Raw genomic sequence first — 54,293 nt, 5'->3', positions numbered from 1 at the left:
TACCGCCGTACTTGTCAACATACTTGGTAAACTCTTTGTGATTGATCAAACTCATCAACTGCGCAAAGACATATTTACCTCGATTCATTAGCTTCCCTCTTTTGGGCGCTAATTTGGCCTTCTTCGCAGGCGATTCAAATCGTTTCCGAAGAAAACCGTTGTAACTCATTGATAAACAGAAACCTTATGAAGGTTCCTTGTTTTTTAACCGGACACTACTGGTTTTTCATAATTGTTGATTTTAAAATATTGATGATGAAATGGATTAAAGTGGGGTGCTAATAACGCCCGAAAGAAGGCTAAGCAGAAAGGCCAATACGGCAAATATTGTTCTGATGATATGCCAACGGTTCCATGCTGTTTCGTAGGAGTGCCTGATGTCTTCCATTGCGGTAATATCCAGAATGGAGATGCGGATAAGGTCTAGCTCTTCATTCAATGGGACGTTACCGAAGACCGTCACGCCAAAAGTTCCTGTCAGGTAAGTAAGCGCAGCAAATAGCATCAAATAGAAAGCCATAGTTGCCTCTGTTTTGTACAAGTAATAGCTACTGAGCAGTAGCAATACGAGGCTACCAAAAAATAGGGTAAAGAAGGCTGGGTTTAGGATGGCCCGATTGATAGCCTGCATTACTTCCAGGTAGCTTTTGGTAGAAACTTTTTCTGTCCCGGGTATAACAGATACCTGCCAGGCATAAAATAGGCCCGCTGATAAGCCAGTTAACAGGATGGTTATTAATAACAGCACCCCTTTATAGGATAACTCCATGATTAATTGTTTTTAGAGATTTGAGTGATCAGCCATGCTTCAAGGCTGTTGTATTCTTCGGCCGTTAACTTGGTTTTTCTACCCTTGGGCATCCGCTTTTTTACTACTACCTGTTGATAGATTTTGGATGCAAACGATTCCATGTTATATGGTGTGAAGACCCGGCGAGGGTTCTGTTTGAGATGACAATGGTTACATTTATTGTCGAGAATCTCAAATGCAACCTGTTTGAGGTCGCTTTGATCTGAGGAGGCTTTTTCCTGCAAGTCTAAAGAGGAGTCTTTAGGTAAACTGGAAGTAGGAAATGCCGTGCAAAAAGTAAAAACAGCTAATAATTTAAGGCCGTTGAGAAGGAGAGTTTTCATCGTGCTCTGTATTCGTAAATTGATACTACAAAGCTGCGGTTACTTGCCTCATTTGACTAGTTCGAAAAGGATAGTTATTTGTTCGAAAGGGATAAAATAGGAGAAGTAGCTATCGTTTTATCAAATACGCTATTTTCTTATTTCACTAGGTCGGTACCCAAATTTTTTAGCGAAAGCATTAGAGAAAGAGCTAAGACTATCATAGCCTACATCCCATGCAACTTCTTGAACACTCAAATCCTCGTTACTCAAAAGGTGATGAGCTTTTGTAAGACGTTCATTTTGCAGGTATTTGAAAACGGGTACTCCGAACAGGGCTTTGAAATTCTTTTTTAGCTTGAAACTATTGAGGCCAATTTGTTTGGATAACTCAGAAAGGGAAGGTGGAGTCTCTAGATTATTCGATAATATCTCTTTGGCTTCATAGAGTTTTTCTCGCTCCTGAATTTTAATGGTGCTTGTTTTTGTACTTGCTAAATGGCCAAAGAAATGAGCTAATAGGGCCGTCATTTGACTACGAAAGAACATCATCTTCGTTTTTCCTTCGTAGCTATTGTTGAAAACCTGATCAAGAATACCCAACATAGGAGGCGACATGAAAAAATTAGGTCCCTCAACAAAATGGTCACTGGGATGAACAAGTTCGTGAAGTAATTGAGTAAACAACTCTCCTTCATGATTTGGTAGGGCCTGCAAATTGCTAATAGAGGTCGCAACTACAATACACTGTAGCGACTTTAGGGCCGAAATAGTATGGATAAATTGAACATGATCATCAGCATAGAAGGAAAGCGCTAGTCCTTTGGTGTGTTGGTAATCTTTTTGAGTATCACCATACTTAACCGTTAAACCAACATCACCTTCTCCATAAAAAGCAACTGCGATTAAGGGTTCATCAAAAACGCAGGCATCAATGGTTGTTTGTTGAGCATGAGATTCTTCTACCAGAATTATGTAGTCATTGATATTGACGATGTCACGTGTCATATGGCACTGAGGGAAGGTGTTTAAATTGTTATAAAGGTAAGCAATAACAGTAATCTAATACGGTGAGCAGGTAGATAGTTCTAATACCGGTAAGTGTTTAAAAAAGACTTTTTTTGAAAAAAAAGGGGATTGCATTCAACCTTAATCAATGTAGATACATTTATTGTAAAGACATTTGAAATAAAATCACTTTAAAAACACAATTATGAAACAGTTTAGCATCCTTTTCCTGGCTTTTGCAGCAATGACTTTAGCATTTACTAGCCCCGTAGAATCTACAATTGTAGATACTAAAGCTTCTGTTATTACTTGGAAAGGATACAAGGTCTTGGGCTCCCACACAGGAACGATCAAAATTAACAGCGGCGATTTGCAAATGCAGGATGGCCAATTGGTAGGTGGTTCCTTTACCATTGACATGAAAACCATCACTTGTACAGATTTGGAAGGAGAGTACAAAGGTAAATTAGAAGGCCACCTGAAGTCAGCTGACTTCTTTGGTGTAGACAAATACCCAACGGCCAATTTCAATATTACCAGTGTAGTAAGCCGTGGTACGCCAGGTGCTTATAAGATTACAGGGGATTTGAAGATAAAGGAAACGACCAAGCCTGTTCGTTTCAACGTAAATATTGGAGAAGAAGGCGGGCAGCAAATTGCTACTGGCGAAGTACAGATCGACCGTTCTGATTTTGATATTCGCTACGGTTCTGGCAGCTTTTTCGATAACCTTGGCGACAATACCATTTACGACGAATTTGATTTGAGTATTCGTTTGGTGTTGAACTAGAAAGGTATTAAGTACTTTGTATTAAAAACATGAGTCATCCCGAATTTTGATTGTCATCAAAACCCGTGCTGATCAACTGCAAAACCTATCGTTAAAGACGAAACCCCATGATTTCTACTAGTGAAATCATGGGGTTTTCTACAAAAAGTCGGATAAATCACTCTTTTGAGTTATTTACGGACTCTTTTTAAGTTAAGTCAGGCTGGATTTTGGCTAAGGCCAAAATTCGGGATGACTCATGTTTTTGGAGTGGTACAGTACTCAAAGTTAGAAGTGGGAAATCGAACGCACAAAAGTCGTAAATCCCGCACTTCAAAGTCGGAAGTCGTAAATCTGAGTTCGGAAGTACCCATCGCACCCCGCACAAAGCACCTTGCACGAGTACAGCACCTCGCACGAGCACCGCACCTCGCACCGGAAGTTGAGACACTATCCTTTAACCTCATTCTTCCCAGCCAAATCGAGGAAGAAAGCATATTGCAGGGCTACTTCTTTAAGGCGAGCAAAACGTCCGGAAGCACCACCGTGGCCAGCATCCATATTGGTATGCAAGAGCAATGGATTTTTATCTGTTTTTAGCTCTCGTAGTTTGGCGACCCATTTGGCGGGTTCCCAATACTGTACTTGTGAATCATGCAGGCCAGTGGTCACCAGCGTAGCCGGATAATCCTTGGCTTCTACCTGATCGTAAGGAGAGTAGGAGAGGATATAATCGTAATATTCCTTTTCGTTGGGGTTGCCCCACTCGTCATATTCACCAGTTGTTAGCGGAATACTCTCATCCAGCATGGTGGTAATGACATCTACAAAAGGTACCGCAGCTACCACACCTTTCCATAGGTCAGGACGCATATTCATCACGGCACCCATCAACAAACCTCCGGCACTACCACCTTGGGCGTAGAGCTGATCTTTGGCAGCATACTTTTCGGCAACAAGAAATTCACCACAATCAATAAAGTCGTTGAAGGTATTTTTCTTGTTTAGCAATTTACCATCCTCATACCAGTGGCGGCCCATCTCTTCTCCGCCGCGAATGTGAGCAATCGCAAAGGCAAAGCCGCGATTGAGCAAACTCAGGCGAGCAGAACTAAAGTAGGGATCCATGCTGGCACCATAAGAACCATACGCATAGAGCAGTAGTGGTTGGCTACCATCTTTCTTGAAATCCTTATGATAAACAATGCTAATAGGAACCGTAACACCATCACGCGCTTTGGCATAAAGGCGTTCAGAAACGTAGTCCGCAGTATTAAAACCACCTAGCACTTCCTGCTGCTTGAGCAGTTCCATTCCTTTGCTCTTCATGTTGTAATCATAGGTAGTAGGCGGCGTAGTCATCGACTGGTAGCCAATCCGAAGTACCTCTGTGTCAAACTCAGGATTTGTGCTGGTATAAGCCATGTAAGCATCTTCTCCAAAGTCGATGTAATGCTCCTTGCCTTCCCAGGGGCGAATACGTAGCTGGGTGATGCCATTTTTACGCTCACTCAAAACGAGGTAATCCTGGAAGATATCCATTCCCTCTAGTAGCACATCTTTACGGTGAGGGATAACTTCTTCCCAATTGTCCTTTGTCGTCGCATTTTCAGGTGTAGACATCAGGCGGAAGTTCAGCGCATCCATGTTGGTACGAATGTAGAACTTGTCGCCAAAGTGAGCGATGCCATACTCCAAACCACGCTCACGAGGCTGAATCATACGGAACTCTCCCGTAGGATTGTCGGCGTCCAATACCTGGTATTCCTGGCTCAGCGTTTGGTAAGCACCAATAATGATGTATTTCTTGGATTTCGATTTGTACACAAAAGCCGAGAAAGTATCATCTTGCTCTTCATAAATCAATACATCATCTGTACTAGGAGTCCCCAGGCGGTGACGGAAAATTTTCACCGGACGAAGTGTCTCGTCCTTCACCGCATAAAAAACGTGCTGGTTGTCATTGGCCCAGATGGCGCCGCCAGTAGTGTTGGGAATCCGGTCCTCGATCATTTCACCCGTCTTGAGGTTCTTGAAGCGGATAGTGTAAATCCGGCGACTGAGGGTGTCCTCTCCGTAGGCGAGTAGCTCATTGTTAGGGCTTACCGAGCGGCTGCCTACATTGAAGTAGCTAAAGTCCTTGGCCAACTCATTGACATTGAGCATGACCTCTTCTTCGGCTTCCAGCGTACCTTTCTTGCGGGAATAGACAGGGTATTCCTGGCCTTCTTTGTAGCTGGTAAGGTAGAAGTAACCATTGTCTTTATAAGGCACTGACTGATCATCTTCCTTGATGCGGCCTTTCATTTCTTCGAAGAGCTTATCCTGAAAGTCCTTCGTATGAGACATCATCTCGTCCTTATAGGTATTCTCTGCATTCAAAAACGAGATCACCTCGGGGTTCTCTCGTTCATTTAGCCAGTAGTAATTATCGGTGCGCGTATCACCATGAATAGTCAGTTCTTTCGGGATTTTAGTAGCTACAGGAGCTACGATGTCCATCTTTTGATACATGACTGATTCTTTGTTGTCCGTCATTTCTGCTTCAGGTTGGCAAGCGGTTAATAATAGCATTAAGCCGCTAAATAGGAAAATCAATCTCATTAACATAGTTTTTTGATGGTAAGTTGAATAATGGGGACTTCTTTAGGTTTACTAAAGTTAATCTCTTAATGACTCAATTGACATAAGAAGAAGGGAAAAGCTGTCAAGATCTATCCTTTTGCAGTGCATTGCTCGGTTTTATTAGGCGACTTATCTAAAAAAGAATTTTTAAAGCCCTCACTATGAAATCCTAAAGTTACCTTTGCGCCGATGCGCCTCCGGACTACATATAAGCAAATACTAACCATCTCTGCTCCCATCATGATTGGGAGTGCTGCTCAGAATATAATAACCCTGACAGACAGGATTTTTTTGTTCTACCTAGGGGTAGACGATTTTGCCAGTATTGGCTTTGTGAGCGTCTTTTATCTTATTGTCGCTGCCATTGGTTTTGGCTTCAGTCGTGGGGGGCAAATCCTGATTGCCCGCAGTGCTGGCGCCCGTCAGGATGTAGAAGCAGGACGTACCTTTCACTCGGTCTTTATGTTCGAGTTGTTTCTATCCGTGTTTCTTTTTCTCTTCATGACTTACGGTTGTTATTACCTTTTTGAGCTATTGGTAGACTCTGAGGTGGTTTTTGCCAAGAGCCTCGAATATGTCCATACCCGCAAGTGGGGCGTTTTCTTTTCCTACACGGGCGTGGCGCTTATCTCGCTTTACACGGGTATTGCTCGGCCAAAATTCCTGATTTACGACACGATATTGTTGGCTGTCGTGAATATTGTCCTCGATTATGTATTGATTTTTGGATACTGGGGGTTCCCTGAAATGGGGATTGCCGGAGCAGGACTAGCCTCCACATTGGCGGAAGTTGCCGCTTTTGTGGCCTTTGTTTTGTATATGATTTACGACAAAGAAAACCGTAGATACCAAATTTTCCGCTGGCCACAGATTGATTGGGCGCTCATCAAAGAGCAATACAAAATATCCATTCCCCTCGTCGCTCAGCCACTTATTGGCTTGGGAAGCTGGTTTCTATTTATGGCCATCATCGAAAACTTGGGCGAAGAAGCCCTGGCGATAACAATTTTGGCCCAAATGGTTTACCTCGTACTCTCTATTCCTACCTGGGGATTTTCAGCAGGAGTGGGCACTTTGGTAGGTGGGTTTATCGGCCACAAAAAGCGCCAGGCAGTTATCCCTATTGTCTGGAAAACCGGCATTTTCTCGCTCTTGGTAACCATGGCCATAACCATCCCTTTTTTAATGTTTCCCTACTCCGTTCTGACACCATTTTTGGGTGAGGAAGGAATTCCACTTATTCAAAAAGCGATACCGGTCTTCTACGTTTTGGCCGGCACACTATTTGTGTTTTCCTTGGGCAGCGTCGTCTTTAGCGGTGTTTCAGGTGTAGGAGCTTCCGCTTATGCCCTCAAAATCCAAACTTACGGCATCGTTTTCTATCTCGCTTACATCTACATCCTCGTCGAGTATTTTCAAACCAGCTTAGCTTGGGCCTGGGCGGTAGAGATTTTCTACTGGCTCATTGTTGGCCTTTGGTCTTTGTGGTACTTGTATTCCCGGCGTTGGCACGGCAAGTTGTAAGTATAAGCTATTTCATTTTGGGCCATGCCGTCGTTCCTCGGCACCGGGCTATCCACTGCTCCTTCATGCAGGGTCTGGAACCCTGCCCTACGTAGCAGTTACTATCCCTTGTCCTGCTCCTCCGTCCGCCGAGCTTCAGGCCTCTGCCTTGCGCGCTATTACGGGCCACGGCCCGCCCATATACCCCGCTGGCGGGGTCGGCTCGCAGAGACGGAGGGGACCGCGGGCGGAGGTGGCCTGCAGGGCTGGAGGTGGAATATCCACTACCGTTTAGAGCTCGTCAGAGGAAGGAAAGGCAAAGAGAAACCCTCTTAGTTGAATTACCGTATTGCGCTTTTAGATTAATTCCAAGCATAAGTCTTAAACAGCATTCACCCTGCCTCACACATCAATCTCCTGCGTTGATCCATTCCTCAAAGAAAAGCAGGTCAATAATACTAGTTTTACCCGTCTGTCAGATAGACTTTTGTACTTACAATCACGATACACATGTTAAAAACATTTTCGACCTTCAAATCCTGCAAGACGGTCTCGTTTTATCTTGGGTTACTCCTTCTATTTCTCCTTTCTACGTGTCAAAGCTATCCCTTGATTGCGTGGAAAAAGCCCATAAGCACCTCTATCATTGAGGTGACAAACGTTGTTCCAATGATAGCGGATACGAATAAAGTGATTTTATCAGGCTTAGTGACAGATCTGGAAACCGATGATCCCGTTCTCTTCGGAACGATGGCTGTTTACCACAAGGATCGCCTGCTAGGTGGCACCGAAACTGATTTTGATGGTCGGTTTCATTATCAGTTCAAGCAAACGCAGGACAGCTTCACTTATACGCTAGAGTTCACTTACCTTGGCATGCATTCGATGAGAATAGAAGACTTTAAGCTAGTCCAAGGAGACAGTAGCTACCTCGCAGTCAAGCTTGGGCATGACGAAGATTTTGGAAAACATCTAGGCCCATTTTGCCCATCCTGGCGGTTTCCACTGATCGAACAAGACAATACTACTTCCGGTCAGACTTTCACTAGCGATCAAATTCGCCGTAGTCCTACGAGGGGCAGGTGAGATTGAGTCTTGTAAGGATTATTTTGAACCATGTAAGAGTGGGAAGTATTCAGCGCACTCCGCACCCAAAAGGTGTAAGCGTTGAAAAAGTGTAAGTGTGTAAACGTTGGTTGTTTTCCGCACCTAGCACTCCGCACCTAGCACTCCGCACTTCACACCCAAAAGGTGTAAACGTTGAAAAAGTGTAAGTGTGTAAACGTTGGTTGTTTTCCGCACCTAGCACTCCGCACCTAGCCTCCGCACCTAGCACTCCGCACTTCGCACCCAAAAGGTGTAAGCGTTGAAAAAGTGTAAGTGTGTAAACGTTGGTTGTTTTCCGCACCTAGCACTCCGCACCTAGCCTCCGCACCTAGCACCTAGCACTCCGCACCTTTTGATGTACGTGTACCCAAAAAACTCATTTCATCGTCACCACCAATCCTTCCATCTGGTGGTACTGGCGTAGTTCGGCGAGGTAGTTATGGGCGTCTGTGGCCGAGTTGAAAGGAGCGACGATCACTCGGTTGATGATGCCACCATCTGGGCGTTGCTGCTGCATCACGAAGATACTATTAAATCCTTTGGCTTGTAATGCCATGACATGGCGCTCCGCATTGGTAAATTCACCGTAAGAAGCAAGCTGTACCGCATAAGGGCTGATGGCTGTTGTAAGAACAGCTACCTGACTATTGCTTGCCACGGGGCTACTACCAGACTTAGTAACAGCAGCTGGACGGTGATCATTTTGGTTCGATGGGTTGATGGCATTGCCCATCGCGTCGTAACCAGCAGGAGTGTCCTGTACTTGGTAGGTACGAATGATCTGATCGTGGCCAAAAGTGTTTTCTGTACGATAGGTTCTTGTGTAGGTGCTTTCTACCCCCTTCGCTGTCTGAAAATCTTGAGGCTTTTCTATCGGCGGCATGTAGTTGTATTCACTTACCGGGGAGCGTGCAGCGAGTTGGTTGGCCGACGCAGGGGCTTGGTAATTAGCCGGCGTAGGAGGGTTGTTGTTGCTAAAACCCATCACCGTCAAGTTGACTTTGGAGCGGCCAACCCTTAGAAGGTCAATTTGCTGAGCTGCAGCTCGACTGAGGTCGATGATACATTCGTCACAATAGGCACCACGGTCATTAATACGTACCGTTGTCGATAAGCCATTATCGAGGCGGGTAACTTTAACGATAGTCCCCAAGGGTAATTTCGGATGAGCAGCAGTCATCAAGTCGTGGCGATAAATCTCGCCTAGCGCTGTTGGGTTACCTTCAAGATAATCTGCATAAAAAAGGGCATAACCTGTTTGATCAATCAATGGATCATTGCTGGCAGCAGCTTGCTGGTCTTGTGGTGTATTCCACCGGAATGTTTGTGCCGACGAAATAGAAATAGTCCCGACAAGAATTAGTGTAGTGAGGAGAATTGTGCGCATGGAATTAATAGTTTTTGGTACAGTATCCTATTCAAAATAAAGCTTTTCGTCGATCTGCAAACGACTACCTGGCCCAATTTGGTATAAGCGTGCTACGTTTTCAATTGTCAGTTGCTCCACAAGTAGATATGCAGGGCCAAATTCAGGTTTCTTCTGGAAAACAACCATTCCTTGCAAACAGTTTTGTAGTTGACCGCGGCGTACGTAAAGCGTAGACTGGTCTTTACTGGCTAAGCCAATATTGCAGTCCGAAATACTGGCATCAATGAGGGTAATGTCGCTGGCCTCACCGGCGCTGACCCCTTTATCACCACAACCCTGCATTTCGACCTTCTCTAAGGTAATGATACTTCCCGAGAAATCCACGCCGTCGTTTCCTGTTTTTCGGAACGCACTCTCCTGGATTATGCCTTTACAGAAGTCTGCATCGAGGCCATCGGAGCTTGTGTTTTGAATAAGGCTATGCGTCATTTCAAAGGTTGATCGTACAATGTTTAGAGCATCTTCACTCTGGTTGTCCAGAAAACGGCATCCTACTATTTGGACGGCCGACTCGTAGAAAGTAACGGCTCCGGTAAGTTGCCAGTTGCCTTTGCGCAGGTTGCGCAGGTTGCGAAACACCACACCACGCAAGATAGATCCTGTAGGAGATTGTATTACCTGAAGGCCCTGGCCTGTTCCATCTTCAGACTGAATATAGATAGGGGTTTCTTCTTCGCCCAGTGCACGTACAGGGCCGTAGCTGATAATTGCAGCGGTGTTTTCTAAAAAGATATTGGCCCCGGCAGTAATCCGGAGTCCATAGCCTTTGGGGATGATGAGGTCGCGGCTAAACCGGTGCTCACCTGCGGGAATGGTAACCATTTGCGCTTCGATGTCCCAATGAAGTTGCTCAAAGTCCTCGGGTTTACTCCCCGTTTGGTAGGCCTGCGCCGAAATTTGTGTCGTTTGTGGTGGTTCCAGGCGCCTGATGGGGGCTGAAATGAGCGTATCCCAGCCTGGTAGCTGAAGAAAGATAAAGTTAGCCTGCTCTGGTACTTTTACCGGCTTCATGGAAGGAATATCCTGAAAGGCCAGAGCTTGTCTGTCCCAAAAATCAAGGCTTCGAAATGGTAATACTTCCGAATTGGTTTGCAGCTTGCTAAACATACTACGCACTGCACCCGCTGGCAGCCAGATTGGGGCAGGAAAGGTTCCCGTTTGGTAATCAGCGCTAGTACCATACCCTTTAAGTACAATCGGGAGGGTATGTGTATTTTCAATAAGGACTTCTTCCGGCGAAGTTTGGTAGCTGCGCAGCACGTTTTCCCGAAAGGGAAGTAAATGAGAACGCACAAAGGCAACCTCTTCTGCAAAGGTGTTTTGCTCGGGTTGATAATTTGGAAACTCCAGCTGTAACCACTGTAGTCGGGCTGTCCAGGCGGCTTCGTGTTTTCTAAAGAATGTTTCCCAGTTTTGGGGAAGGGTGAGGTCTTTTAAAACCGAGATGTAAGTGGTCATAAAAGCAGAATCCTGCAACAGGAATGCGGGTAAACTAGTGCTTTCGGGAGCCTCTCGGTGTAGCGTACCTTCGGCGAGAAAGTGGTAGCGGCGAGAAGGGGCATCAGCAAAGCCATCGAAGCCAATAGGTTCGAGTTTTGCGGTGATGGGGTTGTAGTAAAACCGCTGATTGTGCCAGACGATGCCGTGGTAGGCATTGAAAAGATCACAGCCTGCGTAATAGCGTGCAAGTAGCGGAAGATCGAAGATGTCTCCGGCACTTTTGTCGCCTTGGCGGTATTGTTCCAGCAGTGATAATGCGTCTTGTAGAAGGCGTGCCTGTGTTGTATCAGCTAGTAGTTCTTCTTCATTAAAGGCAGTGATAGGCGCATTGGCGGGGTTGTCGGCGCTGTAGTTACTGCCAGGTCGTACAAAACCATGGTGTGCAAACTGACGAGAAATGCCTGCCCAAAAACCATCTTCCTGGAATTTTACGATAGGGCCTTCACGCCGTTGCTGAGCCTCAACGAGTTGCTTCTCAAAGTGTTCCTCATAGGCGTAAATGCCGCGTGATTCTCCATTGATGATGAGTTCAATAAGGTCATATCGGGGAGTAAGTACACCGAGGTCCTGCCAGTATTGGTGCAGCAGCCATTCGTGTAGGTAATAGCGGGCCGCAGGGGTGTGAAGGCTAAAAGTACGCAAGCCCCGCCAGGCTTGTTGGCCTTTGAGTTTTATGCGGAAAGACCATTTATCACCACGAAGATGGTCGAGCCAGTCGCCTTTAAGGCGTAGTTTGACTTCGCGGGTGGTGTCGTTTTCGGATAGGGTAGCATCGACCCAGTCTCCTTCTCCGGTTTGTAAGAGTCCCTTTCGGAGTGCTTCGTCTCGTTTTTCTTCTAGCTGGCCCAGTGCTTTGTCATCTAGTCGAAGTTGTATCTGTGTTGGTTGGAAGGCGCTGGCATCCCATTGGGTGACTTTTTCAATCCGCAGATCATCAAAAAAGACTTGCTGGCTGCCATTGGTATAAACGTAAATACTCAGTTCTTGAGGAGCATTCTGAAAAGGGATATTGAAACGGACAAGGTGTTGTTCCCAACCTTTTTGGTCTTGGGTCGTAGCCGCAGCGGTTTCTTCATAAAAACCTGCAGGTTCTCGTCCTTGGATGGCTAGTTTGCCGCTTTTTTGGCTGTTGCCAAAACTCCAAACACTTACCTCGTAGACTTCGCCGGGTTGCACGTCGCGCAAGTTGACGGTGAAGCCATAATGGTTTTGGCCATCTGCTGGTAAAGAAATAGAGTAGCGACCATTGCGGGCTCGTTCTCTGGTGCGGTAAGTGGCTCCTGAAAATTGATAATCGTTATGGACAAAGTATTCCCCTTGCTGTTGTTCGGCACCACAGCTTAGTAGCGTCGATTTGGAGGCTGAGGGACTTGAGGGGCGCCACAATAACGAAAAGAGTAGCGCACCGGATAGTAGTAATCCGGCAGCTAAGAGCAGACGTTCTCGCCGCAAAGGGGAAGGACCTTGTGCCGGAGTAAGCCGCATCAGACGATGAGTTCTGGTTGTTCAAGCAGGGAAAGACGAGTGCCCTCGGATAAATTGCGGATTTCCTTTTGCAGCTTGTTCAGTTGTTCTGGGCTATCTGCCCGAGCAACAAAAGACAGATCCAGGCCTTTTTCGAGGGTGTCTAACCGCTTAAGTTCTACATAAGGTAAGTGCGCAATGAGTACCGCAGAGACTTTTTCCAGGTCATCGAGGTCAGTACTGATATTTATGAACAGTCGACCAGCATTACCTTTTGTTTCTCCATTGATCAACTTGCTGATCCAGAGAACCGCCAGGATAACGACAATAGCAATACCTGCGAGGATAGGTTGGTTGGCACCGCAGGCAAGGCCCACGCCAATCGTCATAAAGAGATAGACAAGCTCTTCAGGGTCCTTGATGGCTGCCCGGAAGCGGACAATAGAAAGTGCTCCGACCAGCCCCAGTGAAAGCGCAATTGAGGATTTGACAATCATAATGATCAGCAAGGTGCCCAATGCCAAAGGCAGGAAGTTGTTGGCAAACCGCCGTCGGTTGGATATCGCATTGCCGAAATGGATATAGAATAGACGAAGTATCCCTGCCAGTATGCTGGCAATCAGGATATTGAGTAGAAATTCGCTGAGTGGAACATTGTTACTGAATTCCTGGATGTAACGTTCCTGAAGCTCTTGTAAAAATTGCATGCAGATTGCTTTGTCGCAAAAATACGAAAGCCATCCGGGGATTCCGAAAATGTTTCAAAACTATATAGGAACAAAAAACATTAACTTGATAGGTAAGGAAAATATTTAGGAGCTGCTGAAAAAATCTTAGCTTTGATTTATGCGTAGTATAGATGTTATTCGACTGGCTTTAATTGGAGGTGTGGTACTGCTATCCCTTCTTTTTTTGATCCGTGTATTACCGGTTGTCAGGTTTTTACTGATTATTATCTTGGTGGTCTTGCTGGCTATGGTGTTGGTGTATTTTTTTACGAATACCTTGAAGGAGAAAAAGGCCCAAAAAGCTTACGAAGGCACAACAGCAGGCCAAATTACGGGCAAAATTACGGATTGTGAAGGCCAATTGTCGCGATTGAAAGAAGAACGGGCCAATATAGAGAAAAGCCTCCGCGACTTAAAGCAAAAACTTAGAGGCGCTGCAAAACTAAATGCAGGAATAAAATCGCAAACGGAACATTTGGTTCAAGGTTTTGAACAAGAGTTGCAACTGCGTAATACCAAGATCGTTTTCTATGAGCAGTGCCTACAAAAGTTGAACACCTTATTAAAACAGCATGAACTGCTTACCGCTCTTGAAGAGAAAAAGGCGGAGCTGGACAAATACCGGGAAAAGCATTACGATGAGTTGGCAAAGATGGAAAACCTACGCTGGGAAGTAGAACGCGAAACCGTCTCGCTGGAAACTATCCAGGATCTATCGACCCGGATGCAGCGAAGTGAGCAGTTGGACGACGTCTTGCATTTGCAGAAAGAGTTGGAAAAAATGCTTGCGCCGTGAAGAGACCGAAAAGGCCAATAATTAAGCTCGGCGTTATTATTGCATTAGTGCTCCTTATCATTACAGCCTGCCAACCACCAGCTCCGGCGGTAGGAGATTCTTCTCAACAATTCATCTTTCTTGGACATCCCTACGATTGGCTGACAGAAAATCGGATTGATCCCCGGTTGGAGCTACTTGATTTTTCTCAATATCAGGGGGTGTGGTTAGGAGGTGATGTATGTGCGCGCACCAGCAAATCGCCAGCTACACTGGCTTATCTTGATAGCCTTTTTGACCTAAAGAGCCTCGAAACCCAGTGGGCCTGGGGAAATCATGATTTATTGGAAGGTGACACTGATTTACTCCTCCAAGCTACCGACCGCCCTGCTTATACGACCCATTGGCAGGATGGCTTGCAGCTTATTGTTTTAAATACCAATCTATTTTGGCATCACCCCTGGGGCCCTGCTCAGGAAGACTGTGAAGAGAAAGCGGCTCAGTTGCATTGGCTAAAGTCGGTTTTAGATACAGTACAGGCGGCATCTCACCTGGTACTACTGCATCACCACGGCCTTTTTAATGAGTTGAAAATCAACGAGAAAGGTGACACCCTTTTATTGGACAATGTTAGCGCTATGCCAGTTCGGCCAGATTGCCGGAAGGGAGGAGACTTTACGGCTGAAATCTACCCGCGTTTAAAAGCTATTCGACAACGAGGGATTCAGGTTGTTTCCATCAGCGGTGATGTTGGTATGGTTAGTAAAGGTTACTCGATCACAACACCTGATAGTATTCACCTGATAGGTTCGGGAATCAATAATAGCTTAGATAAACAGTATCCTCCTGATTACGTCAAAAATTTCCAACCTGATTCCATCTTGCTGATTCAATTTGAGCCTAAGACGCCTGCTTTAAGTTGGCAGTTTGTTTGCTTGTCTTCCCTTATTCAAGAGCAGGTTTCTAGAGCATCACTGAATAGCCTACCTGCCAGAACCCGCTTGTTGTTAGCCAATGATTGACAAAGATCAGTCCTATTTCTGACTGACGTCATCACACTTCCTATTGAATTCGTAGATATTACCGTAAATATTTTTCTAAGGCTATTAGCTGGCTTAGGCCAATAGCGAATTGCCGGAGAATCAAAATCTTACGTTATGCTTATTCATTCTACCCGAACCGTAGGCGAATTACAGGGGGAGTTCCATGTGGCATTTCCTGGTCTGAAAATAAAATTCTACAAAAAAGAACATCAGGATCATGAGGGTTCGCCTAAAAAGACGGAATACCAAGATAACCTTTCTCTGGGCGAGATCAGTCCTAATTTGTTAGATGGAGAAATACAGTTGGATGCAGAAAAGCCAGTGGCCGACTTTGAGCAAGAAATGGAGACACGTTTTGGGCTACACGTTCAGGTGTTTCGTCGGTCCAATGATTTGTGGCTCCAGACAACGTCTACAGATGATTGGACATTAGGCGTGCAGAATAGGAAAGGTCTTCATTCAATACAGGCGGTTTAAAAAAAATATCAATCATGGAAGCAATAAAAGAAAAACTAAGCGGCTGGGAAACAGAAGGAATTCCCGCTTTAGAAGTCAAGCAATTATTAATGGGCCTTGAAATGGGAGGCGCGGATGAAGCACTCCTACAGTATTTGGATTTTCTTTCAGGAATCATCCCCGTAAATGCTGGTTTTTTCCTTCATGTAGTGCCTGAGTTTGACCTTTTGACGCCCATGTTCCGCAAAGAGGTAATGCCACTGAGTGGCGTGAATATACTCAAGGAAACCTTGGTCAATCGTATGGGAGGTGAAATTAGTAGACTCTTAACGAACGGTAGAATCAAGAACGTAAAATACAAGGTAGACGAAGGTAGCCCATTGGAGGAGTTACTGATAGAAGCGGAGGCATTAACGCCAGATTTGGTGGTTATTGGCCAAAAACGTTTTGCTAATAGCCACGGTATATTGGCAAAAAACCTGGCTCGCAAGGTTACTTCTAATGCATTGGTTATTCCCGAGCAGGCAAGAAGAAGCCTACGTACTATTCTGGTTCCTGTTGATTTTTCAGCGTACTCGGCCCGTGCTTTGAAGGCCGCTGTTGCTATCAATAAACGCTTAGAAGAACCAGCACGGATTTTGGCGCTTAACGTATATGAGATGCCTAATGTATCTGCTTATATGATGAGCAAAACCGAAACGGAATTTCGCAAAATGGTGGAGGAAGATCGCATGGCGGCCTTTGATGCGTTTATTGCGACTCACTTGTCTGAAGGGGAAGAAAATGTTGAGCAACAATTGGTTGAAAAAGACCGACCAGGTATTGCTCACTACGTCATGGATTATGCTAAAGAACAGGACGTCGACTTCATCGTTATGGGCGCGCGTGGTCACTCCAAAGTAGAGTTGTTACTATTGGGAAGTGTTACGGAAAGTGTACTTGCCGGCAATAAGCATATCCCTACGCTAGTCGTGAAGTAAAGACGGTAATTGCTGTTGAAGCAATTGGTTGAAATAATTATATGCTGGTTATTGGGCGACGGTTCAGGTAGGAATTACCAGGATTGTCGCCCACCTTATTTAGGGAATAGCTACTGTTATATCGAGGGGTCCATGCGTTCAAAATAATCACAAACCTCAAAGATGAGCTTGCTATCCAGGAGTTTGCGAAACTCCGCAATGTTGGGTGAAATGAGGTAACGGGTGTGTTCTGGTGTTGAAACATCCTCCACGGGGGTGATAGCTTTCAGTTGGTCCAGGTCCTCAGGAAGCTGAGTGGTCCAGAGGGTTAGGTTTCCTTGTTCATCTTTACTGAGTATACTCGTTTCCCAGTGCTTATTTTCGAGTTTTCGATTCAGCACTTGGTGGCCTTTGTAATATTTGAGTACCTGTTTGGGGCCAATTTGAAAGAGAGTATCAGCTATAAAAAAGGAACCAGTAACGATTTCACCATCCAGGTATTCAATGGGAACGGGGAGGTCCAATTCTTCAATATAGAGGTATTCACCATCAATATAAATGCCCTTTGTCTCTTTGATTTCATCTAGCGTGGATTCGAACTGAATGTGACGCTCTTTAATGATGGTTTTTTCTCCAATTCTAACGGTTGCTGAATCACCGGTACACAGGTAAATACCTTGGTACGTTTTCTGGAAATGTGTACTGGAAGGGACGACGTCAGGCTGAGCTTCTGTAAAAACTACAGGAGGTTCACAGCTGAAAACGCCTAACAAAAGTAGCAGAAGAGGGAGAAGATCATGGATTTTCATGATAGCTGTTTTTTAGTGAAGGAATTATAAATTAAGTTCTTAAAAAACAATGAGTTATGGTCTGATGAGTGTCAGGAGGGGTATTGATTTTTGTCAGGGAGTGTAAAATGCGAATGAGCAAAATCATGGCTTTAGGTGATGATTATTAGGTTTTTGGAGCAGGCAAATCAATAATTTTACACTAACCAAATAAGGAATCATGGACACTAACCGCCGTTTAGGAGATATTATGACTACCAATGTCATCACTGTGCACCTGACCACGACGATGGATGTAGTGAGTGATATCTTTGAGAAGAAAAATATCCACCACCTGCCGGTTGTTGAAAAAGACGGTACAGTAGTTGGTATGATTAGTAAGTCGGATTATTACCAGCTACAGGATTCGTTTACGCTCTTTAAACGAGCGGCCGCAGAACGAATTAACCAAGCTGTGTTCCGTTCATTATTGGCTAGCGAAGTAATGAGCAAGCAGGTTGCAGTACTAAATCCTGACGATAGTGTGTTGATGGCTGCCGGATATTTCCGAGAAAACCTTTTCCACGCTATTCCAATTGTCGATGAGCATCATCGTATTTTAGGAATTGTTACCACCTATGATTTACTGAATTACGCTTTTCAGGATGCTGCAATTGCTAACTGACTAATACGATAAAAGCGCGCTAAAGACTAAGTTTATAATGATGAATAATTTTGAAGCCGTAGTACCTGGGTATTACGGCTTTCTTTTTATTTTAAAGTTGTAACGGATCGGTTGGCAGGTAGCATCTTAAAACTGCTTTTAACCCGTCGTTCAATTGGTCACAAGGCCAGGTTAGACGTTCCTGGTACCCACTAGCCAAGGCGGATTGGTAATCGCCAATACATTGATAAACCTGGTTCATTGCGGCCTTGTGGGCATCTTCGTCTACTTCGGGCGCAAACTGTGTCAAGTAATTCTCTGCTCGGTTTTCATAGTCAGCAAGATGGCAGACCATCTCATCAAAGAGGCATTCCAATTCTTGCCATTCAAGTAGTCCCAATTGAGGGTCGTCGGTTGCTGCATGTACCTCTTGAAAAATAGCTTGCACTTCCCACCACAAGTCAAGAGGATAAAAATTCTGCCGATGAAACTCGCGAATGGTTTGAAATTCCCACAGGAACCGATCACTTAATTCCAGTAACTCGGAATAATCTTTCCGGGCTTCCGCCTTGCTCATTTCCTGAATCATGCCATCAAGGGTACCCGCAAGTAGATACGGATTGTAAGCAGTAATAGGGAAATCCAAAACTTCATCCCTGTTTTGCTGCCATTCTTGGGCTAAATTTTGGCGTGCTATTTTTACGGCCTCAGGTGATTGCTCTTCTGCGGCCAGCCAAAGTAGGGAAGCGGCTTGGTCGAGTTCGGGGAAAATAAACGGAGGAATAGTGGAATGTTCTTCCTGATTGAGGAAAAACAGACTGATCAATACAATGATAAGGAAGCGAGTCATCTGAACAAGGTTGAAGTGAAGGAAAGGTTATTCAGCATCCATCGGTAGGATCAACAAAGGTGTTTTGATTTTGAAAAGCTCTTCTTTGGCAACACTCGTTTTAAAGAGTCTTTCGTACCATTGCCGCTTGCGGTGTATCAGCACCAGGATGTCGGCCTCTTGTTCCACACTGAAATCGGTCAGTGTTTGAGGAATAGAGACACCCTGCGGAATGACGAAGCCTTTGCTACTGATACCTTCTATTTGCAAGGTGAAAGCCTCTGTCTCTTCTATGGAAGTAATGTCTTCGTTCGTGTTTACAAAAACCAATTCAGCTTTTGCTTTGCGAGCCAAGTTTATGATAGTTTGAAACGCAGCCGCTTCAGTGACTTCAGAATCGACACCCAAAATGATTTTCTGAACAGGACGAAAATCGGCCTCTTCTGGTATGGTAAGTAAAGGCACCGGGCTACGATCCATTAGGTAAGCGGTAACACTACCAACGGTTATGTCTTTGAGTGCCGTAAGGCCTTTGGTACCATTGACAATGAGGTCAAATTTATGATGGCCGGCATAGTCGGGAATGAATGTCTTGGGATCTCGAAAAACAATATTTGCTGACACCTCCACGTCTGGGGCAAGGGCCCTGACTTTTGGTAAAAGCTCTTTGAAATCGTTTTCTGCTTGTTCTTTAAAGATGTCGTCCATTTTTATGAACATCGCTGATCGGCTAACGACATTCACACAATGCAGAAGTTGTAGTTTCCCTCCTCCTGTTTGCTGCAAAAAGCGTGCAGCCCATCCACATGCTTTAACGGAAGTATTGGAAAAATCAATGGGACAAAGGATATTCATGTGCTTTGGTTTTATACCTCTCTAGAGGTGTCAAACCAAAATTAAGCATAGCCTTGTGAAGGAGAAATGACCCCTGTTAGTAGAAGGAATGATTAATGTCAGGTGCTAAGGGAAGAAACGGTTGACCCTACGTGCAATCCTACGCGCAATAACCTCGTGCTTTCGGCCTAGCTGTTTAGGTGATCCAGTACTCCATAAAGGTATACCTGAATCACCATCAAATAAACCAGCCGAAACAAAAGTCTCACCAGTGTCTTGCCAAATGTTGTTATCATCTTGTGGTGCGCCAGGATTGTTGTTGGTTCCTGAGGTCCTGGTAACGTTAGCAGGAGAATCTTGTATCGATATTCTCAAAATTGCATCTACATTCAGTAAGTTAGCGAGTGTAGCAGTGGGTAGTTCCCAGCTTTCTTTCAAAGATATTCCCTTTATATCTAACAATGCATTTGTTTCAGTAAGCGACTGCAAAGTCAAAGAAGTGGGATAATGGGCGTCTAGCTGATCAGCTAGTTCGTGGTAAACTGTTGATTGCAATTTACTACTAATGGAGGTCTGGATTGCAAGTTGCTGTGACAAGGAATAGTCAAAAGGGAGATGCTTAAGTCCTACAACTTCACAGGGGACAATGGCAATACTCAGTTTTTCTTTATTGGTATTGAGTTGAGATTTTTGTGTAATGCCACAGCTAGTCGTCAGGGTCAGGGGTAGAAAAGAGAGCAGGAATAGGGTAGTAAATGGTTTCATATCGTAGAGCTTTTAGTGCGTTTAAATTTAAAGAATAACAATTATGCAACTGGGTTGGTTCGTGAATGGTGTAGGTGGCAATTATTATTGCGACCAGTCTATTAATCAGCCGTTTCAACCCCGTAAGCTGTTTTTTAGCAATACCTTATCGACAATCACAAATCGAGAGGGCATCCAGTTGTTTTGAGGGAAACAAGTCTGCCTTGGCAAGCGGCCGCTTAGTGTGATAATCAGGATAAATATCAGGAAGTTGAATGCTATTCCCATCAGCGCTGGGAACTTCCAGGTCATAGCGAAACCGAACTTTTGTACCTAATGGCGCATAATAATAGACCCGCCACATAGGCCCTTCTGCCATACCTACACATCCGTTTGAATAAGCCTTGCCAAGGGTGACAGGGTTGGTCGTAGGGTGGATCAATTGCCCATAACGCTGCCCATTAATGGCCGGTTCAATCCAAGGCACCAATGGTAGTGCAGTTCGAATACCATCATCCCGTTGAGTGCTGGTATAAGGGTGATTGTTGGATGGATTAATAAAGGATGGTTTTCGATTAATACGTACAATGGTACCCTCGCCAGCATGTGTGCGTAAATCTACTTTGCGGCCAGCCATGGCCAGGTATTTACTTCGGTTTTGGCCCACCCTTACCGGAAAAGTATAGTAGATGCTATCTCCCACCATGATTCGTAACCGAAATTCAGGAATGTTCACATCAATTATCGTTTGTGACCGCAATTGAAGGGCTTTTTGATAATCGGCCTCATTGGGCAAAAACAAGGTGTCTCCAAGTGCTAAAACGGTCATCAACCCGGCATCGAGGACAACATTTCCAACTTCTTTTTGCCGGTAGTAGTCGGTATTTTCGAGCGTATCAATAATCCATGAATTATGTTGAACTAAAAGGTATTCATCAAGAGGAAAAGGGACCATGGTATCCAAAACAGGAATGGTCTTGTCCAAAAAGCTGAAATAGTCTTTGAGGAGTACGTTTTGTTGCACTACATGGTACTTTTTATCAGTCGGAGGAATAATTGCTGTTACACTGGTGTCAATGGGGAATTCTCCAACCTCGGGGGCACTACAATCGGAGAACGTTAGGCCTAATAACCCAAGAAGAAGAAGAAAGCGAAATACATATCGCTGATGTTTCAGATAAGTCATGATCGGGATAACCTTGGTTAGGCTATTAATATCAGTTATTCAGAGTGTTTGTTAGCTGATGTTTCTGTAGGGTATAGTATGATTTTTATCAAATGTATGATCGCACTGGTACGATTGGGTTGTTGCTAAATGAAGTTCCCCCAACGAAAGGCACGAAATGAACCACACGTTCCTAATATCTTTCTGGGTGCGGTGGCAATATGTTGTAAATATTAACTTATTTAGCTTTTAGAAAAAAACAATCCAACATGATAAACCTAATAAGCGATACCGTCACTAAGCCCTCCCAGGCCATGCTGGCCGCAATGATGGCGGCCGAAGTAGGGGATGATGTATTTGGACAAGACCCTACCATCAATGAACTAGAAACTTATGCTGCTTCGCTTTTTGGCAAAGAGAAGGCCCTTTTCTGCCCTTCAGGAACGATGACCAACCAGATCGCTATCAAGGCACATACCCAGCCACTAGATGAGGTGATTTGCGACTATACCAGCCACGTGTACCAATACGAAACAGGCGGCTACGCCTTTCATTCAGGGGTAAGCATGAACTTGCTCCAGGGCACCAATGGGAAGATTACTGCCGACCAAATAGCTGCTGCCATAAAGCCCGATTTCGATTGGTTGCCGGTGTCTCGTTTAGTTGTAATCGAAAACACTTGCAACAAGGGCGGCGGTAGTATTTATCAATTGCCGGAAATTCAACCCATTAGGGCGCTTTGTTCTGCAAAGGGATTGGCCCTGCACCTTGATGGCGCCCGCCTTTTTAATGCATTGGTAGAAACCGGGGAGTCGCCCTCTGATTGGGGAGCCGCCTTTGATAGCATCTCCATTTGCCTGAGCAAGGGCCTGGGCGCCCCCGTTGGTTCTTTGCTATTGGGCGATGCAGGTTTTATAAAGAAAGCCCGCCGTCTGCGCAAAGTTATGGGCGGAGGAATGCGCCAGGCCGGCTACCTCGCTGCTGCTGGCCTTTATGCGCTGAAGAATAATGTGGACCGACTGGCCATCGACAATGAGCGCGCTCGTAAAATTGGAGCAATTTTGGCAACCAAAGACTATGTGGAAAGCGTTAGGCCCGTTCAATCCAATATTGTCATTTTCGACCTTGCCGGAGAGATTACGGCTGCTGATTTCCTGGAAAAACTGGAAGGGAAAGGAATACTGGGCGTTGCTTTCGGCCCTCAAACCATTCGGCTCACCTTTCATTTGGATGTGACGGAAGAAATGATGGGTAGGGTAGAGGACATTTTGGAGAATTGGTAGATTGAGGGAAAGCGGGTGGGGCCTCCCACGCTTTCGCGTGGGCGCTACGTTGCGTAGCTCTCTATTCGTTCGGCCCCCAGTAGAACCTGGGGTCTGGCCCTTGCGGGGCCACTACTGCACATCGCTAGGCCGGAGAGATTCTGTAAAGGATTGGAAAACAAAAAATGATAGAGAATACGAAGCAAGTGAACTGAAATGGCAAGCTCGCTATAGCTTTAATGCAGATGTTATATAGCTGTTAAACGGATTCAATCAGGCATCCTGTAGTCGTATTTTCTATAGCTTCATGCTTGTAAAGTACCTGATTTTTTTCATCCAGACTATAAATGTTTACAATGCTGAAGTTAAAAATACTCCTTACTTTTTTTGCTCCCCTAATACTTGGTTTCACCGCTTGCCGTATGGAAAAATCGCCAGCTTTGGTCGGCGAAAAAGGGGATGATTCAAGTACAATCACTGATGAAGCAGCCAAGCTATCCATCGCAAAAGTGCTTCAGGAAAATGGAGACCTTTCTGTGGAAGAAAGGGTCGCGCTCTATCTCCGCTTGAAAAAAGAAAGCCCCAATGCTTATAATTTTGAAAACGAGGATGAAATGACGATGTATGGCTACTCCTTGCTTTGGAGTGGAGAAAATGAAGAGGCACTTGCCATTTTTAAACTAATCGTATCGCAATTTCCCGATTCTTCAAATCCTTATGACAGCTTGGGCGAGGCGTATATGGTATTGGGAAATACCGAACAAGCCATTGCCAATTATGAAAAATCATTGGAACTCAATCCTGATAACTTCAATGCGGAAGATCAAATTGAGCTGATGAAGCACCCGGAAAAAGCACTTGAAAAACCTACAGACAAGTTTGCCAAGGTCTTTACCGCAAAGGAGTACCGAGAAGATTTGGATCAACTGGGGAACAAACTACTAGAGGTGCACCCAAACGCACTGAAGTTTATTACGGAAGAAGACTTTTGGAAGGTTGTTGAAGAGAAAAAATCACTGGTTACAGATCAAACAACCTACGCCGAATTCAACTGGCATTGCACTGAAATAATTGCCAACCTCAATTGCTCACATACCTCCATGGGGCGTTTTAACCAGGAAAATGAAATGCTGCCACTCTCGCTGAGGTTTCCGATTCAAGTACGATGGGTCAATGATCAATTGTTTGTTATTGATCCTCTGAATAATGAAAAAAATGTAGCCATCAAGGATGAAATATTGAGTATAAACGGAGTGCCCGTCGCCGAAGTCATCGGTGATATTTACAAGCATATCTCATCCCAGGGATACGTGGAGACAACAAAAAAGCATGCGTTTAATACCTGGGCCACAGGGATGATTCCTTTTGCACTTGGTTTTCCTGAAACCTATGAAGTCACCGTAAATGGAAAAGTAGCTCCTATCGTCTTGAACCAGGCCGAAAGCTATCAAAACTTATATCGCGATCCATCTATCGCATCTTGTGGGGAACCTTTGTGCCTGGAAATGTTGGATAACAATAAAACAGCCATCCTAACGGTTTCTTCCTTCAATTTTTACCCTTGGAATAACCTCAATGTATTTGAAGAATATATTGACAAATCCTTTGTCGAAATCACGGAAAAAGGAGTAGAAAACCTCATCGTCGATGTTCGATTTAATGGGGGAGGTTCGCCAGAGTCCAGTATCTATTTGCTCAGGTATCTCGTCAATCAGCCTTTTACCTATTCTTCTATTGCTGGATATGAAGGAAAAGAAGAGCTAAGCGAAACACAAAAGCCAAAGGCTCCCTTTGAGAATGCTTTTAAGGGGCAATGCTACTTTTTGATCGATGGAAACGGAAACTCTACCACCGGTCATTTCATGTCTATGGTCAAGGTCTTGAACCTGGGGGTTATTGTAGGCGAAGAATTGGGCTCTAATCAATTTTGTTCCGCCGGACAAACGGTTTGTAGGCTTTCAAATACGAAACTACAATATTACGTAGCCAACAATACGCATGTAACGACAGCTACCTCGCTTCCTGATGAAGTTGGGATTCTCCCTGACCATTACGTTACACAAGGTATTGATGACTACTTGAACAAGGTAGATCGCGTCAAGCAATTCACCATTGGACTCATTAACGAATAAGTTGTCCAGACGTATTCCTCATTAAGGGAAATCAATACTCAAAACAGGTACATCTGCGTGATTAACAACCATTTCTACGGTGTTGCCTCTGAAAATGCGTTTCAGTGGCCCCCGTGGGTGGTTGGCAATAGCGATAAGGTCCATACGCTGTTCTTGGGTAAAGTGGCGTATACCTGCTTCCACTGAAATATCATCATAGTAGTGCGTATGGCAGGCATAACCTTCGGCGATGTCCGCAAAATCCTGGAGGGCTTCCTGCATGACAATTTGCGGTGGGTTGAAGATACCAGAAGTGTGAATACTCAATAAATGAACCTCTTTGATGTTGAGTATAGCCGTGAGGTCTAAAAAATGACGAAATGCTATTTGATCATCGGGGAGTAAACCTGTCGCAAAGACCGCTTTTTCCAGCCGCAGTTCAGGCAGTGGCTCTTTGATGATCAAAACATTGGTATGTATTTTTCGAATGACCTTTTGAGCATTGGAGCCTATCAGCCATTCCCGCTTCCCTGAAGCGCCATGTGAACCCATAACCACGAAATCAAACTTGGTTTGTGCCATTAAATTTTGAAGATTGCCCAGAAAGTCGCCATAACTGAGGTGAGTCGCGATAGCTACTTTGCGGGCAAGACCATTCTTTTTCAAGATCTCTAACTGCTGCTCTGCAGCAGAGGAAATGGCATCTTGATAAGGGGCGTAGGTTTCATGATCAAACTCGTTGGGAATAAATGCTGTAGTGCCACTGTTGTGAAACAAGTGTAGCTCAGCCTTTAAAGCCTTGGCCAACAGGCAAGCGGCATCAAAAGCATAATTCGCAACATTGGAGAAATCGGTAGGGCACAAGATTTTCATAAACAAGGATTGAGTAGAGGACAGCACAAAAATAAATTGAGCCTTCTCTTTGTTTCAAAAATAAGCCGCAACATCTCCTATGATGGTGATTTTTGTCACCAGCTAAAATGGGAATTATCAGTCTTTTCTCAATTATTTGACGCGAAGCCTTATTTTTGTCGAAGAACGAAAGCGACCATGAACACTATACAGGTTTTTACCATTATTGGCATCATTGGGGCCATCTTAGCAGGGAGTATTGCCAATGCCCAGGATATGCCCCTTGCTGTTGAGGCAGAGGATTTTCTTTTAAATTGTTATGGTGAAACCAATGGGGAGTTAAATTGGACTGTTTCAGGCGGAGAGGCTCCTTATAGTTATGAATGGTCTCGAGTTTCTAATCCTTTCGTTTTTGCAGCAGGATCACAGTTGGAAGAAGGTCCCTTTGGGCCGGTCACTGGTGGACTAGAGGCCAATGATTATGTGCTTAAAATAACAGATGCCGCCGGTGTAATGATGACAACAATGGCGAGTATTATAGCACCTCCGCCGATTCTGGTGACCGATATTTCAGTAGAATACCTCACTTGTGCGACGGTTTGTGATGGTCAGATCTTTATGGAAGTGGGCGGTGGTACTGGTGAGTTGACCGTCAGCTGGGCCGATAGCCCGAGTACGAGCCCCAATCGCTCTGAACTCTGTATGGGTGATTACCTCTTTTTTTTAGAAGACGAACAAGGCTGTAGCCAAAAAGGAGTGGTAGGAATTGAAGGCCCGCCATCGCTAGCATTAGAAACCAATACCGAACTTCCCTCTTGCAGTGGCGCAGCCAATGGGAGTATTCTACTCGAAATCGAAGGTGGAGTGGGCGAATATCAATACGAATGGGCCGCAGGAGGCAACGGAGCCTCTCAGGTAAATGCGACTGCCGGTAACTATCCTGTTACTATTTCAGATGAAAACAATTGCCTATTGGATACAGTAGTCGCATTGCCGGATGGCCCCGATATGTTGGCTAACTTACAGATCGGTTACGGTTGTGGCGACGGTCAAATTCTGGTAGCTACGCAGCCCATTAATGGTACGGCACCTTTTGATTATCAATGGTCAACAGGCACTGCGAGCCCTTATTTATTAGGGATGTCAGCAGGCATGCATTCACTTACCCTCACCGATAGTGAGGGCTGTGAAGTAATCAAAGATTTTACGATCAACTACGTTCCGCCTTTGAGCATTTCGGCTTCAGTTGCTGATGTAAGTTGTTTCGGTGCACAAGATGGTGCCGTAAGTTTGCAGGTCAATGGAGGCCAGCCACCGTTTGCCTTGTCGTGGAGCAATGGCGCAGATGGAATGGCCGTCGATAACCTCGCAGGTGGGGAGTATACCTATGTTCTTTCTGCCTCTGGTTGCGGGCAGGCACGTTCCGTCATTATCAACGAGCCGCAACCGCTCAGTGCTAATTTCTATTTCGACCTACAGACAGACAATCTACTCAGTGCTTTTGCCCAAGTACAGGGCGGCACTCCTCCTTACCAATACTCGTGGAGCAATGGGGGTACCAACCCCGAGATTTTTAACCTGACCCCAGATACAACCTATTCCTTGACTGTGACAGATGCGACGAATTGCTCCAGGACATGGGAAGTGGAACCAGCGCTTACAGGCACAGAAAACACCTTGACAACAACCGTGCAAGTCTTCCCTAATCCGCATAGCAATCAATTTACGATTCAGCTCCCTCAGGAAGCCAGCAATGCCAATTGCCGATTACTAAACCTGGCAGGGCAGGAGGTGCTGGCTTGGCAAAGCTTGCAAAGTCCTTCTACTTTGATCAATACTTCATTTTTACCTTCAGGTTGGTATGTATTGGAACTTCAATGGGGAAGTCAGTTACAGCAATTGCGAGTGGTCAAGCGGTAGTGTTTCATGTTTAATTTAATGGGCAGTATTGTTTTTGGGGCCGTGCTTTCGTGCCTATGGAGCAGAGCGGCTGCCCATCCCTTGGGCCTGCTCTCCCGATGAATCGGGATCAGCCGAGCTACATGCTCCACATTTCGCATTAACAGCTCCTTTTGATTCTTTTTTGCATAATGCCCAATTAAAATCATAACAAAGCTTCATACAATACCTCTACCGGATGCATCGCTTTTCGCTGGGTGCCGTCTGCAATCTGGTGGCGGCAGCTGGTTCCTGTGGCCGCAATGATCGTTGCGGTAGGAGCTTTTCGCACAGCAGGAAAAAGCACGAGCTCTCCGACCTGCTGGCTCACTTCATAATGCTCGGCTTCATAGCCAAAGCTTCCGGCCATACCACAGCAACCCGAAGGAATAACTTCCACATTGTAGTTTTCCGGTAAGGAAAGTAACCAAACGGAATCTTCCACTTTGCTGAGCGATTTTTGGTGACAGTGACCATGTAAAAGAACATGTTTCTCTTCGCGCGTAAAAGCCTCAGAGGTGATGTGCCCAGCTCGGGTTTCCTTGGCCAGAAACTCATCAATCAATAGGCAATGAGGAGCCAGTGATTTTGCGCTTTCGCGCAACGGTTCTCCAACCAGTCGTGGGTACTCATCCCGAAAACTGAGAATAGCTGATGGTTCCAACCCCAATAGTGGTGTGTCTTCGTTAATGAGATCGCTAAACAAATGCACATTGGCCTCGGCCAGCCCTTTCGCGCGCGCGAGCAACCCCTTGGAGATAGCTGCCCGCCCGCTCTCAGGATGATCCACCAACAGTACTTCATATCCCAGCTGATCCAGTAAGAGAATAGCCTTTTGGCCTATGGGTGTATCATTGTAGTTGGTGAATTCATCACAAAAAAAGTAAACCTTTTGGCGGTAGCTCTTCGCTTGTGGTCGAAACGTTTTTTTTAACCAAGTGCGTAAAGATTGAGAGTGAATGCCTGGTAAAGTCCGCTGAGGAGCAACCTGTAACAATCTTTTACTCCATCCAGCAGTAAGCGGGTTTGTCAGCAGAAGATTGTATAAACCTGGCCAAAGACTTCCAATTCGGTTAAAAGTATTGATATATGCAAAAGCCCGTGCACGCAGTGGAATGCCATTGCTCTGATAGTATTGATGCAGAAATTCCGCTTTCAATCCAGCCATATCCACGTTGGATGGGCATTCGGAGGTGCAGCCTTTACAAGACAAACACAGGTCCATCACTTCCTTGATTTCCTGATGGTCAAAGGCGTTTTTTTGCTCGCTTTTTGTCAGGAATTCGCGCAAGGTATTGGCCCTGGCCCTGGTGGTGTCTTTTTCGTTTCGGGTGGCCTGGTAGCTAGGGCACATGGTCCCTCCTGAAAGCGGCAATTTTCGGCAATCACCAGAACCATTACACTTTTCAGCAGCGCGAAGGATACCTCCTGCGTCTGAGAAGTCCAGAATAGTAGGGTAGGAGCGGTCCGGTTGTTCAGGGGCATAGCGGAGAGAACTATTCATGGGTGGTGCATCCACAATTTTTCCAGGATTGAAGATGCCATTTGGGTCCCAGGTCTGCTTTATTTCCCGAAAGAGGGCGTAGTTTTTTTCTCCAACCATCAGTGGAATAAAGGCGGCACGTACTCTACCATCGCCATGCTCCCCGCTTAGCGAACCACGATATTTTTTGACCAATTTGGCAGTCGCCAGACTGATGTCGTAAAACCTTTGAACATCCACTTCCTTTTTTAAATCCAGAATGGGGCGTAGGTGTAGTTCCCCCGCTCCGGCATGAGCATAGTAAACGGGTTGCTGATCAAAGCCTTTCATTAGCTCTGAAAATTCGCGGATGTATTCAGGCAAGTCATCCAAATCTACAGCCGTATCTTCAATACAAGCAACGGCTTTGGCATCACCGGGTATATTAGCCAATAAGCCCAATCCTGCACTGCGTAATGACCATACCGCCTTGGTTTGTGCCGCAGGAATGATTGGATAAGCATAGCCCAACCCCTGTGCTTTTAACTCCTCAATGAGTAGGTTGGCTTCGGCCTGTGCTGCTTCGACACTGCTAGCGCGTAATTCAACCATGAGTACCGTTGCAGGATCTCCTTCAATAAAAAAACGGTGCTTACGGTATTCGATGTTTTCTTTGGTGCAGTCGAGAATGATCTTGTCCATCAATTCGCAAGCACTGGGCTGGTGGCGCATCGCAATTTGGGTGGCGCGCATACTCTGGTCTAGCTCCGAAAAATGAGCAGCGACCACCACATGATCGGGCAAAGGCAAAGGGTCAAGTTGGAGCTTTATTTCTGTAGTGAAAGCCAAGGTCCCTTCCGAACCACAGAGGAGTTTGCAAAAGTTGAATGGAGTGTCATTATTTGTAAAAGCAGCGGTCTCCAGCAATGCATCGACCGCATATCCGGTATTCCTGCGATGAATGCTAGATTTGGGGAATTGCTCCCTGATTTCGGCTTGTTGCTCCTTGTTGTTCAGTACCTTGGTGACTTGACGGTAGAGATCACCTTCAAGACCGGGGAGCGCACACTTTTGGGGCAACTCATCGGGCGAGAGTGCTCCGAAGCTAGCCTTTGCCCCGTCAGCCAGCAGCACCTCCATTTCGACCACCTTATCTCTGGTTGTTCCGTATTCGATAGAGGTAGTGCCTGATGAATTATTGCCCACCATTCCTCCGATCATGGCGCGGTTAGCAGTAGATGTTATGGGCGAGAAAAATAAGCCGTGGGGTTTTAAAAAGGCATTGAGTTCATCGCGTACTACCCCTGGCTGTACGCGCACCCAGCGTTCTTTAACGTTGAGTTCTATGATTTTAGTAAAATGCTTGGAAATGTCTACCACAATGCCTTCTCCTACACATTGCCCCGCCAGAGAAGTACCCGCTGCACGCGGAATCAAGGAAGTATGATGGGCGTTAGCAAATTGGATCAAAAGCGCTAGGTCTTTTACCGTAGCGGGCAGTGCAATAGCTTGTGGTAATGCCCGGTAGACGGAAGCATCTGTGGCGTAAAGCACTCTTTGCAATTGGTCAAAATGAAGCTGGCCTGTAAGCTGATCGGAAAGCGTCGTGAGTGCAGTGATTGGTATTTTCGGGGCGTCCATATTTGCTGAGTTTGAAGCTCAAAAGGTACGGTGAAGAAAGGAGAATCGGTTTAGTTTTAGGCCAATAAGATAGGCCCGTGTTTGTTTTTTTCTTTTAATTTGCGACCCAGCTATTTTAAAGTCGGAAGTAATTTTGTGCTAACAATCCAACCAACCAACTAACAATCCAACCATCAAACTAACAAGAAATGAAAGGTTTCCTCTTCGATATGGACGGCACAATGGTCGACAACATGATGATTCACCACCGAGCTTGGCAACGTAAGTTATCAGAGTTAGGTTTGGAAATGACCATTGAAGAAGTCAAAGAAAAAATACACGGAGTAAACAACGAAATCTTGGAACGCCTTTTTGGTGACCGTTTCACTCATGCTGATCGCCAACGTATCTCAGGAGAGAAAGAAGCTGCCTACCGGGAGATATTCCTGCCACAATTAAAGTTAATTGATGGTTTGCAAGCATTTCTTGATCAGGCAAAATCAGCGAATATCCCAATGGCTATTGGCACCGCTGCGCCAGAAGAGAACGCCCAGTTTTTGATTGACAATTTGGCATTAGCACCGTATTTTAAGGGCATCTTTCACGCGGGTAGCGTCAGTAAGGGCAAGCCTGACCCTGAGATTTTTGATAAAGCAGCTGCATCTATCGACTTGGAGGCCAAAGATTGCCTGGTTTTTGAAGACAGTGTAACCGGAGCGGAAGCGGCCTACCGTGCGGGAGCCAAAGCAATTATTGTTACGACGACACATGCTAAAGAAGAGTTTGCCCACTTCCCTAACATCCTGAAGTTTGTTGATAACTATCATGGGCTGACACCAGAGGAATTTCTTTCAGCTTAGTAGGGGGCGTTTTGGCGGTGCTAATCGTACCAGTGCGATTATGCATTTGTACGATTATAGCGGTATAGAGCGGTGTTTTTCTGAGCCTATTCGTATAAATACATTCACGCATTTACACAAGTTTAGTCGGTAGTTTTCGCACACAAGGAACTACTGATCGTACCATTGCGATTACGCATTTATACGATTATGGAGGGTAAAACCAATTAAGTATCGCTCCCTTTTTGTATCTTCCTTTCTAGTGGATCAACCGGTAAGCTTCGTTATATTAAGTTGCCATTTATTTGTGCTTGAGTGAGGAACTGCAACCGGAGTGTAGCCGTAGCTACACGAGGATTTCAGAAACGAAGCACAGGTGCAAGGTGCAAATAAGCAAGGCTTGGGTGTAACAGAATTTACAAGTTGATCCACTAGTCTCCCCTCTACATATTTTCACACCGCTACCAAATCTAGCTAAGCCCAATGTTTAGCTGGTCATTTGGTATCCTAAACCCATTTCTTATGTACAACCATCAGTTGTTCAGAGCCTTCTTTTGTTGCTTGTTAGTTGCAGTTTTAGCGTTCTCTTGCACCCGCAAAGCGGAGACTTACCTTTATTTGAGCGATGGAGATCAATTGAATTTCCCGGAAGCATCTCTTGATTTAAAAAAGACGGGTGTCTGCTTCTCAGGTGGTGGAACTCGAGCCATGACTTGTGCTGCCGGACAGATGAAAGCCCTCTATGATCTTGATATGTGGCAACACTTCGGCTATATATCTTCTGTATCGGGAGGTTCCTGGGCCTCGTCGATCTTTACGTATTATGAAGTCAGAGAAGAGGGCCCTCAAAATGACAAGGAGTTGTTGGGAACGCCTTTGGGAGCAGAGAACCTTACTATGGACTATCTCAAGGAACCAGTGCCTAAACAATGGTTACTTTCTCCGGTGACGACGGACTTATCTCGCAGGTTATTACATAATTTAGCAACCGATGATCTGACATTGGGCTTCGAAGAATCTCCCCATGATATCTGGATTGATGCCATTGGTGCAGTTTACCTCCAACCTTTTGGACTGTATGGCGACCGGGCAAGACGCTATTTTTCTTTTGATGAAAATTCGGTAAACAGTATCATTAGCCGTGCTCCACGATTAAAATTATCAAAAAATGATTTTCACTTGGTACACAACCAAGTTGGTGATGCTCCCAGGCCTTATTTGGTGATGAATTCCTGTATCATCAGTCCTCCAGTTGATTTTCCAATAAAAGCACCAGCACCATTGAGTGTGATGAATTATTCGCCTTTAGGTGTAGGTTCAGCCAAATACAATGAAGCTACAGGTCAATCTGGGAATTTGACGGACAAGTTCCCCGTTGGCGGTGGGTTTATTGAGCCGTATGCGATGGGCGGATCTTCCCCTATTCATGCACCTGAAGTGATTGACAAGACACTTTCTTTAGCGGAAGTCAGATTGTCAGAGCATCACCGTTTCCGTTTAGCGGATGCGGTGGGTACGAGTAGTGCTGCCTTTGCTGTTACAATTGCTCAAAGTGAAAGGGACGAAATCGTGACTGATTTATTAGCCTTGGGGTCCATCATTCCTCGTGAAGAGTATTGGTCGCCAGGTGCAGAGGGCACACTGGCCAGGGAGTACGGTTTTGGGGATGGTGGCAGCTTGGAAAACTTTGGGGTGTTAAGTTTACTCCAACGGGATGTAGACAGGCTAGTGGTATTTGTGAATACGGACACACCAATCGATATTACTCACCAAGAAGGAGACCCTGTTTCCAATACAGAAGTGATAGATTATGATTTTTATTCCCTTTTCGGGAATTTCACCTACGGTAACCATACCCGAAACCACGTTTTTTCGAAAGATGATTTTTATGAAATTTTTGGACAGTTCAAAAAATGTATAGCGGACGGAACAACTGTGATGGCTCGCACCAATACCACAACAATACCCAATAAGTGGTGGGGGATAAAGGCAAAAGAAGTGGAAATTCTTTGGTTTTACAATGAATCTGTTCCCGTTTGGGAAGAAAAGCTCAGTGAAGAAATTCAACGAGAAATTGACGAATGTAGCAGAGGTGATTTCCCTGACTTTCCGCTGTACAAAACCGAATTTCCAGAAAAGTTGCCCTTTGTTGTTGAGCTTTCACCCGCTATGGCCAAATTGCTCTATGAGTTGCAGTATTACAATGTCTCCATTAATGAAAAGGAGTTTGATTTTCTGAGACAGTAGCTTGTTTTCAGGAGCTGGCGTACCACCATCAAGGAGGTAGTCCAGCTCTTGTTGTTGTTTTTTAGGCAAAAGTTTGTTCTTTTTACCAGCATTGTTTACTATTGATAAGTAATCAATCACTTTTGCATTGACCACAAAGAAAGAACGTATTATGGAAGCGGCCTTGGAGTTGTTTGCTAAACAGGGCTTTGCTGCTACTTCAACCAATGCGATCGCCAAGAAAGCTGGGGTGTCAGAAGGGCTGCTGTTTAAGCATTTTGGCAATAAGCAGGGTTTATTGGAAGCCTTACTCAAAGAAGGGGAGGAGCGAGTTGTCGTGCTTACCTTGCCAATAACCTCTGAAGAAGACCCGCTGGAAGCGCTGCGTAAATACATTGAGCTACCTTTCAATATGCCGGAAGAAGCCTATAATTTTTGGCGCCTGATATTCCAATTGAAATGGAATATCAATTACGACCACAAGAAGAAGATGAAACCTATGAGGGATAAATTGATAACTGTATTTACAGGTTTGGGCAAAAATGACCCTGAACTGGAGACAGAAATGTTGATGCAGCTTATTGACAGTGCTTCTATTGGCTTGTTGCAGGGAACGCTAAAAGAGCCTACTGTATACCGAGATTTTTTACTGAATAAATACCTCGAATAAATGAAGATTACGCTGTTGGACAGCTTCAGTTTATACAAAGCTATAGGCCCAATAAATCAGAAGCAGCTGTATAGGTAACCGTATAGCGGTAGGCCAAATCATTTTATTCTTTTTCAATGACTTTTGGAAATGGTAAACATTAGCCGGAAATACAGCAATTAGCAGTAAAATAATCCCGACAGCTGCACAGATAACAATAAGATTTAATGTTCTATTTCTTTAGTAAACTGCTCGCCTTTTTAATTCGCCCTTCTGTTTGGGTGATGCTATTATTGCTGTTGGCTATCTGGAAGTATCAGAGGAATGGACGTAAATACCTGGTTGCGGCTTTTTCAATATTTATGATATTGGGGAACAATGCTTTACTACAACTTACTTTGCGATGGTGGGAACCTCTTCCCGTAGAATTGACAAAAAGTTATTCCCAAGCTGTTGTTCTCGGAGGGTATTTGAGTGAAAACACTTTACGTAAAAATGCATTGCCTGAGTTTGGTGAACGTGCAGAAAGACTTACTCATGCTTTGGCTTTGTACCAGGAAGGGAAAGTAAAGAATTTGATTTTTTCAGGTGGTTCTGGTGGAATTCTACACGAACAGATCGCCGAAGCAACGGTAGTGAAATCATTTGTTCAGCAACTAGGCTACCCAATCAGTGATTTTATCTTTGAAGATGAAGCCATTAATACCCACGAGAACGCCACTAAAAGTGTCGCCTTTATTGATAAAGACGAACCTGTGGTTTTGATTACTTCTGCTTGGCATATGTATCGTTCGATAGCCTGTTTTAATAAAGAGGGCATTGAAGTAATTCCTTACCCTGTAGACTACATGCAGTCGCTCAGTCCGTTATATCCTACTGATTATTTCCTGCCGAAACCTGCTGTGCTCTGGCATTGGGAGATATTAATAAAAGAGTGGGTAGGCTTGTTAATTTATAAAATGAAAGGGTACATATAGTCCGTTTTAAAGATGGCACTACTTCACCTCTTTAGCTAATTCTGTTTACATTTTGTAGGTCAATACTATTCCGGCCCGATCACTACATGCCACAGCTTGGCCTCCCAACTCGTCACAAGACCTGCCTTATAATAAGGATCATTAAGTACAAAGTGCGCCACCTCTTGTTTGTTGCCCACTTTGAAAAGGAGCCCGGCTTCTTTTCCATCGTCAAATGCTCCCCCCATGAAAAAAGCGTCCTTGACTTGTGCTTCTTTTACGTGCTTGAAATGGTCGGCCCGATAAGCCTCACGTGCTTCCAGGTAATTATCGACCAGTTGATAGATGAGCAAATACCACATAGTTTAGGATTTGTTTCGAAGATTGTAAATATGACGTTGCATCCCCTTATTTTTAAAAAACCTTAAATGTCCTTATAATCCCTTACATGGTTCAAAAAAACTTATGTGCCTTAAGTGGTTAAAAAGAAGAACCCTTAGGTGGTTTAAAACAAAAAAGCCCGTTCCGAAGAACAGGCTTTAAGTCGGGATGACAGGATTTGAANNAGTCTTGCAAAAAGGTTTCAGCCTATTTTTAAGTCCTTCCCAGTCAAGAGAGTACACCTTCGACCGGAGACCACTAAAGAATTCCCGAAAAGCTGACCCAGATCTCTTAAACTTTTGGAAAAAAACACTATATCTCTTTAGGAGAAAGCGCAAGCATCGCGGAATGGAACAATAGATCGGGGAGATTCAACGCTAAAGCCGATTTATACGAAGAAAAAAATGCCAAACTCCGAAAGATAGAACATCGTGCCAGGGAGATACTTAATGAAATGGAAACGTTCTCCTTTCCACTTTTTAAAAAGAAATTTTTCAACGAAGAGCAAGCTCCTAGCAAACTGGGTAAATTCTTGCGTATGTACGCTCAGGAGTTTAAAGACAAGGGTAAGTTTGGTAACGCCACAAAGTACCAACAGCTATGGAACATCCTGCAACAGTTTAAGAAAAATGCCAAAGACATCACTTTTCAAGACATCGAGTATAATTTTCTCAATGCCTTTGAAATTTTCTTAGCCAAGCGTGGTATCAAAGGCAGTACGATTCACTTCTACATGAGACAACTGAGAGCTACGGTCAACGAAGCGATTCGTAGAGGCATAGTAAGTAAAGAAGCTTATCCGTTTGCGACACAGTTCAATAAGAGCGGATACTCCTTCGCTCATCTTAAAGGCGACTACAATCCTAAGCCTTTAACGCTTGTTGAGGTCGATAAACTTAAGCATTTCCCCTATAACGACTATCCTCAATACCAGCACAGCTATGACATTTTTATGTTCTTACTAAGAGGTAGAGGCTTAAACTTTGTTGATGCGGCACAACTTACGCGAGATAATATCATTGATGGTCGCCTTAAGTACGTCAGACAGAAAACGGGCAAGATGTACTCCATAGCTATCTCACCAGAAATGTGGGAGATCATCAATAGGTACCAGGGGAGTAAATATATCTTCCCGATCATGGATACGGCTTCTAAGGACGCTTCGGCTAGGTACCATCACGTTATTAGGACACTCAAAGTATTCAATGCCCAGTTGAAACATATCGGGATGGTCTGCGGTATCGAAAAATCTATTTCCTCGTATACCGCCAGATATACCTACACGAATATCCTGGTAAAAAACAATGTAGGTGTGCCAATCATCCAACAAGCACTTGGTCACTCCTCTATTGCTACCACGCAACATTATATTCAGAAGTTTTCGGATTCTGAGGTAGATAAGGTGGATGCGTTGATATAGATTGTATTAGCTTTTTCTTTGAGATACTGATAGGGCATAATACTGTAAATGAGTTCTTGCGTGAGGTTGAGCAATCCTCTGTTTATGGTGTGAGTTTAAATGTAAGATGGTCTTGAATTTCCTATTCAGCACTTTATGATGCTAATGCTTACATCGGACTGAGAGTCCGTGCGTTGATGATAGTAAGGGGGAATACAAAAGAGTATTTGCCCCTTACTGATATATACTGCCCTAGTGTTTTACTGGGGTAGTTTTTTTTGTGCTTACATTCTAAGCATTCTTTTAAGGCCTGAATACACCAGCTAGCAGTCATACTATTTGAAATATCCCAGCCCAAGATGTACCTGGAGTATAAGTCCATAATGGCAAATAAGTAAAAATATGGCAACTATTGTAAGACAAGCGAAAAAGATACTACTCATGATATGGCATATTAATCACATTATTTCAGTACTATGATCCCAGTGGCCAAATAGCAATTTACATGAAATACATATTTCACCTTAAACATCGAATATGCCTTTCATATATACAATAAAAAGATGTTCCATCAAACAAAATAGACAATCTTTAGTTGGTCTCATTTCAAAAAAAGAGCACACTGACAAACAGCGTACCCTCTCCCTTTCTATCGGTCAAGGGTTCCGGCGAGCATTTTCAGATTTATCAAATGGATGCCAGCTGAATGGGTATTTCTCAAAAGCTCGTCCACAAAAACTAACCCTATGTACACAAATTGAAGACTAGTGAAGTTATGCGAGGAGTCAAAGATTTTTGTTATCACAAAAATCTCCCCTCGAAAAAATAAGGAGAGTAATGAGTAGCCATACTCACTTTTGCATCTAGCATCCTCTTCCATCAACGCACGGACATAGGTAAACATTAAAAATACTTCTCTAACAACCGCTAACTAAACACAAAACAACCGCAACTTTGCTTATCCTGCCATGCTAGGCGGTTGTCACTATATTTCAAAGCTTGTCGAGGTAGGGCTATTTTAAAAAAAAATAAAACACGATCATTGTATGTTTTCAGATGGATTTTTATTGTGTGATGCACCCCTCTTAGTAAGTGTGTATTGTAAAATGGTTTTATGTTTGTTCGTTAAGACAGAATCCTACTTGTGCCTCTTTCTTTCGGTACCTATAAAATTATTGGATACGATTTTGGGTACTATTACACAGTATATTTTAGAAGCTGATAATCACTCGTCAGCTTCTTTTTTTATGCACACGACAATCAACGAAATCAAAACTTGACAAACCACTAGTAAGGCAGTTGGATCAATACTTGTGTGCCTCCACCACGTCTATTATTAATAGTAAGATTTGATTTTTTTCCAAACAATAAGACCATTCGTTCCTGTGTGATTTTTAACGCCAGAGAAGTTTTGCTACTTTTTTGTGATGCTGTGTTTCCTAATTCCAATTGATCAAATCCTACACCATTATCCGCAATTTCAAGTAGTACACCATTCTCTTTTTTTACAATAGAAACCTCTACCTTCCCATCGATCATTTGACTGATTTTTCCGTGCTTTAGTGCATTCTCCACGAAGGGTTGAATTAGCATGGAAGGCAACTTATAGTCCGCTAAACCAGGCTGTAAATGGATAGAATATTCAAATTTGTGCTCATGTACTAATTGCTGGAGTTCAAGGTAGTTTTTCAAGAAACCGACTTCCTCCTCCAAACTGATTCGGTCTCTTCTGGAAAACTCCAGGGTTTCTCTGAACAAACCTCCGAGAATACCGAGATAATGGACGGCCCTGTCAGGATGAGCCTCGAAAAGATAAGCCTGAATAGAAGTGAGGATATTAAAGAAAAAGTGAGGATTCATCTGCAACTGATAAATACGCTTCTCTAGTTGTTTTACTTCCTCTTTTTGTCGGTTATTCTTCTTGTGAATCCATAGCATGATAAATAAAGCAATTACTATAAATACTACCACTAACAAAATCATTTGCGTCCGCAAAGCGGCACTTTGCTGTTCGGCAATTACCTTCTGTTGATTAAGTATTGTGGTTTCTGCTAGTTGAAACTGTTGTGTTTGTTTCTCCAGTTTTAGTTGGTCTTTCTGAGTTTGGATACTATCCCTTAGTGCGGTTGCTGTTTTGAGGAAGGCCAATGCCTCTTCATAGCTGCCTAGTGCAGTATGTATTTCAGAGAATAATGTATAATTATCTGCCTGCGCTAGAAGAGTTAAAGAAGGCTTGTAGACCGTGATGTTTTGAGCGATTAGTGATTTCGCTTTGGCATATTCGTTCTCCTTTATGTAAGTATTAGCAATACCGAAATTCATTTTTGAAATTCTCATCGTATCTCCGACCGCTTCAGCAAATACGATTCCTTTTTGAAAAGCTTCTCTGGCTTTAGTATATTTCCCCATTTCCTGGTAAGTTGCACCAATGTTCCCTATAATTACAGCACAATTTTGTGGACGATTGCCAGCTAATTCTATAATATAGGCTTTTTCAAACGAGGTTAGTGCGTCTTCATAACATCCCAACATCTGGTAGGAGACCCCCGTATTCATTAAAGGAAGGGAGGTCATTTCCTGAAGACCCAATGAATCAAATATGGATATTGCCCTTTCGAAATAGAAGATACTCTCCGTAAGTTCTTTTAGCTTATTTGAATAGGCCCCGAGGTTTAAATAAGTACGAGCTATCTGCTCTGACAAATTAGCTTCCCTGGCATGTATTAATGACTTCTTGGCCCACAGAATAGCTTCGTCTAAACGATTGTTATCATACAGTATATTGGCTAGCTGGTGTTCTACTTTTGCTAAAGCCTCAGTGTCTAGTGTCTTTACTGCTTCCTCTATCTCTTTTTCAGCATTTGATATTAAACGTTCTGTCTCCATAACTCCACTGTAAGTAATAGCTTGGCCGCCTTCTTGAGGCGACTGGCCTAGTAATAATTGAAAAGCAATACAATAGGCGAGAAGGAGGTATCCTTTTTTTGAAAATTTCATGTGCATACAATTTTACGGGGATTCAATAACATGATATACTGCGCTAGAACAAAGAGAACTGCACAATATTAACTATAGTATCACCTGCCAATGCAGTGATATTAGTAATCAAAAATCCTTTACTTTTAGGGGTATAGCCTTGTCAGGACTATTACAATGCTCAGTTAATATATGGCTTGCTTGTCGGGAATACAATTTTTTAGCAAAACTATTTTTATCATTTTTGTATAATACATCACCAGAATGAACAGTGATGTATGTGTTGTTTTATAGTGTTTGTTATGGTAGGTGGTTGTGATAAGCCCCGAAAAAACTTATCACAGCTGCCTATTCCTTGTAAATACCAGTGTGCTAAAGAATTTTCATGTGATTTTCGGAGGTAAGGCACTCACCTAATTGTGTACTTACCTCTTTTTTGCAGGCACTACATTTTTTAAAATTCTATTGAAATCGTTGTTTGGACAAGGTAGCATTAGGGGTAGAATGGGCTACTCTTTGACATGGTTTACCTTCGCTGCTACTACGTGGTGAGTTTAAGTGCCTCATTATTAACAACCTGAGCCGCATAAACCTCACCGTACATAGCCAAAAGGATATTGTGACCTTCCTATTTCATTAAGCGAAGTTGTTCTAAGAATAATTTGCGGTAAGCATAGCCTATAGGAAGTAATTCGTTTCCAATCTTTATTTTATCCTCCTTGGTGAGGATACTGTCAATTGAACCAATATTAATAAGGTATTTCTTATGGCAGCGCAAAAATCGTGGGTTTAGTTCCTGGCTTAGTACTTTGAGTTGAACATTGGTCGGATAATTTCTGTTGCCCACCCGAGCATAGGTGAACTTGTTTTCAGCATAGAAATAGTCAATGTCTTCCAGCTTAATAGCTTTATAAGTGTCACCTATCTTGAAAAATATTTCTAATGCCTTACTTTTAGATTGCTGCTTGGCAATCGTCGAAGGTAGTTTTACCAAAGAACTTGGCCTTTTTCTAGGCGGGGAAATAGGGTGAGTATCACTTTGTAAAAAAAACAACTCAATAGCCTGCCTCAGTTTTAATCGAGAGACCTCCTTATCCATAAAACCGTTTGGACGAATACATTTAACTTGTTCATAAAAATCTTCCTGATAATGGGCCGTTAAAAAGAAAATGGGAATCCGTGCGTTTTGCTTGCGAATAAACCGAGCAACATCTATTCCCGTTTTTAGGCCATCCTTGAGATCTATGTCTAGAAAGCATAAATCTGGTTTAAACCGCTGATATTGACCAATTCCACTTTGGTAACTCGTTGCCTTTATTATTTTTTGTACCCCTAATTGCTTAAAGAGTATTTCTAATAATTGCAAATAGGAAGGATCATCATCTACCAACAGTAGCGTTAAGCTTGAAAATTCCGTCTCCATTTTTTTGTCGTGTTGTCTTATACAATTGCCGGTATCACCTACTATTTTTACATAAAAGCTTGTTTGGTAGGCCCTGATTTGCGGCTACTTCGTGATAGTCGATCTAGTAAACTTCTTCTGATTGAGGCTCAAGGAAAGAGTTAGCCATAACTAACCAGGCGCTGCTTGGTAGAATCCCGCTGCGAGCATCCTGTCAAGGCAGAAATGATACTCTCTGAAGGGAAATTAACAATGTAGTCAGCTTGATCGCGTAAATTGCGATCAATTGACCAGCAACTCCAAGGTTGCAAGACGATAATTGGTTTGTCTAAAAAAAGAGCAGAACCAATTTCTCTATCCACCCAGCATTGATAGCTAGAATGATGGTACCGGTCAGCCATTACTAAATAACATGCTGATGTAGACATCAAGTCCTTGGCATTAACCCTGAAGTAATGTTGCTTTTCTTTCTTTCGCCAATCAGATGGAGGTGCTGGCACCGTAACGGCTGTAAAAGCGAAATTTTTAGTTGCCAAATAATCTAGGAGCACTTCTTTTCGACCTAAATCCTGAAAGTTGCAACTCAAGTAAAGTTGTAAGGAGGGGACTTCCATGTGAATTCTGTTTGGGTATTGCAAAAAAGGTTGTTTTTCTCATATCATTACAGTGTTACCAACAGGCTCTAAATTGTACCTGATAAAAGACATAAACAACCCAACCTTATTGGAGTAATAATAGAGGGAAATACCCAAATATGTTCTGTTTGTATAACTCAGATTAATTGCCGCCAGGTTTATTTCTATTCTCGTCGCCTGGGGAGTAATAAACGTAGAGACTAAACTAGTCCTTAATGTGTGTCTACCTATAAAGTAGGCATAAGCAGCAATGAAACCTCTGTGCGTGCTATCAGTATGGTTATGTCAAGACACACTTTTTTAACCGTTTGGTTAATAATAAAATCAAAGATTACGCATCTTTAGTAAAAATAGTGTAAAAGCCTCCTTCTTTCGGCTGGCTACGGGGAGCCGCTCTCCTGAAGATAATACGATGTACATCTCCCCGGTTTTGTGAAAACTTTGCATATAACGGCAGTTGAGCAAATAAGACTTGTGAATGCGAAAAAAAAGAAAACCATTTAGAATTTCCTCTACCGCTTTTAGTGTCTTGGAGATCACAATTTTTCGCTCATCCTTTAAAAAAAAAGTACTATAACCCGCCTCCGAATGACAATATACAATATCATCCACTACAATCAAGTGAAAAGAAGTGGCAGTCCGTAGTACCAAACGATCATCGGATAATTCCAATTCAGCCTCCCCTTCTTTCTCTTTTTGTCGCTGCTGCTCTAATTGTTTGCTCGCTTTTAATACAGCAAGGCGTAAATCAGGTGCCGAAATAGGTTTCAGTAAATAATCCGTAATATCAGCATGAATAGCATGGTAAGCATAAGACTCAAAAGCAGAAATCACGATCACACGAGTAGATGACTCTCCTACCATTTCTAGTAGCTCAAAGCCCATCCCGTCACCTAGCTCCATGTCTAAAAAAAGAATATCCGGCTGTTTATCCTCTAATAATACGATCCCTTCCCGTACTCCTCCCGCCTCAGCAATGATCTTTAATTGAGGGAAATTCTGCCTCAACAGCTGTCTAATCAACTTGCGGATACTACTATTGTCATCAATAATGGCTACAGAGAATGCTTGCATAGGGGCTAATTTGAGCTTAAAGGTAAGCAGTTTTGCAGTTTTGCAGTTAGCAGTTAGCAGTTAGCAGTTAGCAGTTAGCAGTTAGCAGTTAGCAGTTAGCAGTTTTGCAGTTTTGCAGTTAGCAAAACCTGCCTACTGCCCACTGCCCACTGCCCACTGCCCACTGCCTACTCCCTCCCTAAAAAGCGCTCAGGGAAACGAATCATATAACCAATGAGCTTACCTGTTTCGAGCGTGTCGTTTAAAAGTTGCTGATGTTGCTCTTCGCTTATATACTGACAGCGAAGCGCATATTCGAGCCATACTTGTGTCTCGGCATTTTCTGCATCGGCATCGGTAAGTTTGCTAATAAAATGCTTAGGATACCGCCTCTTCCGATAAGCTTCTGCTATTTGAGCCGACACCGAACGCGATGACCTACGGATTTGATCAGTCAAAGCATAGGTCTCAACTTTCGGAAAAGCTTTCGATAACTCAAAAACCTCCATCGCCACGATAACTGACTTCTGATAGGCTAGCAATTGTTCAAAATTCATACTAAAATGTTTTTTTATACAAACATAAAACATTTTACACAGTGTGCAGTTGTCAAACCTACTGCCCACTGCCTACTGAAACCCTGCCTACTGCCCACTGCCTACTGAAACCCTGCCTACTGCTAACTGCCCACTGAAACCTGCCTACTGCTAACTGCCCTATGGTATATACACAACTCATTTTTATTTCGTGATGTATTCAATCTAAAAAGGGGATGGGCATTTTTATAGACAAGCGCCTTGATGAGCGTTACCACAGCATTTGCCAAGCGATGCAGTTTCATCAAAGCATTATCTTGCGTAAGTTAGCCAATAATCGCAATGAGGAGATTGCATTCGGACGATTTTTAAATAACAAATACGTAACACCACGCCAGATGATCAAAGCGAGTTGTAAGCGCACCGCTGAGGTAAGCCGAGGCCGAGATGTTCTATTAATACAAGACACAAGTACAATGGGATTTGGGATGCATTCCAAAATTAATGGTTTGGGACGTATCGGTGATGGCAAGGCCTATGGTTTTTTCTTACATCCGGTCATCAGTGTCGAGGCCCAGAGCGGACATTGCCTTGGTTTGGCCTCCGCCAGTCATTATGATCGTAAAGATCGAGAAGATGAGGTGGAACAGCGCAAGCGTGACCGACTTCGGGAGCCTTTGGCCCAAAAAGAATCTTTCCGGTGGTATGAAGAGATACAACGAGCTTTAAGTTATGGCCGCCTAGCCAACAATTACACGGTCGTAGCAGATCGAGAAGCTTATATTTACGAACTCTTGGTTTTGCTCACAGCCCTGGAGGTAGATTTTGTTATCCGTAGCTCATCTAACCGGCGCGTCCATGATCCAACGGGCGATAAGCTAGCAGATGTGTTGGCAACAAGTTCCGTAAAAGGAGCCTACGAAGTAGCCTTGCCGGCTACTGACAAACGAAGTTCTCATACGGCTCAACTAGAAGTCAAATGGGTGAAAAGCCATATTGCCAAACCACGATCTGGTACAGGAACTAAACACTTAGCTGCTGAACAAGCCGTAACGGCTATAGAGGTACGCGAAAACCCAGCTAGCGTGGTTGGTAAAGAGAAGCCTATTCATTGGCGCTTACTGACTTCTCATGAGATCAACACGCTAAAGATGCCCTACGCATTATTGGCTACTACGTCAATCGTTGGATTATTGAGCAACTCTTTCGTGCCCTAAAAAGAAAGGGCTTCGATATGTATGCGGCTCAAGTCCAAAACGCTCATTCGGTAAAGAACTTAACGGCTTTATGCCTCATTAGTGCCGTACAGGTCATGCAGCTGGTTCAGGCTAGAGAACAACCACAGGGCTTGGCTATTCAAGATGGTTTTGATGAAGTCGATGTCTCAATTATTCAAGGACTGAATCAAAAATTGGAGGGCAATACCGATAAATTGAAAAACCCTCACCCTCCTCAATCTATGGCCTTCGCCAGTTGGGTGGTGGCTCGACTAGGAGGTTGGTCTGGCTACGCTTCTCAAAGGCCACCCGGACCCAAAACAATGTGGGACGGACTTCAAAGGCTGAAAATTATAGCGGAAGGGGTTCAAATGCTAGAGTTAATCAAACTTGAATGAGTTGTGTATATACCATAGCTGCCTACTGCCTACTGCCTACTGTTAGCAAAATTAGATACCCATGAGTACATATTACTCTATGAATTCTAGATTTCGCTAATCGCTAATCGCTAATCGCTAATCGCTAATCGCTAATCGCTAATCGCTAATAGCCAATAGCCAATAGCCAATAGCTTTTAATAACAAAAAACCACGTTCACTCTAATAAAAACCACGTTCACTCTAATAAAAACCACGTTCATCTACAAACACCCCCTCGTTCCCGCCCTCTATAGGTAGCTTTGTTCTGTATAAAATGATTATTACCAAGGGATATTGCTTCAAAGTGATAGGTGATAATCAAAGCTATGCACTAATACACCATCCCCAAATTCTCAGGACCTAAAAAACATCCGTGTACGAGTAAAAGATTGGTTTTACTCGTCTTTTTTGTAAAAAAAACGCCCTTGCTTAGCAAATAGGGGAAGGAAAATGAAGCAATCTATTGCTTTCATTCCTTTTTCAATTGCTGGGTGGGTCATTACTGCGGATATAACAAAAATAATAAACAACAAAATCATTTTTCTCATGAAATCAAAGATTAACCAATTAACCGGCTGCCTGTTGGTCTTATTCGCGTTTATAGCGCTGAGTACTAGCCTGCAAGCCCAAACCGTCATCGGCGGTACCACCCCCGATGCCTCCGCCATGCTCGATGTGCAAAGCACCGACCGTGGCGTTTTAATTCCACGCCTGACCACCATACAGCGCGATGCCGTAGCCTCCCCGGCCACGGGCCTAATGGTTTATAATACCGACGAAAGCTGCATCCAGATCAACCTCGGTACCCCCGGCACCCCCGATTGGCAATGCCTTACCGCCGGAGCCGCTACGGATGTAGACGAATGGGTAGATGGAGATACGATTGGGATTGCTGGTTTGGTGTATGCGCGTCAGGCGATGGCGAATGGCGATACGGTGGTGGTGACAGATAATGGGAGAATGGGGATAGGGATTTCTAATCCTTTTGAAGAACTTACTATTTACGGAAGTGGAACGGACGGCACAGTGGTACATACTGTAAACAATAACTCTAATTCATGGGCAGGTTTAGCTGTAGGAAATGATATAAGCCAAGATAATGGCTATTTTTATAACGCAGGTTCAAACTGGTCAAACGCCTTATTAAGAAACAAAATTGTTGTTGAGGGAACAGCTTCAAGTGATGGAATATTATTAACAACACAATTTAATAACATAGAATTTCAAACAAATGGCTCTTCCTCAGCAGCAGAAATGACGCTACTGCCAAATGGTCATTTGGGTATAGGGTTAACCACCCCATCTAACCGCCTCCACGTCGCCGACACCGCCGACCCCCTCCGCCTGGAAGGCCTACAATCCGGCACCGGCGATGTATTGGTAGCGGATGCTACGGGCGTGGTGAAGACGATGACGGCTGCGGCTTTGGGTGCATCGAGCGAGCCGTGGTTTGGCACGGATGATAATATGGGCGCTACGGATAATACGGAGGATATTTATACGATGGGGAATGTGGGGATAGGGACGAGTGCACCAAATACTACTATGGAAATCCTTTCTGATCAATCTGGAGCTTCTTCGCACCCATACAGAAATGGATTTATGTTGAAATCTGAGGCTGGAAATGTCGGAGGTCGAATAGGTATATGGCAGGCTGCAAATACGGCAATGGCGCCTCCACAATTGATTCTATATTCAGGAAATGGCAGTTTGGATACCCCTACGGCAAAAAAGAATGGAGATTGGCTAGGAGCGATGACAACTACCTCATTTGATGGCACAGACTGGGTTAATAGTGCTTCTATCAGAGTGTATGCAGCAGAAGACTTTACCTCAACTAATTCGGGCACACAAATGGTTTTTAATACTACGTTAAATGGTGCCCATATTGAATTAGAAAGAATGAGAATCGATGAAGCAGGCAATGTCGGCATCGGCACCACATCAGTAAGTGGCAAACTCCACGTTACTGGTTCATTAGATGGAAATGTATCTGGTAGGTTTGAAAACACAAGTGCAACTGCATTTGGCCTCAATGTAAGTAACCCTAATAATACAACAACAAATTATCTTGCTCATTTTCTCAGTGGGGCGACTTCACGAATGTTAATTTTAAACAATGGCAACGTCGGTATCAACACTATAAACCCCACCGAGAAGCTCCACGTAGATGGCAACATCCTCGCCACCGGCACCATCACGCCTGACTACGTCTTCCAGCAATACTATGAAGGTACCTCTACCCTCAAGGAAGACTACCGCATGATGAGCCTGGAAGAGATCGAAGCCTTCACGCGCGAGCATAAGCACCTGCCGGGTGTGCCTTCTGCACTGGAAGTGGAAGAGAAAGGCGGCATCGTGCTGAACAAGCAATCTGAAGTACAGCTCGAAAAAATTGAAGAACTCTACCTTCATACCATCGAGCAGAACAAGCAGATTAAGGCTTTGGAAGAGGAGAATGCGGGACTGAAAGAGCGCCTGGAGCGGATTGAGAAACTGTTGTTGGACGATAAGGAATAGATTGGCTGTTGGCTGTTGGCTGTTGGCTGTTGGCTGTTGGCAAAAAAGCTAAAAGCCAATAGCTAACAACTAACAGCCAAAAGCCCGTACAACGGGCGAGCCAACCGCCAACCGCCACATTAAACACAAAGAACTCAGCAAAGCATGCGCAACTTCCGAAACCTCGAAATCTGGAAACTTGGCTTATCAATTGTGCAAGATATCTATCTCCTATGCGGCACCTTTCCAAAAGAGGAAAAATACGGCCTCATATCACAAATGACGAGAGCAGCGGTATCCGTACCTTCTAATATTGCAGAAGGTTGTAGCAGAAAAAGTGAAAAAGAATACAGCCGGTTTCTTGAAATAGCAATGGGTTCCTTATTCGAGTTGGAAACACAATTGATTATTGCGCATAAGTTGGAATTTGCTAAAGCAATAGAATATGATCACATCTTGGCAAGAATAAACAGTTGCCAGAGAATGGTCAATGGCTTGATGCAAAAACTGAATTAGTTGAAAAGGCGATTGGCTGTTAGCTGTTAGCGATTAGCAAAAAAAGCCAAAAGCCAATAGCCCGTGCAACGGGCGAGCCAACAGCCAACAGCAAGCGAAGCGCCGCGAGCCAAAAAAAAGCAACCATCAAAACATTAACCACCATACTAACCTTCCTCCTGCTCGGGCAAACCGTAGATGCACAAGCATTGCTGGATGCCACGCAGCGTGCCAAGTTGGGAGTAGTGCTCGTCAACAAAGACGAAACGATGACGTACACGCAGGCCAGTCCGGCACCTTATTATAAGGAAGAGACGCTGGCCCTGCTGGGTGTGAACTGGTGGTACGATTACCTGGCCGAAGCCCCCCTTGTAGTTAATTTTTCGGCACAGGAGGATCGTAAGCTGTTTGGCCATTGGCGGCTCACGGCAGCTAAGACGGCAGCTAGTATTTCGACGGAGGCAGCAGCGGCCAAAGCAGCCTATGGTAGTGGCGGCCCGGTATATTGGTATCTATCCAATGAACCGAACAATGCGGCCCAGTCGAATACTGCTGCTGTTGATTTTGCACCCTTGTACAAGAAGTACCGGGATGCGATACTGGCTGGTGATCCGGATGCCAAAATTGTGGGGCCGGCTTTGGTTTGGTGGGATGAAGGGCACATCTACTCAGATTTTCCCGGCGTCACCGCCTGGTTACACAGCGTAGGCCACAGCTACGGTAAGGAATGGTACGAAGCTTTTCGGGCCGAATACTTTAGCCTTTACGGGCTATACCCACCGATGGATGTCTTCAATATCCATCTCTACGATTTTCACCTGCTGGGTGCCAGTCGTACAGGCGTGGAAGTGACTGCCATCATGGACGAATACCACGATGTAGAAGCTGATCTGCTCACTTGGCCGGAAACGGCAGGCTTGCCGATCTGGGTGACAGAGCTGGGTATTCCCAACTTCAATAACGTTACCCTCACGGATAATCAGCGGGTTGATTTTCTGCATCAGGTACTGGATACGCTCAGTGGCCAAACGGAAGTGGAGCGTATCTTTTGGTTCCTGGTACACCGCGATTTTGCGGGCCTGGAATGGGGCGAAACCAGCGAGCTGCTGGCCAGCCCCGATGTGCTCAATGTATTAGGCGCACAATTTCGTGGCCTGGCCAAAGGGCATTACGCGGTGAGTACTACTGCCGATACTCCTGATGCCAACCCTGGTGATGGTATTTGCAACGACGGCACCGGCCATTGCAGCCTACGGGCAGCTATCGAGGAAGCGAATACGAGTGCAGGCATGGATACGATTGGCTTTTACTTCCCGACAGGGCATACCAGCCATTCCGATCCTGACGGTACCGCAGGTACTGGTGATGAGTATTACCATCTCCTACTGGGAGGAACACCTCTGCCGGCTTTGCAGCAGCCCTTGTTTATCAATGGCTTGCTACAACCAGATGCTTCCTGCGGAGGCAACACGATTACGACTACCCTGCCGGGCGGCGAAGGCAGAAAGATAGCAGGGGTGAACATACTACTTGATTTTGGTGGCCTTGCGGCAGGAACGCCTGTTTTTAGCGCTACCAATAGCAATGCAGAACTATGGCTACAAGGTGTACAATTGCTGAATAGTCCGACGCGGCAATTGCTTACAGGGGGCAAAACAAGAATAGGATGCTCCTTTTTTTGGACGACGAATTGAAGGCTATTAGCGATTAGCTGTTGGCCGTTAGCAAAAAAGCCAAAAGCCCGTGCAACGGGCGAGCCAACAGCCAACAGCTCGTGCAACGAGCGAGCTAAAAGCTAACAGCCAAAAAAATAAACAAAAAAATGAAAAATATACTATTACAAACCATCCTTCTGCTCACCCTTTTCAGCACGGCTTGCGCGCAACAACCAAATGCTGAGGTGTACCAGAAGATGTACGAAAGTGCCACCAATTATGGTGATTGGTCTACGGCTACCGTTGCTTTGCACGGCCTGTTGGCTTTGGATGGCGAGCAAGAGCTCGGCAGTTGGAAAGACTCTCTGGCCTACGTTTACCTCAATATGAATGGCTACGGTGCTTCTGAAAAGCTATGTTCTGAGATTTTGGCTGATCAGCCAGATAATGTAGGTATCAGAGAGGTAAGGGCCGTAAGCCGCCGCAATCTCGGCTTGGTAAAAGGCGCGATGGCCGACTATGAAACACTGTTGCTGGAAACCAGTAACCCTTTCTGTGCCTACTACCTGGCTGAACTGCAAATGGGACAGGATAGCCTGGCACAGGCACTTAAAACCCTACAAATTGCAGAACGCTTAGACGTAAAAGAGACCGACTGGGTACAGCTACCTGTGACCAAAACCCAGTACCAGGCAGTGCCATTGCGGGCAGCCGTGTATCACATTAAAGGGCTAGTTCTGCAAAACCTGAACACTGCGGAAAACAAGGAACATGCACTGGCAGCTTACGACAAAGCCATTGAGCTGTTCCCTGATTTTTATCTGGCGAAGAACAATCGGCAAGTATTGGCTGGTCAATAGCTTGGAAGGTAGAGAAGGCTATTGGCGGTTAGCTATTAGCAAAAAAGCCAAAAGCAAGCGCTGCGAGCTAACAGCCAAAAAAAACAAATTATAAATCAAGAATCATGAATAAAAGAATTTTCTTAATGGCCTTGTCGGGATCGCTGTTGCTATCCCTGCAAATGCTGGCCCAAAAAACCGTCACTGGCTGCGAGCTGGTTGGCGGTTTGCAGGCAGAATTGGCTGCCGATTTTACCGTTACGGTAGGTGGCAGTTTCATCAATCAGGGCACCGTTCATTATAAAGGCGTGACCAGCTTCACCAATGACGGCAGCGTGTCGGAAGGTACTGATGGCAGTTGCAATGCGCTCTATGCCTCGCCTTGCACGACAGCCACAGGCGTGGCGGGCGCTAATATCTTTGACAACAGCGTCGCTGCTACTACCATTCAGGGCGCCAATGCCCTGCGGATGTACGCTATCGATATTGATCGTAACATTCAGTTGGATAACGAGTGGCAGGTGGCTAGCAACTTTGCGTTCACCAGCGGTTTGGTCACGACTGATCGTACGGATCTGAGTCATTTTCTTCATTTTATGGATGCTGCTTCGGTAAGCGGTAATGCTGCGGCTACCCACGTAGACGGTTATGCTGCTTACTCGGGCAACGGTGCCTTTACACTACCTATCGGAGACGGCAGCAAGCAGTTACCAGCGGCAGTGGTGGGAGATTGCGCTTCTACGTTTAAAGGAGCTTATTTTTCTACCGATCCCAATGCGGCAACGCTACCAGCGGGTGCGCCATTTGCCACTGCTAATTTCGAAGAATCGCTCACCGCTATTTCAACTGTTGAATACTGGGATGTGGATGGTGCGAGTTCTACGACGATCACCCTGAGTTTCGATGCTACGAGCAACTTGGCGGCTTTGTCAACTAACCTCAGCGGCATCAGTGTCGCAGGTTGGGATGGCACCGAATGGGTTGATTTGGGCAACACGGCATTCACCGGAACGATAGGTGGCGGAGGTACCATCACTTCGGAAGCGGTTATTCCCGATACTTATACGGCTTACACCTTTGCACAACGCAGTGGCCTTTTGCAGGTGAAAGTGATGCTGCAAGGAGCTTTGTTTGCCAGCAGTGGCGGCCTCATGCGCGACGATCTGCGAGCCGGAGGGTATATTCCTCTGGCTGAGCCTTATTCCACTAGTGGTAATGCCCGCTTCGCTGCGGTAGGATCAGGTGGTGGTGAAGTGACGACTACCGGCACACTGAATGCCAACGCCGGCACCCCTGATGCTATTGTTGATTGGGTGTGGGTAGAACTGCGCGATGGCACCAATCCTGCGCTCATCCTTGATACCAAAGCGGCACTGTTACAGCGGGACGGTGATGTGGTAGACGCCAAAGACGGTACTTCTGCTTTGTCTTTTCCTGGTGCCGCAGGCAGCAATTTCTATATCTCGGTAAAGCACCGAAACCACTTGGGTACAATGATAGCCACCCCCGTGATGGTTACACCTACTGGAACCCTGGTTGATTTTATTAGTCTCTCGGCTGCTCAGATATACAATATCCCCGGTTCAACCAATTACGAAGGTGTAGAACGAGCAGTGGAAGGCGGGATCAATGCCCTCTGGGCAGGTAATGCCAATGCCGACAATAAAGTGAAGTACCAGGGAGGAGCCAGCGATAATGGAACGATCCTGGCTGATGTTATCCTGTTTCCGGGTAATACTAGTGATACCTATAATTACGACAATGCCTTCGGCTATTTTTATGGTGATATCAACATGGATGGAAAGGTAAAATACCAGGGGCTAGGTAATGATCCTGTATTTGTCTTTTTGAATGTCCTGTCAAACTACAACAGCCTGAACACGGGGCTTTTATACAATTACGACCTGTTCTTGGAACAGTTGCCATAATTATTAATCAACAACCCATTTGTAATAAAATATTTTGAATAAACACACGCAAATTAAAATTCAATGAAGCATTTTACCTTTTTGGTAGCTTTCCTCTGCTTGATGCTAAGTTCTGTCGCTTTTGCACAGGACATCGAGTTGACCGTACGCTACAACACGACGAGTGCCCGTTATGAGGTGTTCGCCCGCCCGGATGTAAGTAATCCGGCCTATTTTTGGGGACCTTCACAAGTTTCGCTGGTGGTGCCGGCGAGTGTAGCAGATGCTCCCTTTACCGTAACCAGCGTCGCTGCTGGAGCTTGGTTAGATAATTCTCGGGTATACGCTCCGGCGGTAACACCTGGTTTGGATTACCACGGTGTTGGTTCACTAGGGGCACCGATTGCCCTTACTGGAGGAATGGAAACCATGATTTTTCATTTCGTCATTCCTGGTAGCGGTTGTGTAGACGGTATCCGCTTGTATATCAACGGATTCGATCCTCCTTCTTCGGCTCCTGGTATGATGGGGGGCGATTTTTTCAATACCATTTTTGGTATCGGTAATGGCGGCCCGGCAGAAGATTATGTCGGCAACTACGATAATGCTGGTATCGTCTGTGATACGGACGGTGACGGTGTCTTAGACAGTGACGAGATCACGGATATGACCGATCCTAACGATCCCTGTAGCCTGGTATTGGCAAGTGTTAGCCAGAATGCAACCAGCACGGGCGACTGTGATGGTGACGGTGTTACCAATGCGGATGAGATCAATGGTCTTGACGACGATTTCTCTACGCCTGGTGACAATACGGACCCTAACGACCCTTGTGATTACAATCCTGCCGATCAGGGTACGCCGCATGCTGCCTGGAACATGGCGGACTGTGATGATGATGGCAACCCGAACGGCGGTGATCCTGACCCAGCAGTAGCTACAGCTACAGATGATCCAGGTTCAGCCACTCCTGGAATGGCAGGCACGATTGATATCCTTGGTAATGATGACTTCCTGGATAATCTTGACCCTGCTAATGTTGGTACAACTGCTATCACGCAGACTGGTGGCACAGCAGCGGGTACGGTTGTCTTTGATGCTGACACGGGTGAACTGATCTACACGCCGACCTTCGGCGAAGCAGGCATGATGGTAACGGTTATTTATCAAGTATGTAATACAGATCCTGTTCCTGATGTTTGTGCTACGGCAACGGTAACAATTACGGTTACTGACCAAGATAGTGACGGTGACGGTGTGTTAGATTCTGATGAAACCACCGACATGACCGATCCTAATGATCCATGTAGCTTGGTACTTGCGAGTGTCAGCATGAACGCTACAGATATGGGCGATTGTGATGGCGACGGTGTAACCAATGACGATGAAATCAACGGCACCGACGGCGATTTCTCTACACCTGGCGACAATACCGATCCTAACGATCCTTGTGATCTGAATATCGGAGATGTTAGCCTTCCTG

General features: G+C 44.7%; 43 protein-coding genes and 2 pseudogenes. 24 read left to right on the top strand and 21 right to left on the bottom strand.

Annotated elements, in window-relative coordinates; genetic code table 11:
- Positions 1-265: 265 nt before the first annotated feature.
- The 3 genes from ACRBG0_RS22775 to ACRBG0_RS22765 form a co-directional block, all read right to left on the bottom strand.
- The gene (locus tag ACRBG0_RS22775; RefSeq protein WP_431489148.1) at positions 266-769 is read right to left on the bottom strand and encodes a DUF1772 domain-containing protein; all 504 of its coding nucleotides are present in this window, start codon (positions 767-769) and stop codon (positions 266-268) included.
- A gap of 2 nt (positions 770-771) precedes the next feature.
- Positions 772-1,134: a hypothetical protein gene (locus ACRBG0_RS22770; protein WP_431489147.1), complete on the bottom strand. Its 363-nt coding sequence runs from the start codon at positions 1,132-1,134 to the stop codon at positions 772-774.
- Positions 1,135-1,263: 129 nt separating this feature from the next.
- Positions 1,264-2,121, bottom strand: a complete 858-nt coding sequence (locus ACRBG0_RS22765; RefSeq protein ID WP_431489146.1) for a helix-turn-helix domain-containing protein — start codon at positions 2,119-2,121, stop codon at positions 1,264-1,266.
- A gap of 205 nt (positions 2,122-2,326) precedes the next feature.
- Between ACRBG0_RS22765 and ACRBG0_RS22760 the strand changes: the two genes are divergently transcribed.
- Positions 2,327-2,911 carry a YceI family protein gene (locus tag ACRBG0_RS22760; RefSeq protein WP_431489145.1) on the top strand — a complete coding sequence of 195 codons (585 nt, stop codon included), beginning with the start codon at positions 2,327-2,329 and terminating at the stop codon, positions 2,909-2,911.
- Positions 2,912-3,340: 429 nt separating this feature from the next.
- On the opposite strand, the gene ACRBG0_RS22755 is transcribed toward ACRBG0_RS22760, so the two are convergent.
- A complete protein-coding gene (locus tag ACRBG0_RS22755) occupies positions 3,341-5,494 on the bottom strand; it encodes a S9 family peptidase (RefSeq protein WP_431489144.1) in 2,154 nt (717 codons plus the stop codon).
- A 210-nt stretch (positions 5,495-5,704) separates the two neighbouring features.
- Between ACRBG0_RS22755 and ACRBG0_RS22750 the strand changes: the two genes are divergently transcribed.
- Positions 5,705-7,039, top strand: coding sequence for an MATE family efflux transporter (locus tag ACRBG0_RS22750; RefSeq protein ID WP_431489143.1), 1,335 nt, complete (start codon positions 5,705-5,707; stop codon positions 7,037-7,039).
- Between the two features lie 648 nt (positions 7,040-7,687).
- Positions 7,688-8,104: a hypothetical protein gene (locus ACRBG0_RS22745; protein WP_431489142.1), complete on the top strand. Its 417-nt coding sequence runs from the start codon at positions 7,688-7,690 to the stop codon at positions 8,102-8,104.
- 397 nt (positions 8,105-8,501) lie between these two features.
- Here ACRBG0_RS22745 and ACRBG0_RS22740 read toward each other — a convergent pair whose 3' ends face one another.
- The 3 genes from ACRBG0_RS22740 to ACRBG0_RS22730 are packed head-to-tail and all read right to left on the bottom strand — an operon-like array spanning position 8,502 to position 13,225.
- On the bottom strand, positions 8,502-9,512 hold the full coding sequence (locus ACRBG0_RS22740; protein WP_431489141.1) for a septal ring lytic transglycosylase RlpA family protein: 1,011 nt from the start codon (positions 9,510-9,512) through the stop codon (positions 8,502-8,504).
- A gap of 27 nt (positions 9,513-9,539) precedes the next feature.
- Positions 9,540-12,539: a CotH kinase family protein gene (locus tag ACRBG0_RS22735; RefSeq protein WP_431489140.1), complete on the bottom strand. Its 3,000-nt coding sequence runs from the start codon at positions 12,537-12,539 to the stop codon at positions 9,540-9,542.
- Positions 12,539-13,225 carry a DUF4956 domain-containing protein gene (locus ACRBG0_RS22730; protein WP_431489139.1) on the bottom strand — a complete coding sequence of 229 codons (687 nt, stop codon included), beginning with the start codon at positions 13,223-13,225 and terminating at the stop codon, positions 12,539-12,541. The genes ACRBG0_RS22735 and ACRBG0_RS22730 overlap by 1 nt, the downstream gene beginning before the upstream one ends.
- Before the next feature lie 139 nt (positions 13,226-13,364).
- Between ACRBG0_RS22730 and ACRBG0_RS22725 the strand changes: the two genes are divergently transcribed.
- The 4 genes from ACRBG0_RS22725 to ACRBG0_RS22710 all read left to right on the top strand — a co-directional run bounded on the left by ACRBG0_RS22725 (position 13,365) and on the right by ACRBG0_RS22710 (position 16,500).
- The gene (locus ACRBG0_RS22725; RefSeq protein ID WP_431489138.1) at positions 13,365-14,042 is read left to right on the top strand and encodes a hypothetical protein; all 678 of its coding nucleotides are present in this window, start codon (positions 13,365-13,367) and stop codon (positions 14,040-14,042) included.
- Positions 14,039-15,043, top strand: coding sequence for a hypothetical protein (locus tag ACRBG0_RS22720; RefSeq protein ID WP_431489137.1), 1,005 nt, complete (start codon positions 14,039-14,041; stop codon positions 15,041-15,043). Before ACRBG0_RS22725 ends, ACRBG0_RS22720 begins: the two co-directional genes overlap by 4 nt.
- Positions 15,044-15,178: 135 nt before the next feature.
- A complete protein-coding gene (locus ACRBG0_RS22715; protein ID WP_431489136.1) occupies positions 15,179-15,541 on the top strand; it encodes a hypothetical protein in 363 nt (120 codons plus the stop codon).
- 14 nt (positions 15,542-15,555) lie between these two features.
- The gene (locus tag ACRBG0_RS22710; RefSeq protein WP_431489135.1) at positions 15,556-16,500 is read left to right on the top strand and encodes a universal stress protein; all 945 of its coding nucleotides are present in this window, start codon (positions 15,556-15,558) and stop codon (positions 16,498-16,500) included.
- Positions 16,501-16,616: 116 nt separating this feature from the next.
- On the opposite strand, the gene ACRBG0_RS22705 is transcribed toward ACRBG0_RS22710, so the two are convergent.
- A complete protein-coding gene (locus tag ACRBG0_RS22705; RefSeq protein WP_431489134.1) occupies positions 16,617-17,288 on the bottom strand; it encodes a hypothetical protein in 672 nt (223 codons plus the stop codon).
- 199 nt (positions 17,289-17,487) lie between these two features.
- Here ACRBG0_RS22705 and ACRBG0_RS22700 point away from each other — a divergent pair, with 199 nt between their 5' ends.
- Positions 17,488-17,931, top strand: coding sequence for a CBS domain-containing protein (locus ACRBG0_RS22700; protein ID WP_431489133.1), 444 nt, complete (start codon positions 17,488-17,490; stop codon positions 17,929-17,931).
- Positions 17,932-18,022: 91 nt separating this feature from the next.
- Here the strand turns inward: ACRBG0_RS22700 and ACRBG0_RS22695 are convergent, their stop codons facing one another.
- From ACRBG0_RS22695 to ACRBG0_RS22680, 4 genes are all read right to left on the bottom strand, one after another.
- Entirely contained in the window at positions 18,023-18,760 is a 738-nt protein-coding gene (locus ACRBG0_RS22695) for a hypothetical protein (protein ID WP_431489132.1), read from the bottom strand.
- Positions 18,761-18,787: 27 nt separating this feature from the next.
- Positions 18,788-19,594, bottom strand: coding sequence for a universal stress protein (locus ACRBG0_RS22690; protein ID WP_431489131.1), 807 nt, complete (start codon positions 19,592-19,594; stop codon positions 18,788-18,790).
- Positions 19,595-19,699: 105 nt separating this feature from the next.
- Complete coding sequence (locus ACRBG0_RS22685; protein WP_431489130.1) at positions 19,700-20,338, bottom strand: hypothetical protein; 639 nt, start codon at positions 20,336-20,338, stop codon at positions 19,700-19,702.
- 145 nt (positions 20,339-20,483) lie between these two features.
- Entirely contained in the window at positions 20,484-21,503 is a 1,020-nt protein-coding gene (locus ACRBG0_RS22680; RefSeq protein WP_431489129.1) for a L,D-transpeptidase, read from the bottom strand.
- Between the two features lie 248 nt (positions 21,504-21,751).
- Between ACRBG0_RS22680 and ACRBG0_RS22675 the strand changes: the two genes are divergently transcribed.
- Both ACRBG0_RS22675 and ACRBG0_RS22670 read left to right on the top strand, forming a co-directional pair.
- The gene (locus ACRBG0_RS22675; RefSeq protein ID WP_431489128.1) at positions 21,752-22,765 is read left to right on the top strand and encodes a threonine aldolase family protein; all 1,014 of its coding nucleotides are present in this window, start codon (positions 21,752-21,754) and stop codon (positions 22,763-22,765) included.
- Between the two features lie 335 nt (positions 22,766-23,100).
- Entirely contained in the window at positions 23,101-24,876 is a 1,776-nt protein-coding gene (locus ACRBG0_RS22670) for a S41 family peptidase (protein WP_431489127.1), read from the top strand.
- Between the two features lie 21 nt (positions 24,877-24,897).
- Here the strand turns inward: ACRBG0_RS22670 and ACRBG0_RS22665 are convergent, their stop codons facing one another.
- On the bottom strand, positions 24,898-25,728 hold the full coding sequence (locus ACRBG0_RS22665; protein WP_431489126.1) for a universal stress protein: 831 nt from the start codon (positions 25,726-25,728) through the stop codon (positions 24,898-24,900).
- Between the two features lie 177 nt (positions 25,729-25,905).
- Here ACRBG0_RS22665 and ACRBG0_RS22660 point away from each other — a divergent pair, with 177 nt between their 5' ends.
- Entirely contained in the window at positions 25,906-27,627 is a 1,722-nt protein-coding gene (locus ACRBG0_RS22660; RefSeq protein ID WP_431489125.1) for a T9SS type A sorting domain-containing protein, read from the top strand.
- A gap of 184 nt (positions 27,628-27,811) precedes the next feature.
- Here ACRBG0_RS22660 and ACRBG0_RS22655 read toward each other — a convergent pair whose 3' ends face one another.
- Positions 27,812-30,748 carry an FAD-binding and (Fe-S)-binding domain-containing protein gene (locus ACRBG0_RS22655; protein ID WP_431489124.1) on the bottom strand — a complete coding sequence of 979 codons (2,937 nt, stop codon included), beginning with the start codon at positions 30,746-30,748 and terminating at the stop codon, positions 27,812-27,814.
- A 188-nt stretch (positions 30,749-30,936) separates the two neighbouring features.
- Here ACRBG0_RS22655 and ACRBG0_RS22650 point away from each other — a divergent pair, with 188 nt between their 5' ends.
- The 3 genes from ACRBG0_RS22650 to ACRBG0_RS22640 all read left to right on the top strand — a co-directional run bounded on the left by ACRBG0_RS22650 (position 30,937) and on the right by ACRBG0_RS22640 (position 34,462).
- Positions 30,937-31,587, top strand: a complete 651-nt coding sequence (locus tag ACRBG0_RS22650) for an HAD family hydrolase (RefSeq protein WP_431489123.1) — start codon at positions 30,937-30,939, stop codon at positions 31,585-31,587.
- Between the two features lie 501 nt (positions 31,588-32,088).
- Positions 32,089-33,813: a hypothetical protein gene (locus ACRBG0_RS22645; RefSeq protein WP_431489122.1), complete on the top strand. Its 1,725-nt coding sequence runs from the start codon at positions 32,089-32,091 to the stop codon at positions 33,811-33,813.
- A 127-nt stretch (positions 33,814-33,940) separates the two neighbouring features.
- The gene (locus tag ACRBG0_RS22640) at positions 33,941-34,462 is read left to right on the top strand and encodes a TetR/AcrR family transcriptional regulator (RefSeq protein ID WP_431489121.1); all 522 of its coding nucleotides are present in this window, start codon (positions 33,941-33,943) and stop codon (positions 34,460-34,462) included.
- 30 nt (positions 34,463-34,492) lie between these two features.
- Here the strand turns inward: ACRBG0_RS22640 and ACRBG0_RS22635 are convergent.
- Positions 34,493-34,645: pseudogene (locus tag ACRBG0_RS22635) on the bottom strand (DoxX family protein); the annotation flags it as partial.
- A 23-nt stretch (positions 34,646-34,668) separates the two neighbouring features.
- Here ACRBG0_RS22635 and ACRBG0_RS22630 point away from each other — a divergent pair.
- On the top strand, positions 34,669-35,418 hold the full coding sequence (locus ACRBG0_RS22630; RefSeq protein ID WP_431489120.1) for a YdcF family protein: 750 nt from the start codon (positions 34,669-34,671) through the stop codon (positions 35,416-35,418).
- 65 nt (positions 35,419-35,483) lie between these two features.
- Here the strand turns inward: ACRBG0_RS22630 and ACRBG0_RS22625 are convergent, their stop codons facing one another.
- Positions 35,484-35,759, bottom strand: coding sequence for a YciI family protein (locus ACRBG0_RS22625; protein WP_431489119.1), 276 nt, complete (start codon positions 35,757-35,759; stop codon positions 35,484-35,486).
- A gap of 473 nt (positions 35,760-36,232) precedes the next feature.
- On the opposite strand from ACRBG0_RS22625, the gene ACRBG0_RS22620 reads away from it, so the two are divergent.
- Positions 36,233-37,198 (top strand): tyrosine-type recombinase/integrase, encoded by a 966-nt coding sequence (locus ACRBG0_RS22620; RefSeq protein WP_431489118.1) that lies wholly within the window; start codon positions 36,233-36,235, stop codon positions 37,196-37,198.
- Positions 37,199-38,464: 1,266 nt separating this feature from the next.
- Here the strand turns inward: ACRBG0_RS22620 and ACRBG0_RS22615 are convergent.
- The 5 genes from ACRBG0_RS22615 to ACRBG0_RS22595 form a co-directional block, all read right to left on the bottom strand.
- Positions 38,465-40,063 carry a tetratricopeptide repeat-containing sensor histidine kinase gene (locus ACRBG0_RS22615; protein WP_431489117.1) on the bottom strand — a complete coding sequence of 533 codons (1,599 nt, stop codon included), beginning with the start codon at positions 40,061-40,063 and terminating at the stop codon, positions 38,465-38,467.
- A gap of 718 nt (positions 40,064-40,781) precedes the next feature.
- Positions 40,782-41,576 (bottom strand): LytR/AlgR family response regulator transcription factor, encoded by a 795-nt coding sequence (locus ACRBG0_RS22610; protein ID WP_431489116.1) that lies wholly within the window; start codon positions 41,574-41,576, stop codon positions 40,782-40,784.
- A gap of 140 nt (positions 41,577-41,716) precedes the next feature.
- On the bottom strand, positions 41,717-42,169 hold the full coding sequence (locus ACRBG0_RS22605) for a hypothetical protein (protein WP_431489115.1): 453 nt from the start codon (positions 42,167-42,169) through the stop codon (positions 41,717-41,719).
- Positions 42,170-42,514: 345 nt separating this feature from the next.
- Positions 42,515-43,264 carry a LytR/AlgR family response regulator transcription factor gene (locus tag ACRBG0_RS22600; protein ID WP_431489114.1) on the bottom strand — a complete coding sequence of 250 codons (750 nt, stop codon included), beginning with the start codon at positions 43,262-43,264 and terminating at the stop codon, positions 42,515-42,517.
- 167 nt (positions 43,265-43,431) lie between these two features.
- Positions 43,432-43,800 carry a four helix bundle protein gene (locus tag ACRBG0_RS22595; RefSeq protein WP_431489113.1) on the bottom strand — a complete coding sequence of 123 codons (369 nt, stop codon included), beginning with the start codon at positions 43,798-43,800 and terminating at the stop codon, positions 43,432-43,434.
- Between the two features lie 215 nt (positions 43,801-44,015).
- Here ACRBG0_RS22595 and ACRBG0_RS22590 point away from each other — a divergent pair, with 215 nt between their 5' ends.
- From ACRBG0_RS22590 to ACRBG0_RS22555, 8 genes and pseudogenes are all read left to right on the top strand, one after another.
- A complete protein-coding gene (locus ACRBG0_RS22590) occupies positions 44,016-44,996 on the top strand; it encodes an IS4 family transposase (RefSeq protein WP_431489112.1) in 981 nt (326 codons plus the stop codon).
- Positions 44,997-45,013: 17 nt separating this feature from the next.
- On the top strand, positions 45,014-45,394 hold the full coding sequence (locus ACRBG0_RS22585; protein WP_431489111.1) for a hypothetical protein: 381 nt from the start codon (positions 45,014-45,016) through the stop codon (positions 45,392-45,394).
- A 567-nt stretch (positions 45,395-45,961) separates the two neighbouring features.
- A complete protein-coding gene (locus ACRBG0_RS22580) occupies positions 45,962-47,935 on the top strand; it encodes a hypothetical protein (protein ID WP_431489110.1) in 1,974 nt (657 codons plus the stop codon).
- A 144-nt stretch (positions 47,936-48,079) separates the two neighbouring features.
- Positions 48,080-48,430, top strand: coding sequence for a four helix bundle protein (locus ACRBG0_RS22575; protein WP_431489109.1), 351 nt, complete (start codon positions 48,080-48,082; stop codon positions 48,428-48,430).
- A gap of 248 nt (positions 48,431-48,678) precedes the next feature.
- On the top strand, positions 48,679-50,103 hold the full coding sequence (locus ACRBG0_RS22570) for a glycosyl hydrolase (RefSeq protein WP_431489108.1): 1,425 nt from the start codon (positions 48,679-48,681) through the stop codon (positions 50,101-50,103).
- A gap of 128 nt (positions 50,104-50,231) precedes the next feature.
- Positions 50,232-50,924 carry a hypothetical protein gene (locus ACRBG0_RS22565; protein WP_431489107.1) on the top strand — a complete coding sequence of 231 codons (693 nt, stop codon included), beginning with the start codon at positions 50,232-50,234 and terminating at the stop codon, positions 50,922-50,924.
- A gap of 104 nt (positions 50,925-51,028) precedes the next feature.
- Complete coding sequence (locus ACRBG0_RS22560) at positions 51,029-52,831, top strand: hypothetical protein (RefSeq protein ID WP_431489106.1); 1,803 nt, start codon at positions 51,029-51,031, stop codon at positions 52,829-52,831.
- A gap of 63 nt (positions 52,832-52,894) precedes the next feature.
- Positions 52,895-54,293 (top strand): annotated as a pseudogene (locus tag ACRBG0_RS22555) (hypothetical protein); the annotation flags it as partial.

This window comes from Lewinella sp. (genome assembly GCF_050633125.1).
In the GTDB taxonomy this organism is placed as follows: Bacteria; Bacteroidota; Bacteroidia; order Chitinophagales; family Saprospiraceae; genus Lewinella.
Note: the sequence above shows the minus strand (reverse complement) of the source record. Positions and strands in the feature narration are given on the sequence as shown.

Excerpts from the sequence above, each read along its gene's own strand:
- ACRBG0_RS22775 (WP_431489148.1), bottom strand. The coding sequence starts at position 769 with ATGGAGTTATCCTATAAAGGGGTGCTGTTATTAATAACCATCCTGTTA.
- ACRBG0_RS22770 (WP_431489147.1), bottom strand. The coding sequence starts at position 1,134 with ATGAAAACTCTCCTTCTCAACGGCCTTAAATTATTAGCTGTTTTTACT.
- ACRBG0_RS22765 (WP_431489146.1), bottom strand. The coding sequence starts at position 2,121 with ATGACACGTGACATCGTCAATATCAATGACTACATAATTCTGGTAGAA.
- ACRBG0_RS22760 (WP_431489145.1), top strand. The coding sequence starts at position 2,327 with ATGAAACAGTTTAGCATCCTTTTCCTGGCTTTTGCAGCAATGACTTTA.
- ACRBG0_RS22755 (WP_431489144.1), bottom strand. The coding sequence starts at position 5,494 with ATGAGATTGATTTTCCTATTTAGCGGCTTAATGCTATTATTAACCGCT.
- ACRBG0_RS22750 (WP_431489143.1), top strand. The coding sequence starts at position 5,705 with ATGCGCCTCCGGACTACATATAAGCAAATACTAACCATCTCTGCTCCC.
- ACRBG0_RS22745 (WP_431489142.1), top strand. The coding sequence starts at position 7,688 with ATGATAGCGGATACGAATAAAGTGATTTTATCAGGCTTAGTGACAGAT.
- ACRBG0_RS22740 (WP_431489141.1), bottom strand. The coding sequence starts at position 9,512 with ATGCGCACAATTCTCCTCACTACACTAATTCTTGTCGGGACTATTTCT.
- ACRBG0_RS22735 (WP_431489140.1), bottom strand. The coding sequence starts at position 12,539 with ATGCGGCTTACTCCGGCACAAGGTCCTTCCCCTTTGCGGCGAGAACGT.
- ACRBG0_RS22730 (WP_431489139.1), bottom strand. The coding sequence starts at position 13,225 with ATGCAATTTTTACAAGAGCTTCAGGAACGTTACATCCAGGAATTCAGT.
- ACRBG0_RS22725 (WP_431489138.1), top strand. The coding sequence starts at position 13,365 with ATGCGTAGTATAGATGTTATTCGACTGGCTTTAATTGGAGGTGTGGTA.
- ACRBG0_RS22715 (WP_431489136.1), top strand. The coding sequence starts at position 15,179 with ATGCTTATTCATTCTACCCGAACCGTAGGCGAATTACAGGGGGAGTTC.
- ACRBG0_RS22710 (WP_431489135.1), top strand. The coding sequence starts at position 15,556 with ATGGAAGCAATAAAAGAAAAACTAAGCGGCTGGGAAACAGAAGGAATT.
- ACRBG0_RS22705 (WP_431489134.1), bottom strand. The coding sequence starts at position 17,288 with ATGAAAATCCATGATCTTCTCCCTCTTCTGCTACTTTTGTTAGGCGTT.
- ACRBG0_RS22700 (WP_431489133.1), top strand. The coding sequence starts at position 17,488 with ATGGACACTAACCGCCGTTTAGGAGATATTATGACTACCAATGTCATC.
- ACRBG0_RS22695 (WP_431489132.1), bottom strand. The coding sequence starts at position 18,760 with ATGACTCGCTTCCTTATCATTGTATTGATCAGTCTGTTTTTCCTCAAT.
- ACRBG0_RS22690 (WP_431489131.1), bottom strand. The coding sequence starts at position 19,594 with ATGAATATCCTTTGTCCCATTGATTTTTCCAATACTTCCGTTAAAGCA.
- ACRBG0_RS22685 (WP_431489130.1), bottom strand. The coding sequence starts at position 20,338 with ATGAAACCATTTACTACCCTATTCCTGCTCTCTTTTCTACCCCTGACC.
- ACRBG0_RS22680 (WP_431489129.1), bottom strand. The coding sequence starts at position 21,503 with ATGACTTATCTGAAACATCAGCGATATGTATTTCGCTTTCTTCTTCTT.
- ACRBG0_RS22675 (WP_431489128.1), top strand. The coding sequence starts at position 21,752 with ATGATAAACCTAATAAGCGATACCGTCACTAAGCCCTCCCAGGCCATG.
- ACRBG0_RS22670 (WP_431489127.1), top strand. The coding sequence starts at position 23,101 with ATGCTGAAGTTAAAAATACTCCTTACTTTTTTTGCTCCCCTAATACTT.
- ACRBG0_RS22665 (WP_431489126.1), bottom strand. The coding sequence starts at position 25,728 with ATGAAAATCTTGTGCCCTACCGATTTCTCCAATGTTGCGAATTATGCT.
- ACRBG0_RS22660 (WP_431489125.1), top strand. The coding sequence starts at position 25,906 with ATGAACACTATACAGGTTTTTACCATTATTGGCATCATTGGGGCCATC.
- ACRBG0_RS22655 (WP_431489124.1), bottom strand. The coding sequence starts at position 30,748 with ATGGACGCCCCGAAAATACCAATCACTGCACTCACGACGCTTTCCGAT.
- ACRBG0_RS22650 (WP_431489123.1), top strand. The coding sequence starts at position 30,937 with ATGAAAGGTTTCCTCTTCGATATGGACGGCACAATGGTCGACAACATG.
- ACRBG0_RS22645 (WP_431489122.1), top strand. The coding sequence starts at position 32,089 with ATGTACAACCATCAGTTGTTCAGAGCCTTCTTTTGTTGCTTGTTAGTT.
- ACRBG0_RS22630 (WP_431489120.1), top strand. The coding sequence starts at position 34,669 with ATGTTCTATTTCTTTAGTAAACTGCTCGCCTTTTTAATTCGCCCTTCT.
- ACRBG0_RS22625 (WP_431489119.1), bottom strand. The coding sequence starts at position 35,759 with ATGTGGTATTTGCTCATCTATCAACTGGTCGATAATTACCTGGAAGCA.
- ACRBG0_RS22620 (WP_431489118.1), top strand. The coding sequence starts at position 36,233 with ATGGAAACGTTCTCCTTTCCACTTTTTAAAAAGAAATTTTTCAACGAA.
- ACRBG0_RS22615 (WP_431489117.1), bottom strand. The coding sequence starts at position 40,063 with ATGGAGACAGAACGTTTAATATCAAATGCTGAAAAAGAGATAGAGGAA.
- ACRBG0_RS22610 (WP_431489116.1), bottom strand. The coding sequence starts at position 41,576 with ATGGAGACGGAATTTTCAAGCTTAACGCTACTGTTGGTAGATGATGAT.
- ACRBG0_RS22605 (WP_431489115.1), bottom strand. The coding sequence starts at position 42,169 with ATGGAAGTCCCCTCCTTACAACTTTACTTGAGTTGCAACTTTCAGGAT.
- ACRBG0_RS22600 (WP_431489114.1), bottom strand. The coding sequence starts at position 43,264 with ATGCAAGCATTCTCTGTAGCCATTATTGATGACAATAGTAGTATCCGC.
- ACRBG0_RS22595 (WP_431489113.1), bottom strand. The coding sequence starts at position 43,800 with ATGAATTTTGAACAATTGCTAGCCTATCAGAAGTCAGTTATCGTGGCG.
- ACRBG0_RS22590 (WP_431489112.1), top strand. The coding sequence starts at position 44,016 with ATGGGCATTTTTATAGACAAGCGCCTTGATGAGCGTTACCACAGCATT.
- ACRBG0_RS22585 (WP_431489111.1), top strand. The coding sequence starts at position 45,014 with ATGTATGCGGCTCAAGTCCAAAACGCTCATTCGGTAAAGAACTTAACG.
- ACRBG0_RS22580 (WP_431489110.1), top strand. The coding sequence starts at position 45,962 with ATGAAATCAAAGATTAACCAATTAACCGGCTGCCTGTTGGTCTTATTC.
- ACRBG0_RS22575 (WP_431489109.1), top strand. The coding sequence starts at position 48,080 with ATGCGCAACTTCCGAAACCTCGAAATCTGGAAACTTGGCTTATCAATT.
- ACRBG0_RS22570 (WP_431489108.1), top strand. The coding sequence starts at position 48,679 with ATGACGTACACGCAGGCCAGTCCGGCACCTTATTATAAGGAAGAGACG.
- ACRBG0_RS22565 (WP_431489107.1), top strand. The coding sequence starts at position 50,232 with ATGAAAAATATACTATTACAAACCATCCTTCTGCTCACCCTTTTCAGC.
- ACRBG0_RS22560 (WP_431489106.1), top strand. The coding sequence starts at position 51,029 with ATGAATAAAAGAATTTTCTTAATGGCCTTGTCGGGATCGCTGTTGCTA.